The 57461-nt window shown below is 64.0% G+C and carries 51 protein-coding genes (2 of these 51 only partly in view); 24 read left to right on the top strand and 27 right to left on the bottom strand.

What is annotated here, in order from left to right; all coding sequences use genetic code 11:
• From urtC to urtA, 3 genes are all read right to left on the bottom strand, one after another.
• Positions 1-338: the start of an urea ABC transporter permease subunit UrtC gene (urtC, locus tag IVA75_RS19500; protein ID WP_247283646.1), read on the bottom strand. Its footprint begins 841 nt before the window's first position; only the first 338 of its 1179 coding nucleotides appear in the window; it begins with the start codon at positions 336-338; its stop codon lies off the left edge, out of view.
• Complete coding sequence (gene urtB, locus IVA75_RS19495; protein WP_247283643.1) at positions 335-1942, bottom strand: urea ABC transporter permease subunit UrtB; 1608 nt, start codon at positions 1940-1942, stop codon at positions 335-337. The genes urtC and urtB overlap by 4 nt, the downstream gene beginning before the upstream one ends.
• Positions 1943-2026: 84 nt before the next feature.
• Complete coding sequence (gene urtA, locus IVA75_RS19490) at positions 2027-3349, bottom strand: urea ABC transporter substrate-binding protein (RefSeq protein WP_027570208.1); 1323 nt, start codon at positions 3347-3349, stop codon at positions 2027-2029.
• Positions 3350-3828: 479 nt separating this feature from the next.
• Between urtA and IVA75_RS19485 the strand changes: the two genes are divergently transcribed.
• From IVA75_RS19485 to IVA75_RS19475, 3 genes are all read left to right on the top strand, one after another.
• Positions 3829-5424: a DEAD/DEAH box helicase gene (locus IVA75_RS19485; protein ID WP_247283633.1), complete on the top strand. Its 1596-nt coding sequence runs from the start codon at positions 3829-3831 to the stop codon at positions 5422-5424.
• A gap of 23 nt (positions 5425-5447) precedes the next feature.
• Complete coding sequence (gene infA, locus IVA75_RS19480) at positions 5448-5735, top strand: translation initiation factor IF-1 (protein ID WP_007599789.1); 288 nt, start codon at positions 5448-5450, stop codon at positions 5733-5735.
• Between the two features lie 271 nt (positions 5736-6006).
• Positions 6007-6219 carry a cold-shock protein gene (locus IVA75_RS19475; RefSeq protein WP_007599788.1) on the top strand — a complete coding sequence of 71 codons (213 nt, stop codon included), beginning with the start codon at positions 6007-6009 and terminating at the stop codon, positions 6217-6219.
• Positions 6220-6295: 76 nt separating this feature from the next.
• Here the strand turns inward: IVA75_RS19475 and IVA75_RS19470 are convergent, their stop codons facing one another.
• The 4 genes from IVA75_RS19470 to IVA75_RS19455 all read right to left on the bottom strand — a co-directional run bounded on the left by IVA75_RS19470 (position 6296) and on the right by IVA75_RS19455 (position 9263).
• Positions 6296-6946 carry a TadE/TadG family type IV pilus assembly protein gene (locus IVA75_RS19470; protein ID WP_247283631.1) on the bottom strand — a complete coding sequence of 217 codons (651 nt, stop codon included), beginning with the start codon at positions 6944-6946 and terminating at the stop codon, positions 6296-6298.
• Positions 6947-6951: 5 nt separating this feature from the next.
• Positions 6952-7524: a TadE/TadG family type IV pilus assembly protein gene (locus IVA75_RS19465; protein ID WP_027570205.1), complete on the bottom strand. Its 573-nt coding sequence runs from the start codon at positions 7522-7524 to the stop codon at positions 6952-6954.
• A 261-nt stretch (positions 7525-7785) separates the two neighbouring features.
• Positions 7786-8283: a pilus assembly protein N-terminal domain-containing protein gene (locus IVA75_RS19460; RefSeq protein ID WP_027570204.1), complete on the bottom strand. Its 498-nt coding sequence runs from the start codon at positions 8281-8283 to the stop codon at positions 7786-7788.
• Between the two features lie 152 nt (positions 8284-8435).
• Positions 8436-9263 (bottom strand): sterol desaturase family protein, encoded by an 828-nt coding sequence (locus IVA75_RS19455; protein ID WP_247283629.1) that lies wholly within the window; start codon positions 9261-9263, stop codon positions 8436-8438.
• Positions 9264-9523: 260 nt separating this feature from the next.
• Here IVA75_RS19455 and IVA75_RS19450 point away from each other — a divergent pair, with 260 nt between their 5' ends.
• The 10 genes from IVA75_RS19450 (at position 9524) to IVA75_RS19405 (ending at position 18444) form a co-directional block, all read left to right on the top strand.
• Positions 9524-9688 (top strand): Flp family type IVb pilin, encoded by a 165-nt coding sequence (locus tag IVA75_RS19450; RefSeq protein ID WP_007599783.1) that lies wholly within the window; start codon positions 9524-9526, stop codon positions 9686-9688.
• Positions 9689-9761: 73 nt separating this feature from the next.
• Positions 9762-9902: a hypothetical protein gene (locus IVA75_RS19445; RefSeq protein ID WP_197031224.1), complete on the top strand. Its 141-nt coding sequence runs from the start codon at positions 9762-9764 to the stop codon at positions 9900-9902.
• A 122-nt stretch (positions 9903-10024) separates the two neighbouring features.
• Entirely contained in the window at positions 10025-10549 is a 525-nt protein-coding gene (locus IVA75_RS19440; RefSeq protein ID WP_027570202.1) for a prepilin peptidase, read from the top strand.
• A 127-nt stretch (positions 10550-10676) separates the two neighbouring features.
• The gene (gene cpaB, locus IVA75_RS19435) at positions 10677-11474 is read left to right on the top strand and encodes a Flp pilus assembly protein CpaB (protein WP_027570201.1); all 798 of its coding nucleotides are present in this window, start codon (positions 10677-10679) and stop codon (positions 11472-11474) included.
• A gap of 11 nt (positions 11475-11485) precedes the next feature.
• Positions 11486-12961 carry a type II and III secretion system protein family protein gene (locus IVA75_RS19430; RefSeq protein ID WP_027570200.1) on the top strand — a complete coding sequence of 492 codons (1476 nt, stop codon included), beginning with the start codon at positions 11486-11488 and terminating at the stop codon, positions 12959-12961.
• 17 nt (positions 12962-12978) lie between these two features.
• The gene (locus IVA75_RS19425) at positions 12979-13716 is read left to right on the top strand and encodes a CpaD family pilus assembly protein (RefSeq protein ID WP_027570199.1); all 738 of its coding nucleotides are present in this window, start codon (positions 12979-12981) and stop codon (positions 13714-13716) included.
• Positions 13713-14981: an AAA family ATPase gene (locus IVA75_RS19420; protein ID WP_247283627.1), complete on the top strand. Its 1269-nt coding sequence runs from the start codon at positions 13713-13715 to the stop codon at positions 14979-14981. The genes IVA75_RS19425 and IVA75_RS19420 overlap by 4 nt, the downstream gene beginning before the upstream one ends.
• Before the next feature lie 21 nt (positions 14982-15002).
• Complete coding sequence (locus IVA75_RS19415) at positions 15003-16466, top strand: CpaF family protein (protein ID WP_027570197.1); 1464 nt, start codon at positions 15003-15005, stop codon at positions 16464-16466.
• A gap of 16 nt (positions 16467-16482) precedes the next feature.
• Positions 16483-17460 (top strand): type II secretion system F family protein, encoded by a 978-nt coding sequence (locus IVA75_RS19410; protein ID WP_027570196.1) that lies wholly within the window; start codon positions 16483-16485, stop codon positions 17458-17460.
• Positions 17461-17469: 9 nt separating this feature from the next.
• Positions 17470-18444, top strand: coding sequence for a type II secretion system F family protein (locus IVA75_RS19405; RefSeq protein ID WP_027570195.1), 975 nt, complete (start codon positions 17470-17472; stop codon positions 18442-18444).
• Between the two features lie 60 nt (positions 18445-18504).
• Here IVA75_RS19405 and IVA75_RS19400 read toward each other — a convergent pair whose 3' ends face one another.
• The 3 genes from IVA75_RS19400 to IVA75_RS40370 all read right to left on the bottom strand — a co-directional run bounded on the left by IVA75_RS19400 (position 18505) and on the right by IVA75_RS40370 (position 21444).
• On the bottom strand, positions 18505-19254 hold the full coding sequence (locus IVA75_RS19400) for a tetratricopeptide repeat protein (protein ID WP_247284104.1): 750 nt from the start codon (positions 19252-19254) through the stop codon (positions 18505-18507).
• Positions 19255-19453: 199 nt separating this feature from the next.
• Positions 19454-20956, bottom strand: coding sequence for a metallophosphoesterase (locus tag IVA75_RS19395; protein WP_247283625.1), 1503 nt, complete (start codon positions 20954-20956; stop codon positions 19454-19456).
• Between the two features lie 284 nt (positions 20957-21240).
• The gene (locus tag IVA75_RS40370; RefSeq protein WP_018454690.1) at positions 21241-21444 is read right to left on the bottom strand and encodes a hypothetical protein; all 204 of its coding nucleotides are present in this window, start codon (positions 21442-21444) and stop codon (positions 21241-21243) included.
• 203 nt (positions 21445-21647) lie between these two features.
• Between IVA75_RS40370 and IVA75_RS19385 the strand changes: the two genes are divergently transcribed.
• Positions 21648-23021, top strand: coding sequence for a leucyl aminopeptidase family protein (locus IVA75_RS19385; protein WP_247283623.1), 1374 nt, complete (start codon positions 21648-21650; stop codon positions 23019-23021).
• Positions 23014-23868, top strand: coding sequence for a C40 family peptidase (locus tag IVA75_RS19380; protein WP_247283620.1), 855 nt, complete (start codon positions 23014-23016; stop codon positions 23866-23868). Before IVA75_RS19385 ends, IVA75_RS19380 begins: the two co-directional genes overlap by 8 nt.
• Positions 23869-23874: 6 nt before the next feature.
• On the opposite strand, the gene IVA75_RS19375 is transcribed toward IVA75_RS19380, so the two are convergent.
• From IVA75_RS19375 to IVA75_RS19350, 6 genes are all read right to left on the bottom strand, one after another.
• Positions 23875-25512 (bottom strand): ABC transporter ATP-binding protein, encoded by a 1638-nt coding sequence (locus tag IVA75_RS19375; protein ID WP_247283617.1) that lies wholly within the window; start codon positions 25510-25512, stop codon positions 23875-23877.
• 4 nt (positions 25513-25516) lie between these two features.
• Complete coding sequence (locus IVA75_RS19370) at positions 25517-26698, bottom strand: ABC transporter permease (protein ID WP_027570189.1); 1182 nt, start codon at positions 26696-26698, stop codon at positions 25517-25519.
• Positions 26698-27807: a microcin C ABC transporter permease YejB gene (locus IVA75_RS19365; RefSeq protein ID WP_007605353.1), complete on the bottom strand. Its 1110-nt coding sequence runs from the start codon at positions 27805-27807 to the stop codon at positions 26698-26700. Before IVA75_RS19365 ends, IVA75_RS19370 begins: the two co-directional genes overlap by 1 nt.
• Positions 27804-29684 (bottom strand): extracellular solute-binding protein, encoded by a 1881-nt coding sequence (locus tag IVA75_RS19360; RefSeq protein WP_247283606.1) that lies wholly within the window; start codon positions 29682-29684, stop codon positions 27804-27806. Before IVA75_RS19360 ends, IVA75_RS19365 begins: the two co-directional genes overlap by 4 nt.
• 14 nt (positions 29685-29698) lie before the next feature.
• On the bottom strand, positions 29699-31600 hold the full coding sequence (locus IVA75_RS19355; protein WP_247283595.1) for an extracellular solute-binding protein: 1902 nt from the start codon (positions 31598-31600) through the stop codon (positions 29699-29701).
• Positions 31601-31808: 208 nt separating this feature from the next.
• The gene (locus IVA75_RS19350) at positions 31809-32363 is read right to left on the bottom strand and encodes a cytochrome c family protein (protein WP_027570186.1); all 555 of its coding nucleotides are present in this window, start codon (positions 32361-32363) and stop codon (positions 31809-31811) included.
• A gap of 219 nt (positions 32364-32582) precedes the next feature.
• Between IVA75_RS19350 and IVA75_RS19345 the strand changes: the two genes are divergently transcribed.
• On the top strand, positions 32583-33323 hold the full coding sequence (locus IVA75_RS19345; RefSeq protein WP_247283592.1) for a 3-deoxy-manno-octulosonate cytidylyltransferase: 741 nt from the start codon (positions 32583-32585) through the stop codon (positions 33321-33323).
• Positions 33324-33344: 21 nt separating this feature from the next.
• The gene (locus IVA75_RS19340; RefSeq protein WP_027570185.1) at positions 33345-34190 is read left to right on the top strand and encodes a prephenate dehydratase; all 846 of its coding nucleotides are present in this window, start codon (positions 33345-33347) and stop codon (positions 34188-34190) included.
• A gap of 45 nt (positions 34191-34235) precedes the next feature.
• Here the strand turns inward: IVA75_RS19340 and IVA75_RS19335 are convergent, their stop codons facing one another.
• Complete coding sequence (locus IVA75_RS19335; protein WP_247283589.1) at positions 34236-35249, bottom strand: LLM class flavin-dependent oxidoreductase; 1014 nt, start codon at positions 35247-35249, stop codon at positions 34236-34238.
• Positions 35250-35644: 395 nt separating this feature from the next.
• Here IVA75_RS19335 and metF point away from each other — a divergent pair, with 395 nt between their 5' ends.
• From metF to IVA75_RS19315, 5 genes are all read left to right on the top strand, one after another.
• A complete protein-coding gene (metF, locus tag IVA75_RS19330) occupies positions 35645-36565 on the top strand; it encodes a methylenetetrahydrofolate reductase [NAD(P)H] (RefSeq protein ID WP_247283587.1) in 921 nt (306 codons plus the stop codon).
• Positions 36566-36571: 6 nt separating this feature from the next.
• Positions 36572-40435 carry a methionine synthase gene (gene metH, locus IVA75_RS19325; protein WP_247283584.1) on the top strand — a complete coding sequence of 1288 codons (3864 nt, stop codon included), beginning with the start codon at positions 36572-36574 and terminating at the stop codon, positions 40433-40435.
• Positions 40436-40949: 514 nt separating this feature from the next.
• Positions 40950-41081: a hypothetical protein gene (locus IVA75_RS40170; RefSeq protein WP_256379063.1), complete on the top strand. Its 132-nt coding sequence runs from the start codon at positions 40950-40952 to the stop codon at positions 41079-41081.
• A gap of 56 nt (positions 41082-41137) precedes the next feature.
• A complete protein-coding gene (locus tag IVA75_RS19320; RefSeq protein WP_245287899.1) occupies positions 41138-41830 on the top strand; it encodes a hypothetical protein in 693 nt (230 codons plus the stop codon).
• 83 nt (positions 41831-41913) lie between these two features.
• Positions 41914-42921, top strand: a complete 1008-nt coding sequence (locus tag IVA75_RS19315) for a DUF3592 domain-containing protein (protein ID WP_247283575.1) — start codon at positions 41914-41916, stop codon at positions 42919-42921.
• Between the two features lie 51 nt (positions 42922-42972).
• On the opposite strand, the gene IVA75_RS19310 is transcribed toward IVA75_RS19315, so the two are convergent.
• Positions 42973-43602 (bottom strand): glutathione S-transferase family protein, encoded by a 630-nt coding sequence (locus IVA75_RS19310; RefSeq protein WP_247283565.1) that lies wholly within the window; start codon positions 43600-43602, stop codon positions 42973-42975.
• A 157-nt stretch (positions 43603-43759) separates the two neighbouring features.
• On the opposite strand from IVA75_RS19310, the gene IVA75_RS19305 reads away from it, so the two are divergent.
• A complete protein-coding gene (locus IVA75_RS19305) occupies positions 43760-44707 on the top strand; it encodes a threonine/serine dehydratase (RefSeq protein ID WP_051462987.1) in 948 nt (315 codons plus the stop codon).
• 10 nt (positions 44708-44717) lie between these two features.
• Positions 44718-45155, top strand: a complete 438-nt coding sequence (locus IVA75_RS19300) for a DUF6636 domain-containing protein (protein WP_247283563.1) — start codon at positions 44718-44720, stop codon at positions 45153-45155.
• A 139-nt stretch (positions 45156-45294) separates the two neighbouring features.
• Here IVA75_RS19300 and IVA75_RS19295 read toward each other — a convergent pair whose 3' ends face one another.
• The 9 genes from IVA75_RS19295 to IVA75_RS19255 all read right to left on the bottom strand — a co-directional run.
• Positions 45295-45888, bottom strand: a complete 594-nt coding sequence (locus IVA75_RS19295) for a GNAT family N-acetyltransferase (RefSeq protein WP_247283559.1) — start codon at positions 45886-45888, stop codon at positions 45295-45297.
• Positions 45889-45982: 94 nt separating this feature from the next.
• A complete protein-coding gene (locus tag IVA75_RS19290) occupies positions 45983-48430 on the bottom strand; it encodes a penicillin acylase family protein (protein WP_247283558.1) in 2448 nt (815 codons plus the stop codon).
• A 118-nt stretch (positions 48431-48548) separates the two neighbouring features.
• Complete coding sequence (gene glpK / locus IVA75_RS19285; RefSeq protein WP_247283548.1) at positions 48549-50054, bottom strand: glycerol kinase GlpK; 1506 nt, start codon at positions 50052-50054, stop codon at positions 48549-48551.
• Positions 50055-50304: 250 nt separating this feature from the next.
• Entirely contained in the window at positions 50305-51078 is a 774-nt protein-coding gene (locus tag IVA75_RS19280; protein WP_027570173.1) for a glucose 1-dehydrogenase, read from the bottom strand.
• Between the two features lie 127 nt (positions 51079-51205).
• Positions 51206-52348: a pimeloyl-CoA dehydrogenase small subunit gene (gene pimD / locus IVA75_RS19275; RefSeq protein ID WP_247283537.1), complete on the bottom strand. Its 1143-nt coding sequence runs from the start codon at positions 52346-52348 to the stop codon at positions 51206-51208.
• 132 nt (positions 52349-52480) lie between these two features.
• A complete protein-coding gene (gene pimC, locus IVA75_RS19270; RefSeq protein ID WP_027570171.1) occupies positions 52481-53671 on the bottom strand; it encodes a pimeloyl-CoA dehydrogenase large subunit in 1191 nt (396 codons plus the stop codon).
• Positions 53672-53826: 155 nt separating this feature from the next.
• A complete protein-coding gene (locus tag IVA75_RS19265; protein WP_247283534.1) occupies positions 53827-55014 on the bottom strand; it encodes an acetyl-CoA C-acyltransferase in 1188 nt (395 codons plus the stop codon).
• The gene (gene pimA, locus IVA75_RS19260) at positions 55011-56705 is read right to left on the bottom strand and encodes a dicarboxylate--CoA ligase PimA (protein WP_247283532.1); all 1695 of its coding nucleotides are present in this window, start codon (positions 56703-56705) and stop codon (positions 55011-55013) included. The genes IVA75_RS19265 and pimA overlap by 4 nt, the downstream gene beginning before the upstream one ends.
• 197 nt (positions 56706-56902) lie before the next feature.
• Positions 56903-57461: the final stretch of a 3-hydroxyacyl-CoA dehydrogenase NAD-binding domain-containing protein gene (locus IVA75_RS19255; protein ID WP_247283530.1), read on the bottom strand. 1538 nt of this gene lie beyond the right edge of the window; only the last 559 of its 2097 coding nucleotides appear in the window; its start codon lies beyond the right edge, outside the window; its stop codon occupies positions 56903-56905.

Genomic DNA, 57461 nt, shown 5'->3' with positions numbered 1-57461 from the left:
ACCATGAAGTCCGGCAGGATCGGGTTGCCGTAGACGCCGCGGCTGCCGATCTGCCGCATCAGGTACATGCCCATCGCGTAGCCGCCGAGCGCGAAGAAGGCGCCGTGGCCGAGCGAGAGGATGCCGCAATAGCCCCAGATCAGGTCGATCGAGAGCGCCAGAATGGCGTAGCAGACATATTTGCCCCAGAGCGCGACGAGATAGGTCGGCACTTGCAGGAACGAGCCCGCCGGCAGCAGCAGGTTGGAGAGCGGGATGAGGATGCCGCAGGCCACGACGACGGCAAGGAAGATCGTCGCGCTGCGGTCCAGCGATCGCGTCAGCATGTGAGGGGTCATGCTTCCACCGCACGGCCCTTGAGCGCGAACAGGCCGCGCGGCCGCTTTTGAATGAACAGGATGATGAGAACGAGGATGGCGATCTTGCCGAGCACGGCGCCGGCGACCGGCTCCAGGAATTTGTTGGCGATGCCGAGCGTGAAGGCGCCGACCAGCGTGCCCCAGAGATTGCCTACGCCGCCGAACACCACGACCATGAAGCTGTCGATGATGTAGCTCTGGCCGAGATTGGGGCTGACATTGTCGATCTGCGACAGCGCCACGCCGGCGATGCCGGCGATGCCCGAACCGAGGCCGAAGGTCAGTGCGTCGACACGCGAGGTCGCGATACCCATCGAGGCCGCCATGCGGCGGTTCTGCGTCACCGCCCGCATCTCGAGCCCGAGCGCGGTATAGCGCAGCATCGCGAGCAGAATGACGAACACCGCGAGCGTGAAGACCAGGATCCAGAGCCGGTTATAGGTAATCGTGATCTGGCCGAGCTCGAACGCGCCACTCATCCAGGAGGGGTTGCCGACCTCGCGGTTGGTCGGACCGAACATGGTGCGCACTGCCTGCTGCAGCACCAGCGACAGGCCCCACGTCGCCAGCAGCGTCTCCAGCGGACGGCCGTAGAGAAAGCGGATGATGCTGCGCTCGATCACGACGCCGAGCGCGCCCGCCACCAGGAAGGCGAGCGGCACCGCGATCAGCAGTGAATAGTCGAACAGGCCGGGATAGCGGGTGCGGATCACCTCCTGCACCACGAAGGTGGTGTAGGCCCCGATCATCACCATCTCGCCATGGGCCATGTTGATGACGCCCATCACGCCGAACGTGATGGCAAGCCCGATCGCGGCAAGCAGCAGCACCGAACCGAGCGAGAGGCCGTACCAGGCATTCTGCACCATCGACCAGACCGCGAGCGAACTCTGGATCGAGCCGATTGCGCTCGCGGCAGCCTTGGTCACCGAGGCCGGCTGGTCGCCCATGCCGGTGAGCAGCGCCATCGCCTCCTGGTCGCCGCGCGCCTTGATGGTGGCAACGGCTTCGAGCTTCTCGACCTCGGTGGCATCAGGCTTGAACAACAGGATCGCCGCGCGGGCGTCGCCCAGCGCAGCCTTGACGGATCGGTTGGTTTCCTTGGCGAGCGCGCCGTCGACGGCTTCGAGCGACGTCTCCTCATGCGACTTGAAGACGGATTGCGCGGCCTGGAGCCGCGCTCCGATGTCGGGTGACTGCAGCGTCAGACTTCCGATCGCGGCATCGACGCTGCGGCGCAGGCGGTTGTTGAGGCGGACCGCGCTTGCACTGTCGGGCACGCTGGCCACGGCCTGACCGGTCGCGGCATCGATCGACTTGCCGTCGGCGCCGGTAACGTAAACCTTCTTGCTGTCCGGATCGGCCATCAGCCGGCCGTCCTGGAGCGCGCTGATGATCGGAAAGGCCAGCGTATTGCCGCTGCTGGCGACCACGCCGATCGCTTCTTCCGTGTCGGAATAATCGTCGTTGGCGAATTTGGCGACCGCATCTTCGAACGGACCAGCCAAGGCCGGCAGTGCGAACGCGATCAGGAACAACGAGAGCAGGAGCGAACAGAAGCGGGCGGACAAATTGGCTGGCACTGTGAAAGACCCCGGCAGAAAAGGGTGGAGAAGGCGGCCGGATCGCCGCCTTCTCCGATCGTGCAATGGAGTGTCAGATTCGGATCAGGAACCCGAACCGAGGCACTTGTTGCTCTTGGTGTTGAAGTTGCCGCACTTCTTGCCGACCCAGTCGCCGACCAGGTCCTTGGAGCCGTCGAGCTCCTTCGACCAGGCGTCGCCCGCGACAAGACCCGGGGTCTTCCACACCACGTCGAACTGGCCGTTGGCTTTGATTTCGCCAATGAACACCGGCTTGGTGATGTGATGGTTCGGAAGCATCTTGGAGGTGCCGCCGGTCAGATTCTTGGCTTCGATGCCCGGGAGCGCGTCGATCACCTTGTCCGGATCGGTCGACTTCACCTTCTCGACCGCCTTGACCCACATGTCGAAGCCGATCACGTGCGCTTCCATCGGATCGTTGGTCACGCGCTTCGGATTCTTGGTGTAGGTCTGCCACGCCTTGATGAACTTCTCGTTCTCCGGCGACTTGATCGACTGGAAGTAGTTCCAGGCGGCGAGATGGCCGAGCAGCGGCTTGGTGTCGATGCCGGCGAGTTCTTCCTCACCCACCGAGAACGCGACGACCGGGATGTCCTTCGCCTTGATGCCCTGGTTGCCGAGCTCCTTGTAGAAAGGAACGTTGGCGTCGCCGTTGATGGTCGAGACCACGGCGGTCTTCTTGCCGGCCGAGCCGAATTTCTTGATGTCGGCCACGATCGTCTGCCAGTCGGAATGACCGAACGGCGTGTAGTTGATCATGATGTCTTCCTGGGCGACACCCTTGGACTTCAGATAGGCTTCCAGGATCTTGTTGGTGGTGCGCGGATAGACGTAGTCGGTGCCCGCGAGCACCCAGCGCTTCACCTTCTCGTCCTTCATCAGATAGTCGACGGCGGGGATCGCCTGCTGGTTCGGCGCGGCACCGGTGTAGAACACGTTGCGCTCGCTCTCCTCGCCCTCGTACTGCACGGGGTAGAACAGGATGCTGTTCAGCTCCTTGAACACCGGGAGCACCGACTTGCGCGACACCGAGGTCCAGCAGCCGAACACGACCGAGACCTTGTCCTTGGTGATCAGCTCGCGCGCCTTCTCGGCGAACAGCGGCCAGTTCGAAGCGGGATCGACGACGACGGCTTCGAGTTTCTTGCCGTTGACGCCGCCCTTCTTGTTCTGCTCGTCGATCAGGAAGAGGATGGTGTCCTTCAGCGTGGTCTCGCTGATGGCCATGGTGCCGGAGAGAGAATGAAGCACGCCGACCTTGATGGTGTCGTCCGCGGCTTTCGCACCGGAAATGGAAGCCAGACCAAGCATCAGTCCGGCGGTCGCGGCGAGAACGCCACGGCGGCTAAATGGCGCCGCTATATCGTGAGTGGATTTGCTATGCATGAGTGTCTCATCTCCCTGACGCAGACGTGAAAAACGCTGCGAAACGGCCCCAACGGCCGCCTGCGACTAACGGATTCGCAAGAACCGTGCCATGGATTAGACACATATTAGGCCATTGATTTCGCTGGCGAAATCGACAGAAAACCAAGCATCGCCATCGCCGCGTCGCCTAAACATTGAGCAATTCAAATGTATGCGAATGCGGCAGGCAGGCTATTTTCTAAGCAAATTTCCACCCCTGGCTAAATTTCCGGCATAACTATTTCTGCACCGCGATCGCCATTTGTGGTGCGCCTGCCTTGAAAGCGCCGCCTCAATGTTCCATATGGGGGGCGAGGTCTCTTGCGAATCAGAGACCGTTGCGAGCCGCGTGTTCTTAAGCCCTTACGGGCGTCTGGCTTGCCCCATCCCATCAAGCCATCCGACACCCCAAACACGCAGGTGTCCCTCTCGACACCCTTTTGCGCGCGCCGCGCCGAATGCGCCGGGCGACCGCTTTTGACATGGAAAGAACCCACCTTTTGACTTCGTTTCAGGATTTCGGCCTCGCCGAACCCATCGCTCGTGCTCTCACCGAAGAGAACTACGTCACCCCCACCCCCATCCAGACCCAGACGATTCCGACCGCGCTGACCGGCCGCGACGTCGTCGGCATCGCCCAGACCGGAACCGGCAAGACCGCGTCCTTCGCGCTGCCGATCCTGCACCGCCTGCTCGAGAATCGCATCAAGCCGCAGCCGAAGACGACCCGCGTCCTGGTGCTGTCGCCGACCCGCGAACTGTCAGGCCAGATCCTCGACAGTTTCAATGCCTATGGCCGCCACATCCGCCTGTCCTCGACCCTCGCCATCGGCGGCGTGCCGATGGGCCGTCAGGTCCGCTCGCTGATGCAGGGCGTCGAGGTGCTGGTCGCCACCCCCGGCCGTTTGCTCGACCTCGTGCAGAGCAACGGACTGAAGCTTGGAAGCGTCGAATTCCTCGTGCTCGACGAGGCCGACCGCATGCTCGACATGGGCTTCATCAACGACATCCGCAAAATCGTCGCCAAGCTGCCGATCAAGCGGCAGACGCTGTTCTTCTCGGCCACCATGCCGAAGGACATCGCCGAGCTGGCCGACGCCATGCTGCGCGACCCTGCCCGCGTCGCGGTGACCCCGGTCTCCTCGACCGTGGAGCGCATCCAGCAGCGCATCATCCAGGTCGACTTCTCCGCCAAGCCGGCGTTCCTCGCCCAGCTGTTGAAGCAGGAGCAGGTCAACCGAGCCCTGGTCTTTACGCGCACCAAGCACGGCGCCGACAAGGTCGTTAAGACACTCGAGAAGGCGGGGATCCCCGCCAGCGCCATCCACGGTAACAAGTCGCAGAACCATCGCGAACGGACGCTTGCCCAGTTCCGCACCGGTGAAATCCGCACGCTGGTCGCCACCGATATCGCCGCCCGCGGCATCGATGTCGACGGCATCACCCACGTCATCAATTTCGACCTGCCCAACGTGCCGGAGACCTATGTGCATCGCATCGGTCGCACCGCGCGCGCGGGTGCCGAGGGTACCGCGATCTCACTGGTCGCAGGCGGCGAGGAGCTGAGCTATCTCCGCGATATCGAGCGGCTGATCAAAGTGGCGCTGCCGCGTGAGGATCGCCGCACCGACGCCGGCCGCCGCGATGCGGGCCCTCCCCCGCAGCAGCAACGACAGGGTCGGCCGGGCCGCCCGGGCCAGCGTCCGCAAGGCGCAAGGTCTGGTGAGGGACGCCACGGTGACGGTCGCCGTGCCGACGAAAGGCATGCGGACGGGCGCCACCACAGTGCCGCCAAGCAGGGCGACGGAAGACCCGGCGAGGGACGGCATGGCGACGCCAGGCGTGCTGACGCACGGCCCGGCAGTGGCCCGAAGGCTTCGAAGGCCCCTCGTCGCGACCACACCGGCGGCAAGGCGCATTCTTCGCCAAACGGCCGTCCGGAACAGCGTTCCGCGCATAGCGCCGGGGCGTCTGATGGGATACAAGGCGTTGCCTTTTTGCGCCGCGAGAGTCGGCCGAACGGCCAACCGAACCGCAAACCCCATTCGCACTAGCCGTCCACGACCTGGAGAAATTCATGGCTAAGGAAGAGCTGATCCAGTTCGAAGGACTGGTCACCGAAATCCTCCCCGACGCGCGCTATCGCGTGCAGCTCGATGCCGGACACGAGATCGTCGCCTACACCGCCGGCAAGATGAAGAAGAACCGCATCAAAACTCTGGCGGGCGACCGCGTGACGGTGGAGATGTCGCCCTATGACCTCGAAAAGGGCCGGCTGATTTTCCGCCACAAGGACGAACGTCCGAGCGGGATGGGCGGACCTCCGCGCCCCGGGCAGCGCGGCGGCCAGTTCCGCCGCCGCTAGTCGGCAGGCTCAGCGCGCGAGCGCGGACCTGAAGTTCCTACCTGTTATGCTGATCCGCCGTGAACATCACGGCGGATCAAAAAATCGTGCACGTCAGCATTGTTTTGGGATTCTGTTTCGAATAAAATGAATTAATCGATTTTCGGCCGGACGACATTAGCATCCACCGGTACAGCCGGTTCAGACACGCTGACGACCCTTCCAAAATTCGATCTAACCTGTCCGCGCGAGCGGGCTCTGACATTGTGTTATCTGAGAAGGGACTACCCCCATGAGCATGGGAACCGTGAAGTGGTTTAACGCGACCAAAGGCTTCGGCTTCATCCAGCCCGACGATGGCGGCCAGGACGTGTTCGTCCACATCAGCGCTGTGGAGCGTGCAGGCCTCGGCACGCTGCGCGAAGGTCAGAAGATCTCCTACGAGATCGTGGCCGACCGCCGTTCCGGCAAGTCGGCAGCGGACAACCTCCGTTCCGCCGGTTGAGCCTACCGCTTACGGCCCCGATCGGCTCGAGCGAACAAGTTAAAGAAAAGGCCGGGCGCAATGCCCGGCCTTTTTTCTAGTTCAGGGGGCACGGCAGCGACGGTACGCCGTTGTAAGGAACGCAGGTGACCTGGCGCGGCCGCGTGTAGGAGACATCGCTCAGCGTGATGCCCGACTTCAGAACAAATTTGACAGAAGGCGTGTAGAGGTAACTCGCCTCGCTGTAAATGAGGTAGGTCTTCGGGATCAAGAGCGTCGACGGAATCATCGAGGTGACCGTGGTACCAGCAACCAGAGCCGAGGGCGGTGCCGTCAGCGTGGCCTGCGTCGCACCGTTGGCAATGGTGGCGGACTGGCTCCATTTAATTTTGGCGACGCTGCTCGAGTCGATATAGATCTGAAGAACCGTGCCGTTCACGAGCGTAGCGTCGTAAGGCATGATCATCGAAATGCTTGCCGTGAACGTGTCCTGCAAGTCGCTCGAGTCGAGCGACGTTGACTGCGACGTCAAATCGGACAGTGTCCGTGCAATCATTGTGACTTTGCGATCAATCGCCACGGCCGATGAAAATTCGACGGTACCGAAGAACATCACCAACATCAGCGGCACGATGACCGCGAATTCGGTCGCCGCGAGCGCGCGCTTGTCGGCGACGAAGTCACGCACGAAGTGACCGGTATTCCTCCAGATATGCGCAATCGGCTGCATCGGCTTGCTCGAATCCATCTGTCTCAAAAAGGTTCGTTCTTGAAGGCCGCGGTCGCGACCAGCAGCCGTTTGTTGCTGCAGCCCATGTTGAAGCCAAGGCCGGTGACGATGAGCGGCCACTGATAGAACAGGCGCACCACGACGACCTGGCCGGCGGCCCCGGCATTGTACTGCACGCCGGCCGGGTTGAAGCTGCAGGAATTGCCGTAGCTGGTGAGGCTTAGTGCTCCGAACGAGTTTGTACTCACAACGTCGATGTAGAGCTTGGTGCAATCAAAGAGCGCTGGGATCTGGCTGCAGACGTAAGCCTTGAACGTCGTTTGCGAGCAGGGCGTGCTCACGCCGGACACCGCGCAGGCCGCCACCGAACCGGATTGCGCCTGCCCCGTCAGCAACACCCGCGCGGAATTCTGGCTGGCGCTCTCGAGCACCTGGGTCGCCAAGAACATCAGCGCCGTCTCGATGATGGCGAACAGCAGCGCGAAGAACATCGGTGCGACCAGCGCGAACTCGACGGCTGCGGAGCCGCGGCGACTGCCGCGAAACCGGCGCAGCATGGCGAGGAGCGTGAACCTCGTAGGTGCAGGCGAAGGCATCAAATTCCCCAGCAGCAGCAGCAATCATCTGCCATGTTCAATAGCGGAAACTGATTGTTTAAGTGTTTCAGGCGATCCGCACCCGGCGACCCGGGCCATTAGGGGCGCGTTAACCGTGAACGACCCAGGCCAAGGAGACGAGAGCATTGAGACGAGCATACGGAGAGAGAAACTCATGCGCCCGCATCGGCCCGGGGCGATCCTTGCCCCGGCAAGCCCGCCAATCAAACTCGCTGGTTGGTCTTACCTGGTTGGTCTTACTCAGTTCGTCTTGGCGCCCGCACCAGCATTGCCGCTGGCCGTGCTGCTCAACGAACCGGCCTGACTCATCGTGTTGTTGAAATAGGTGTCGCTGTCGCCGAGCGTCACGCGACGCTGGCAAACCGGCATGCAGCTGTAGGACTCGCGCTCGATCCCGCGATAGACGGTGACGAGCCGATCGCTCGGACCTTCGACCTGGATCTGGCGATCGACCAGGATCTCGCCGCCTCGGTCGAGCGCGATGAAATTGGTGGCGCCATAGCCCTTGCCGGTCACGACGATCATGCCACCAGGCTGGAGCGTGACGTCGGCGATCATGGGATTGCCGACCACGATGGTCGCCACCTTGCCAGGCAACCGCACCAGCTTGGCCTGGTCGACATTCACGGCTATGGCATCTGCGGTCGGCTCGGCAAGGCCAGCAGCCGGCGATGCCAGCACCGCGGCCGCAACCAGAAGACAGACGCGCGCATGACGGCGCAGCAGTTGTTTACGCATACTCTTACCCCCGGGACGTCACAAACCGGCAGAAGCAATCAGATAACAGCCGAGCCGGTGCCCGACCCGGCTAACCTGCCCTCAATTCGTGAACGTTCCGCAAATTCGCCGAGTATTGTTTGAACGGACTGGCATTTCGCGGCCCCGAGAACCTAGCGGCGGAACGGATAGGCAAGCTGCCCTCCGATCTCCTTCGGCATGGTGGCTTCATCCTTGCCGTAATCCTGCGGCAATTGCCCCGCGGGCATCCGGAAAGTGCCGAACAGCACATCCCAGATCGGGAACGTGCCGGCAAAATTGGTGTCGCCGCCCTCCGCGAGCGAGGTGTGGTGCCAGCGATGGAACACCGGCGTCGCCAGCACATATTTGAACGGCCCGAAGGTCCAGTTGAGGTTGGCGTGCACGAAGGCCGAATGGAAGGTCGTGAACGGGGCCAGCCAGACCATGGCGTTCGGCGAAATGCCGGCCATCAGCAGCACGACGTCGACCGCGATCGTACCGAGCACGAGATTGACGGGATGGAAGCGGGCCGCGGAAATCCAGCTGATCTCCTCCGAGGAGTGATGGATCGCGTGATACTTCCAGAACCCGCCGCCGTGGAACAGCCGGTGCAGCCAGTACAGCATGAAATCGGACAGGACCAGGAACAGCACGGCCTGGACCCAGAGCGGCAATAGCGACAGCGGGCCGTGGCCATTGTCGTAGAAGGCGATGAGTTCGTCGGCATCATGGATGTTGAAGACGAAGCTCGCACCGACGATCAGAAGGCTGATCCGCATGACACGTGCAAACACCGGAACGACAAACCAGTAGCAGATGTCCGTGACGATCTCCCGCTTGCGCCACCAGGGCACGCCGGGATTGCAGGCCCAGACGTGCTCGAGCACGGTGAAGACCACCGCGAGCGCGAAAGTCGTGGGGATCACCTTCGCGATGGTCTCGCCGAGCATCAGGGCGATTTCCATGGGCAGGCTCGACATTGTCGCCTCTCTTGCGAATTGCTGGTCCCGCCTACGCGTACTCCCTCAAATTTAAGGGACGGTGAAGCCGGAACTGCGCTTGCTGCACATCCGGAACTGGAACGATTGCAGCTGGCTGCCTTAAGGCGAAATTCACTCTGGCCAGCGGCAGGCGGGTTTGCCCAATCGAATTAACTCTCCCGAAAGAGCTCGGATCTCATGGTCATTGGGTCAAGCACAACGCCGAACGAGGCGATCCCACCCCAGATGGAGTTTTGTTCATGAAGAACCTGATTGCGCGTTTCGCGAAAGATGAATCCGGCGCCACCGCCATCGAATACGGCCTGATCGCCGCCGGCATCGCGCTGGCCATCATCACCGTCGTCAACAATCTCGGCACCACGCTGAACGCCAAGTTCACCTCGATCAGCAGCTCGCTGAAGTAAGCGATCGACGAACGACGGCAAAAGCCCCGGGCCTCCGGGGCCTTTGTTTTTCAGACGGCGAGTTCCAGTGGCGTTGAGCAAGTACAGAACCGATGCCGCGGTCGCGGCAAACGCGGCGGAGGCCGCGCAGACCGGCTCGCCGGCTTACTGGGTCTGCCTGGCCCTGCTGCTTGCGACCGTCGCGCTCGCCGCACGCATCGCCTCCCTCTGGTGAGCACGCCTTCGGCTGGCTCCGCCCATCGAAACGGCTGCCGCCGTTTTCGGTTTGTTTAGCACTGCCGGCTAGAATCCGGCGACGCCAGCTCCGCGGCAAACCCAGGCCTCAAGACGCGACCCATGATCCTCGACCTTGCGCGCCTTCTGCTCTTCCCTGCCCTGATGGCGTTTGCCGCCGCGAGCGATCTCTTCACGATGACGATCTCTAACCGCGTATCGCTGGCGCTGGTCGCCGGCTTTTTCGCGCTCGCTCTCGCCGGTGGCATGGCACCTTACGAGATGCTGAGCCATGTCGGCTCAGGTGCGCTCGTCCTGGTCGTGGCTTTCACCTGTTTTGCGATGGGCTGGGTCGGCGGTGGCGATGCCAAGGTCGCGGCCTCCGTCGCACTCTGGTTCGGGTTCGCACAGCTGATGAACTTCCTGCTCTACGCCTCGCTGTTCGGCGGGGCGCTGACGCTGCTCCTGCTCCAGTTCCGGCAGTGGCCGCTGCCTTATGGGCTGGCGGGCCAGGCCTGGCTCGCGCGGCTGCACGCCAAGGAGAGCGGCATTCCCTACGGCATCGCGCTCGCAATGAGTGCGCTGATGGTCTACCCGGAGACCGAATGGGTGAAGGCGATCGACCTCGCTCACCTCGCATTGCGCTGAACGCATCGGGTCAACCCGGCGTTAAGGCGATTTAGATACGCCTCATTAACCATGCTTTGACGAATAGCTGGTCAACTGCCGATTACGGCGGCGTCAGCGTCGCGGCGTTTGTTGGAAAGTGAAGCGTATGAATAGGGCACGCATTGTCGTCCTGACGGTCGCCATCTGCGCCGGCGGTGTCGCCGCGTATCTGGCGAGCGGCTCGGACAATTCTGCGCCGCCTCCGGCTCCGGTCGCGCAGCTTCCCACCGTCGACGTCCTGGTCGCCAAGAACGACATCGGCCTCGGCCAGACCGTCAAGCCGGAAGACGTGCAATGGCAGACCTGGCCGTCCGCGACCGCCAGCACCACCTTCATCCGCCGCAACGAGCGCCCCGAGGGGGTAACCCAGGTCACCGGCTCGATCGCACGATCTCCCTTCATCCAGGGTGAGCCGATCCGCGACCAGAAGCTGGTCAAGGCCGAAGGCTCCGGCTTCATGGCGGCAATCCTGCCCACCGGCATGCGGGCGATTTCGACCGAGATCTCGCCGGAAACCGGCGCAGGCGGCTTCATCCTCCCCAACGACCGCGTCGACGTGCTTCTGACGCGCCGTCTCAAGAATCCGGACCAGAGCAGCGGCGCCCCTGATGTGATCACGTCCGAGATCATCCTGGCCAATATCCGCGTCCTGGCCATCGACCAGGCGCCGAAGGAGAAGGACGGGCAGAACGCGGTGGTCGGCAAGACCGTCACCCTCGAGCTCAATCCTGCGCAGACTGCGACGCTCTCCTCCGCACGCCAGAGCGGCACGCTGTCGCTGGCGTTGCGCAGCATCGTCGACGTCAAGCTCAGCGAGATCACGCTCGATGATTCCGCGCAGAAGCGCGATGGCATTTCGATCATTCGGTACGGTATCCCAAGCTCGACGGCGAAGGCACGATGAGGACTGTCGATATGAAATGCAGGGCGAACTTGGCGACGATGCGAACCTCTGTGGTCCGCGCCCTGTCGTTTTCGGCCACCGTCGCGCTCGCGCTCAACCCGGTGCTGACCCCTGTGGTTGCCGCCGACTATCGCCCTGTGGCGCAGGCTGCGGCCGACGGTCAGATGAACGCGCGATTCCTCTCGCTCGGCATCGGCAAGTCGATCGTGATCGACCTTCCGCGTGACATCAAGGACGTGCTCGTCGCCGATCCCAAGATCGCCAACGCGGTCGTCCGCTCGGCGCAGCGCGCCTACATCATCGGCGCCGCGATCGGCCAGACCAACATCGTGTTCTTCGATTCCGCCGGCCAGCAGATTGCGGCCTATGACATCGCCGTCAAGCGCGACCTCAACGGCGTACGGGCCGCGCTGAAGCAGGTCCTGCCGAACTCAGACATCCAGATCGACGGGCTAGGCGACGGCATCATCCTGACCGGTTCGGCCGCGAATCCTGCCGAAGCCCAGCAGGCCAACGACCTCGCCGTGCGCCTCGCGGGCGGCCCCGAGAAGGTCGTGAACTCGATCGTGGTCCGCGGCCGCGACCAGGTCATGCTCAAGGTGACTGTTGCCGAAGTGCAGCGCAGCATCATCAAGCAGCTCGGAATCGACCTTACCGCCAACCTCAGCTACGGCACCTCGGTCGTCAGCTTCAGCAACTCCAATCCGTTCACGGCTCTCGGCAAGAACCTCGTCGACGGCAACAATCTGACCACCAAGTTCGGCGGGGCCCCGTCGGTGCAGGCCACCCTGCGTGCGATGGAAACCGCGGGTGTGATCCGGACGCTGGCCGAACCGAATCTGACCGCGATCTCCGGTGAATCGGCAACATTCATCGCCGGCGGTGAATTCCCGGTGCCTGCCGGCTACGCGTGCGACCCTACCACGCACGTTTGTACTACCCAGATCAGCTTCAAAAAGTTCGGCATCTCGCTCAACTTCACCCCCGTCGTTCTCACCGAGGGCAAGATCAGCCTGCGGGTGATGACGGAGGTCTCTGAGCTCTCCAATGAAAACGCGATCACGCTGTCCCAGGCCGTGACCTCGACCTCGGTCAACTCGCTCACGGTGCCCTCGATCAAGACCCGCCGCGCAGAAACCTCGCTGGAAATTCCCTCCGGCGGCGCGATGGCTATGGCCGGCCTGATCCAGCAGCAGACCAAGCAGGCGGTCAGCGGACTGCCGGGCCTGATGCAGCTCCCGGTCCTCGGCACGCTGTTCCGCAGCCGCGACTTCGTCAACAACGCGACCGAGCTGGTCGTGATCGTGACGCCCTATATCGTTCGCGCAGTTGCGCAAAAGGATCTGTCGCGGCCGGATGATGGCTTCTCCGCGCCTGCGGATCCGCAGGCCGAACTGCTCGGCAACATCAACCGCATCTACGGCGTGCCCGGCCGGACCGAACCGGCCAAGAACTACCGCGGCACCTACGGCTTCATCACCGATTGAGGCGGAACGGGGACTTCATGAAGATCACTAGACCACCCCAGATTCGCAGGCGCGCCATCCACCTCGGCGGCGCGCTCGTCGGCATGGCGCTCGCCCTTGGCGGCTGCCAGCATGACGAAGCGGTCACCGCCTCCATTCCCGACAACTACAAGCAGCGCCATCCGATCGCCATCGAGGAGCAGAATCGCTCCATCGTCGTCTTCGTCGGCCATGCCCGCGGCGGCTTGACCGCCGCCCAGCGCGCCGACGTGATGGGCGTCGCATCGGCCTGGATGCACGAAGGCACCGGCGCGATCCAGATCGACGTGCCGTCCGGCACGCCCAACGCGCGTCCGGTCGCGGACACCATGCGTGAAATCCAGGCGATCCTGTCAGCGGCAGGCGTTCCGCCGCGCGGCGTCAGCGCCCGTTCTTACCAGCCGGAAGACAAGCGCTTCCTGCCGCCGATCCGGCTCACCTATTCCAAGATCGCCGCGGTCGCGGGTCCTTGCGGCCTGTGGCCGGAAGACATCGGCCCTTCGATGAAGAACAAGAGCTGGTTCGAGAACAAGGAATATTACAATTACGGCTGCGCTTATCAGCGCAACCTTGCGGCGATGGTCGACAATCCGTCAGATCTCGAGCAGCCGCGGCCCGAAACGCCGTCCTACACGCCGCGGCGCACCGCCGCGTTCGAGAAGTATCGCAAGGGAATGCCGACGGCGGTCGCCTATCCTGAGGCCGACAAGGCCAAACTCAGCGACACCGGCAAATGATCAGCTACGCTCGCCAGCCCCAAGAAGAGCAGTCCGAGGCATCGTTCCCGCCGGCCGAGGAGCATATTGCGCCTGCCCCCCGCGTTTCCGTCCAGGCTTTCTGCGAGACCGTGGAAACGGCGGCTGCCGTGCAGTCGGCCGGCGAAGATCGCCGTCTCGGCAAGGCCCATCTCAAGATCCAGATGGGCGGTATGGCGGCTGCGGTCGAAGCCTACCGCTCGGCACCCACGCCGAACGTGATCGTGCTCGAAAGCGACGGCCGCAACGACCTCCTGGGCGGGCTCGATCATCTCGCAACCGTCTGCGACGCCGGCACCCGCGTGGTCGTGATCGGCCGCATCAACGACGTCATGCTCTACCGCGAGCTGGTGCGCCGCGGCGTCAGCGACTACGTGCTCGCGCCGGTCGGCGCGATCGACGTCGTGCGCTCGATCTGCAACCTGTTCTCGGCGCCGGAAGCCAAGGCCGTCGGCCGTATCATCGCCGTGGTCGGCGCCAAGGGCGGCGTCGGCGCGTCAACCATCTCCCACAACGTCGCCTGGGCGATCGCCCGCGATCTCGCGATGGACGCGGTCGTCGCCGACCTCGACCTCGCCTTCGGCACTGCTGGGCTCGACTATAACCAGGATCCGCCGCAGGGTATTGCCGACGCCGTGTTCTCGCCCGATCGCGTCGATACCGCCTTCATCGACCGCCTGCTGTCGAAATGCACCGACCACCTCAGCCTGCTGGCGGCGCCGGCGACGCTCGACCGGGTCTATGATTTCGGCGCCGACGCCTTCGATGCCGTGTTCGACACGCTGCGCTCCACCATGCCCTGCATCGTGCTCGACGTTCCGCACCAATGGTCGGGCTGGACAAAACGCGCCCTGATCGGAGCGGACGACATCCTGATCGTGGCGGCACCCGACCTCGCCAATTTGCGCAACACCAAAAACCTGTTCGATCTCCTGAAGGCCGCGCGTCCGAACGACCGTCCGCCGCTCTACTGCCTGAACCAGGTCGGCGTGCCGAAACGGCCCGAAATCGCCGCGGCGGAGTTCGCCAAGGCGATCGAGAGCCAGCCGGTCGTCTCGATCCCCTTCGAGCCGCAGATCTTCGGCTCGGCGGCCAATAACGGCCAGATGATCGCGGAGATCTCGGCCAATCACAAATCAATCGAGATGTTCCTTCAGATCGCCCAGCGCCTGACCGGCCGCAGCGAAACGAAGAAGCAAAAGTCGTCCCTGCTTTCACCCCTGATTGAGAAGTTGCGGGGAAAATAGGTCGCCGCATGGAGTTTTTAAGTGTTCGGTAAGCGTAGCGGAACAGACACCGACCCTCGGGCCTCGAAGCCCGGTGCCGTGTCGTCAGAGCCTGCCCAGGCTTCGGCGCCCGCTGTGTCGCGCGTGCCGCCGCCGCCGGCCGTCACCTCTCCGCCGCTTGCCCCGGCGAAGCCTGCGCCGACCATGGAAGCCCGCCGCTCGGACAATTATTACGAGGTCAAGGCGACCATCTTCGGCGCGCTGATCGAGGCCATCGACCTCGCCCAGCTCGCCAAGCTCGATTCGGAGTCCGCGCGCGAGGAAATCCGGGACATCGTCAACGAGATCATCGCGATCAAGAACATCGTGATGTCGATCGCCGAGCAGGAAGAGCTGCTCGACGACATCTGCAATGATGTCCTCGGCTACGGTCCGCTGGAGCCGCTGTTGTCGCGCGACGACATCGCCGACATCATGGTCAACGGCGCCGACACCGTCTACATCGAGGTCGCCGGCAAGATCCAACGCACCGGTATCCGCTTCCGCGACAACCAGCAGCTCCTCAACATCTGCCAGCGTATCGTCAGCCAGGTCGGCCGGCGCGTCGATGAATCCTCGCCGATCTGCGACGCGCGCCTGGCCGATGGCTCCCGCGTCAACGCCATCGTGCCCCCGCTGTCGATCGACGGCCCCACGCTCACCATCCGCAAGTTCAAGAAGGACAAGCTGACGCTCGATCAGCTCGTCAAGTTCGGCGCAATCTCGCCGGAGGGCGCGGAAATCCTCCAGATCATCGGCCGCGTCCGCTGCAACGTGCTGATCTCCGGCGGTACCGGCTCGGGCAAAACCACGTTGCTCAACTGCCTGACCAACTACATCGAGCACGACGAGCGCGTCATCACCTGCGAAGACGCCGCCGAACTCCAGCTCCAGCAACCGCACGTGGTCCGACTGGAAACCCGCCCGCCCAACATCGAGGGCGAGGGCCAGGTCACCATGCGCGAGCTGGTGCGCAACTGCCTGCGTATGCGTCCCGAGCGGATCATCGTCGGCGAAGTCCGCGGACCCGAAGCGTTCGACCTGCTCCAGGCCATGAACACCGGCCATGACGGCTCGATGGGCACGCTGCACGCCAACAATCCCCGCGAGGCGCTATCGCGCTGCGAATCCATGATCACGATGGGCGGCTTCTCCCTGCCTTCACGCACCATCCGCGAGATGATCTGCGCTTCGATCGACGTCATCGTCCAGGCCGCGCGCCTGCGCGACGGTTCGCGCCGCATCACCCACATCACCGAGGTGATGGGCATGGAAGGCGACACCATCATCACCCAGGACGTCTTCCTCTACGACATGGTCGGCGAGGACGCCAACGGCAAGATCATCGGCCGGCATCGGTCGACCGGAATCGGCCGTCCGAAGTTCTGGGAACGCGCCCGCTATTACGGCGAAGAGAAGCGCCTTGCCGCGGCGCTCGACGCCGCGGAAGTGGCGCCCACGACGTGAGCAGGTCAGCGCAGCCATGAACATGCAAGTCCTTGCCCTCGCCTTCCTTGCCACCGCCGCCGTCGGCGGCCTCGCCTGGGTCTTCCTTTATCCTATGCTCTCCGGAGAACGGAAGGCCGAGAGCCGCCGCGCCTCGATCTCGCGGGCAGAGGCGCCCACGGCCCGCGCGGCCGAGAAGACGCAGCGCTCGCGCCGCGAGCAGGTCGAAACTTCGCTCAAGGATCTCGAGGCGCGGCGCCAGCAGGAGAAGAGCGTACCGCTCAGTGTTCGCCTGTCGCAGGCCGGCCTCGACTGGGCGCCGCAGAAATTCTGGATCGTGTCCGCCGTCGTGGCGGGCGTGCTGTTCGCACTCGCCTTGTTCATCGGCGGCGGCCTGCTCGGTGCCGCCGGACTCGCTTTTGCCGGCGGCTTCGGTCTGCCACGCTGGGCGCTGGGCTTCCTGAAGAGGCGCCGCGAAGCCAAATTCCTGAAGGCGCTGCCCGACGCGGTCGACGTGATCGTCCGCGGCATCAAGGCAGGCCTGCCGCTGTTCGAATCGATCAAGGTCGTCGCCGCCGACGCGCCGGAGCCGCTGCGCTCGGAGTTTCTGTCCATCATCGAAACGCAGGCGATCGGCATGCCGCTTGGCGAGGCCTGCACGCGACTCTACGATCGGATGCCGCTGCCCGAGGCCAATTTCTTCGGCATCGTCATCTCGATCCAGCAGAAATCGGGCGGCAACCTCTCCGAAGCACTCGGCAACCTCTCCAAGGTGCTGCGCGACCGCAAGAAGATGAAAGAGAAGATCCAGGCGATGTCGATGGAAGCCAAGGCCTCGGCCGGCATCATCGGCTCGCTGCCGCCGATCGTGATGTTCCTCGTCTACCTCACAACGCCGGGATACATCTCGATGCTTTGGACTCATCCCACCGGCCAGCTCATGCTGGTCGGCTGCGTCGTCTGGATGTCGATTGGCATCATGGTGATGAAGAAGATGATCAATTTCGACTTCTGATGGTGCCTTATGGTAGAGTTCCTCGTTGCGAAACTTCACGACGTCCACTTCATGACGATGCTGCTGGCGGCCGTTGCCGCCAGCGCCACAGTCTATACGCTGGTGATGCCGCTGTTCGCTGGCGAAGGCCTTTCCAAGCGCATGAAGGCGGTAGCGAACGAACGTGAGCGCATCCGGCAGCGCGAGCGCGAGCGCCTCCACAAGAGCGAAAAAGTCTCTCTTCGCCAGACGCCGAAGCAGCTCGTCTCGAAGGTCGTCGACGACTTCAACCTTACCAAATGGCTCGCGCAGGAAGCTGCACGGGACAAGCTCATCATGGCGGGCTATCGGGGCCAGGCGCCCTACATCACCTTCCTGTTTGCCCGCCTGGTTGCCCCGATCGTGCTGTTCGTCGGTTCGGTCGTCTACGTGTTCCTGATCGCGCATATGCAGCAGTCGATGCCGATCAAGATCGGCATCTGCGTCGGCGCGGCCTATCTCGGACTTCAAGCGCCGATGCTATTCCTCAGGAACGCGATCTCCAAGCGCCAACTCTCGATCAAGCGCGCCTTTCCCGACGCGCTCGACCTGCTCCTGATCTGCATCGAATCCGGCATGTCGATCGAGATGGCATTCCGGAAGGTCGCGGTCGAAATCGTGGGCCAATCGATCGCGCTGTCGGAGGAGTTCACCCTGACAACGGCCGAGCTGTCCTATTTGCAGGATCGCAAGGTCGCCTATGAGAACCTCGCGCGGCGCACCGGGCTCGAGGGCGTCAAGTCGGTATGTCTCGCGCTCCAGCAGGCGGAGCGTTACGGCACCCCGCTCGGCCAATCCTTGCGGGTGATGGCGCAGGAAAACCGCGACATGCGCATGAACGAGGCCGAGAAAAAGGCCGCGGCACTGCCGCCGAAGCTGACGGTACCGATGATCCTGTTCTTCCTGCCGGTGCTGTTCGTCGTCATTCTCGGACCGACGGGGATCAAGGTCACCGAGATGCAATGACGTTAGACGGACCGCGCAAGGTCCGCGGATGCCTTCTCAAGATTGGACGATCACGTCTGATCAGTCAGGCTGGCCGAGCGAGGCGACCGGAGTCCGCTTCGGCGCACCCCGCTTGACGTCGCTGCGGGTCAGCATTTCCTTGAGATAGGCGACATTGGCGGCAGCTTGGTCCGGCGGCAGGTCCGCCTTCACGATGGTCTCGGCCTCGGCGAAGCGGCCCTGGAGGCCGACGACCAGACCGAGATTTTGCCGCACCCGCGCGTTTGCGCGCGGCGAGGCATAGGCTTGCCGCAGCGCGTCTTCGGCCTTGGGCAGATCTCGCGACAACATGTAGGACAGGCCGAGATTGGAGAGCACGCCGGGATCGCCAGGCGCGATCTTGAGCGCGCTCGCATAATAGGAACGCGCTTCCTCGTGACGGCCCATCTGATCGAGCGCGGTGCCCTGCACCGAGAGCAGCCGCCAATCCGGGTTGTCGGGCGAATGCGCCTTCGTCAGCACGTCGAAGGCTTGCTGGAAATTGCCGTTGTCGGAGAGCGCGCGGCCGTATTGGGCCATCAGCGCCTTGTTGCCGGGATTGGCGATGGTCGCCTGCTCGAGCACGGCGGCGGCCTGGGCGTGCTGGCCGTTGGCGCGCAAGGCCTGGCCGTAGGCGAGCGCCGCATCGGCGTCCTTGGGATTGGCACGATAGCGCTCGCCATAGACTTCGGCAGCGCGCGCGGGATCGGTGGGAGCGGCTTCCGCCCGCGGCCCGACCGAGCCCGTGACGTCGGAGAGTTTCGACATCGCCGTGCAGCCGCCGAGGCCCATGGCCACCGCCGCAACCAGCGAGGTGGACGCAAGAAGCCGGGCAAGACTGAGTCGTTCAAGACTGAGCCGTCCAAGACTGAACCGTTCAAGACCGAACTGTTGACGCATGACGCTTTGACTCTCGAGCCGATTGATCGAGCCGAACACGCCAGCAATAGACTGTTAACCCTAACGGCCGGTTAATCCCCTGCCGCGTCCCTCACCGCGGCGCCTGCGGCGGCACCTCGCCGCCGAGGCCCAGATCGAGGCCCAGCGCCTTCACCTGCTCGTTCAGGTCTCGCAGCAATTGCAGTCGTTGCCGCGTTTCGATCTCGACATCGATGCCCGGCCGCGCCACCCTCGGCAATTCGCGCCGAAGATCGTCACGATTGACCAGACGCCTCGCGCGGAGCTCGTCGAGCTGAACGTCGTCGATGCCGAGCACATTTGCAGATTGCTCGACCAACCGACGCAGCAGCGATGTCACCACGGCCACTGCGTCGAGGTCATGCTTGCGTGCGGATCTCGAGAACTTGCTGTCGAGATCGGCCCAGGCGTGAGAGGTCACGAGATAGACGTGGAGCAAATCGGCCCAATCCACCTCGCCGTCGGCATAGAAGGCGCGGCGTAGCAGGAGCCGGCGGGCGAATGCCGCGACCTGATCCCGTTTCAGCGTCGTGCATGCGTCGATCTCGATGCCCGACTGGACGGCCGGATCTCGGGAAAACTCGCGCCCGGCCGGCAGCCTGACGACGCCGTGCGGCAGGTTGGAATCGAGCGGCCTGAAGACACCATCCTTGCGCGGACGTGAGTAGCGGGCGATCGCGAAGCGATACTCGGTGCGGCCGCCATGGGACATCGGGCCGAAATGGATGACGTTGAAGCCGGCATCGTCACCGGCCTGCCCGGTCGATGATGGACAGGACAGGACGTAGATCGTGCGCCAGAATGCTTCATCGCTCTCGCTCGACGTAGCGCGCGGATCGGGAATCGAATAGCGCGTCAAGCCTTCGACATGCCGGTGTCCGTGCAGAACCAGATCGACGTTGAGCGATGTCGCCGCTTCGAGGAAGGTCGCGGGCGCGGCGAGATACATCAGCGGCTCGTCGGGCACGCCGAGAAACCGCTTTCCTTCTCCGGTCGCCTGCGGCAGTGGATGATGGTGCAGCGCCAGCACGCGCACCAGGTTTTCAACCGGCTCGGCATAATCGGCGCGGCCGCCCGACCCGAGGCTGCCCGCGAGTTCGACGCTCAGCCGCGAGGAATCCGAAACCAGGGCGTGATAGGCGCCCTGGTCGACGTTGCCGCTCGCGAGCGTCGTGAGGCTCGCGCGGTTCGAATCCAGCAGCACCAGATCGAGACCGGCCTGACGGTAGTAGACGCTCTTCGAGGTCCGCGGCAAATGCAGGTAATCATAGACGTCGTGGCGGCCTGCACGCTGGCTCGGGCGCTTGACGTCGTGATTGCCGGCAATTGCCTGAATGTCGGTGAACAGCCCGGTCTGCCGGAAGGACGTAATGACGGCGAGCGCTTCGTCGAGCGCAGGCGGCGTCGGGTCGTCGACGATATCGCCGGTGATCAGCAGGATGCGATCGGGAACATCCGCGAAGTCCGCCATCCTCTCGCGAATTGCGGCATTGAGCGTCTCGATCGTCGCAAGCAGCCGACCAGACCCGTCCAGATGCAGGTCGGAAATCTGTACGATGATGAACGATCTATCCATTTTGCGTCGCTTATTTGCGAATGCCGCGCCGCGCAAACGATAAGAGAAATGCCTTCGATGATCAGGTTCCGTTCGGTATCAGCCCGAGCCATGATGAGCCGGGTAAGAAGCGACCGCATGCCTCGTTGTTGCGCTCGCCACGTGCAGAACCGCACGGCACAATCTAAAATATTGGCCAATAATGCCACAACCGCAGCGCTAGTAAAGCCCTGCGGCCGCTCGCGTGAACGGCGGTCCTCGGCATGAGATACGGGGCCCGTCCGATGATGGTTTCGTTCACCAGATCAATATTCGATGGCGAGCCGCTTGCGGATTTCGTCAATGCGCTTGTCCAGTGCATCGAACCGCGCGTGAACGGAGCGGTCGTGGAGATAGAAGACGTAACCACCGGCGAGGAACGCGAATATCCAATGATGATGCTCGACATAGCCAAAAATCGCCTCGACCGCCTGGCCGATGAATGTGACCACGCTCCACACAAATTCCATTGCGTTTCCTCCCGGCCGGCTTTGTCGTCGGCCGCCGGAGATCTCCGCACCTGACGGCCCGTTACCGGAACCTAGCATGGCCCCCTTGCTGCGAGTAGCGGATCGCTCAACGATGGCAGCAAAGCTGATTGCAGCGGCGGCGAAACTCTGCGAAATCTCGTCCGTTCGTATGACCCGCTCGATCTGACGATCCGGACCCGCCAATGCCTTCTGTCTTCGAGACGTCGCCTACCGCCATTCCGATCACCTTCGTCACCAAGTCGAGCTGGGATCAGGTCGCTGAGCGGCTACCGGCGGCGCAACGCCAGTTCGCCACTGCGAGCGCCTTTACCGCAAAGCCGGGCGGCTATCTCGCGCTGCCCGCGCCCGATGGCGCGATCGCGCAAGTGCTGTTCGGGATCGAGGACGAAAGTGCCAGATCGCGCGACCTGTTCCGACCGGGCGCCCTGCCCGGCCTGCTGCCGCCGGGCGTCTATCGCTTCGCCAATGCACCGCACGATGCACGGCTCGCCGCACTCGCCTTCGCACTCGGCAGCTACCGCTTTGCCCGGTACCGCAAGGCGGATCGCCCCGACGTCCGTCTCATGCCACCCGACGGCGTCGACGCGACCGAGATCAACCGCATGGCGGACGCCGCAATGCTGGCGCGCGACCTCATCAACACGCCGGCCAACGACATGGGGCCGGAGGAGCTTGCCGCAGCCGCGCAGGATCTCGCCGCCGAATTCGGTGCAAGCTTTGCCTGCACCATCGGTGATGAGCTGAAGACGAATTTTCCGCTGATCCACGCCGTCGGCATGGCCTCAGACCGCGCGCCGCGGCTGATCGACATCGGCTGGGGCGACCCGGCGCATCCCAAGGTGACGCTGGTCGGCAAGGGCGTCTGCTTCGACACCGGCGGGCTCGACCTGAAGCCTTCGAGCGGCATGCTGATCATGAAGAAGGACATGGGGGGCGCCGCCAACGTGCTGGCGCTGGCGCGCATGGTGATGGATGCGAAGCTGAAGGTGCGGCTGCGCGTGCTGATTCCGGCCGTGGAGAACGCGGTGGCGAGCAATGCCTTCCGCCCGCTCGACATCTTCACCTCGCGCAAGGGCATCACGGTCGAGATCGGCAATACGGACGCGGAGGGACGGCTGGTGCTTGCCGACGCGCTGGCGCTGGCGGACGAGGAAAAGCCGGACCTGCTGATCGATCTCGGCACGCTGACGGGAGCGGCACGCGTCGCGCTGGGGCCGGATTTGCCGCCGTTTTACACCAACGATGAGATGCTTGCCGCCGACGTCGCACGATGCGCGGTGAAGGAGAACGATCCGCTGTGGCGCATGCCGCTGTGGCCGCCTTACGATGTGTGGCTGGACTCCAAGACCGCCACCATCACCAACGCACCATCAGGCGGCTTTGCCGGCTCGATCATCTGCGCACTGTTCCTGCAACGCTTCGTCGAACACGCCAGGAGCTGGCTGCATGTCGACATCTACGGCTGGACACCGTCGGCGAAGCCCGCACGCCCCGAGGGCGGCGAATGCCAGGCCGCGCGCGCGATCTACACATTGTTGAGCGAGCGCTATGCGTGATCCTGGGCGAGATCCAAGGCTGACACCCGCGCGCGGCGACCTCGCCGCAAAATACCTCGAAGGCAAGGTGCAGGCGGATCGTTTCGTCACGGGCGAGGAATTCGAGACAGTCGAGGCGATCGCGCCCGTGCGCGAACAGCCGTCGTCGAACGCGATGCTGATGACGCAAGCGTTGCGCGGCGAGCGCGTCACGGTCTACGACCGCAACGGCGAAGGCTGGGTGTGGGGTCAGCTTTCCGGTGACGGCTATGTCGGCTGGCTGCCGGATGCAGCGCTGATGAAGCCCTCGGCCGCCCCGACCCATATGGTCAGCGCGCTACGAACCTTTGCCTTCCCCGGTCCCTCGATCAAGCTGCCGCCCGCAGACACCCTGGTGATGGGATCAAAGATCGTGGTTGTGCGCGAGGACGGCAGCTTCGCCGTGACGCGCGACGGACAATATCTGCCCAAGACCCATCTCGTCCCGCTCGGTCATCGCGAGCCGGATTTCGTCGCCGTCGCCGAGCGTTTCGTCGGCACGCCCTATCTCTGGGGTGGCAAGAGCAGCCTTGGCGTCGATTGCTCCGGACTCGTCCAGATCTCGCTGACGTCAGCGGGCATCGGCTGCCCGCGCGACAGCGACATGCAGCAGGCCGGCCTCGGTCGCGCGCTGGAGCCGCATGAGCAGAGCAAGTTACAACGCGGCGATCTCATCTTCTGGAAGGGGCATGTCGCGATCGTCCGCGATGGCGGCACCATGGTTCACGCCAATGCGCATCACATGGCAACGGTGATCGAGCCGATCGAGCCGGCCATTGCACGGATCAAGCAAACCGGCAGCGAGGTCACCGCGATCAAGCGGCTCTGACGGACGCTACGTCGCCGCCGAACCGTTCTCGGCCGTCTCCAGCCGGAACGCCGCCGCAAACAGCGCGCGCGTGTAATCCGTCTTCGGATTCTTGAAGAGCTCGGCGGCCTGGCCTTCCTCGACCACCTTGCCGCCACGCATCACGATCAGATGGCTCGCGAGCGAGGCGACGACGCGCAGATCGTGCGAGATGAACATGTAGGTGAGATCGCGACGACGCTGCAATTCACGTAGCAGATCGACCATCTGCGCCTGAATCAGCATGTCGAGCGCACTGGTCGGCTCATCCAGCACGACGAAATCCGGCTCCAGCACCACCGCCCGCGCGATGCTGATGCGCTGGCGCTGGCCGCCGGAGAATTCGTGCGGATAACGGTTGCGGGTATCCGGCTTCAATCCGACGTCCTCGAGCGCCTTGACGACGCGCTCCTCACGCTCGCCGCGCGAGAGCTGCGGCTGATGCACGGTGAGGCCTTCCGCGACGATGTCGGCGATCGACATGCGCGGGCTGAGCGAGCCGAACGGATCCTGAAACACGATCTGCATGTCGCGCCGGAACGGCCGCATTTCCTTGAAGCGCAGACCCTGGATATCCTGCCCCAGGAACACAATGCGTCCGTTCGAGGAGATCAGCCGCAGCAATGCGAGCCCCAGCGTGGTCTTGCCCGAGCCGGACTCGCCGACGACGCCGAGCGTCTCGCCTTTGCGCACGGCGATGCTGACGCCGTCCACCGCCTTGATGTGGCCGACCGTCTTGCGCATCAACCCGCGCTTGATCGGGAACCAGACTTTCAGGTCGTCGGCCGACATCACCACCGGCGCATCCGGCTGCGGCGGCGCCGGATCCGGCTTCGGCTCCGCGGCGAGCAGGTCGCGCGTGTAGGGATGCTTCGGGGTCTTGAACACCTGCTCGACCGGCCCTTGCTCGACGATCTCGCCGCCCTTCATGACGCAGACCTGGTCGGCGATGCGTCGCACGATGCCGAGATCGTGGGTGATGAAGAGAAGACTCATGCCGAGCCGGCCGCGGATCTCTGCGAGCAGCGTCAGGATCTGCGCTTGCACGGTGACGTCGAGCGCCGTGGTCGGCTCGTCCGCGATCAGCAGGTCCGGCTCGTTGGCGAGCGCCATCGCGATCATCACGCGCTGGCGCTGGCCGCCGGAGAGCTGGTGCGGATAGCTCTTCAGCCGCGTTTCTGGCTCGGGAATGCCAACCTGCGTCAGCAATTCCAGCGTCCGCCTGCGCGCCTCGGCATTGCTGGTCGGATTGTGCAGCTGGATGATCTCGCCGATCTGCGCCTCGATCGTGTGGAGTGGGTTGAGCGAGGTCATCGGCTCCTGGAAGATGATCGAGATGTCGCTGCCGCGAATCTCCCGCATCTCCTGCTCCGACCGGTCGATCAGTTCCTGGCCCTTGAAGTGGATGCTGCCCGAAGGATGCGAGGCGTTCGGATAGGGCAACAGCTTGAGAATCGAGAGCGCGCTGACCGACTTGCCGGAGCCGGACTCGCCGACCAGCGCCAGGCACTCGCCGCGCCTGATCTGGAACGAGACCTTGTCGACCGCGAGCGTGGTGACGCCGCCCTGGTGGAACGCCACCGAGAGGTCGCGCACGCTGAGCAGGGGCTGATTGATCGCGTCCATTGGCTTACCTGAACGTCTTGCGCGGATCGAATGCGTCGCGCACGGCCTCGCCGATGAAAATCAAGAGCGACAGCATGATGGCGACCGAGAAGAAGCCGGAGAAACCGAGCCAGGGCGCCTGCACGTTGGACTTGCCCTGCGACAGCAGCTCGCCGAGCGACGGCGAGCCGGGCGGCAGTCCGAACCCCAGGAAGTCGAGCGCCGTCAGCGTCATCACCGAACTCGACACGATGAACGGCAGGAATGTCATGGTCGCGACCATCGCGTTCGGCAACAGATGCCTGAACATGATGACCTTGTTCGACACGCCGAGCGCCCGCGCCGCCTGGATGTACTCGAAATTGCGTCCGCGCAGGAATTCCGCGCGCACAAGCCCGACCAGCGATACCCAGGAAAACAACAGCAGGATGCCGAGCAGCACGAAGAAACCGGGCACCAGCACCGACGACAGGATCAGCAGCAGATAGAGCGAAGGAATCGCGGTCCATATCTCGATGAAACGCTGGAACAACAGGTCGATCCAGCCGCCGAAATAGCCCTGCACCGCGCCGGCCGCGATGCCAACGACGGAGGAGACGATGGTCAGGCAGAGGCCGAACAGCACCGAAATGCGGAAGCCGTAGATCAGCCGCGCCACCACGTCGCGGCCCTGATCGTCGGTGCCAAGCCAGTTGTATTCGAGATCGCGGCAGCTCTTGAGGCCCTTCTTCTCGACGACGGGCTTGCACTGCGCTTCCGTCAACATCCAGGTCGGCCGCGACGGCGCCGGCGTCGGCAGATCGAGATTGTGGGTGTCGTAGGAATAGCGGATCAGCGGCCAGACGATGCTGCCGCCCTTCTCCCTGATTAGCTTCTGCAAGTAGGGATCGCGATAGTCGGCCGCCGTTTCGAAGTCGCCGCCGAAAGTGGTTTCCGAATAGGTGACGACGGACGGCCAATAGAGGTGGCCGTCATATTTGATCAGGAACGGCCGATCATTGGCAATCAACTCGGCGAACAGCGACACCACAAACAGGATCAGGAAGATCCAGAAGGACCAATAGCCGCGCCGGTTCGCCTTGAAATTCTGCCACCGGCGCCTGTTGAGCGGCGATGGCACGAACGGTTTGCGCGTGATCGGCACGGCACTGCCGAGCGGCGACTTCGCAGTGGTTTCGATCGGCGTGGTGGGGGCGGCCAGTGTCATCAGACCTCCCGCGCCTCGAAATCGATCCGCGGATCGATCCACATATAGGTCAGGTCAGAGATCAGATTGATCACGAGGCCGACGAGCGAGAAGATGAAGAGCGTGCCGAACACCACGGGGTAGTCGCGGTTGAGAACGCTTTCGAAACTGAGTAGTCCCAGTCCGTCCAGCGAGAAGATGGTCTCGATCAGAAGCGAGCCCGAGAAGAAGGCGTGAATAAAGGTGCTGGGAAAGCCGGCGATGACGATCAGCATCGCGTTGCGGAAGACGTGACCGTAGAGCACCCGGTTCTCGCTGCAGCCCTTCGCGCGCGCGGTCATCACATACTGCTTGCGGATCTCGTCCAGAAACGAGTTCTTGGTCAGGAACGTCATGGTGGTGAACGCACCGAGTCCCATGGCGATCAGCGGCAGTGTCAAATGCCAGAAGTAGTCGATGATCTTCCAGTACCACGGAAACTGCGACCAGCCGTCCGACGTCAGTCCGCGCAGCGGGAACCAGTTGAAGAACGAACCGCCGGCAAACAGGATGATCAGGAGGATCGCAAACAGGAAGCCGGGTATGGCATAGCCGAGCACGAGCACGCTCGACGTCCAGGTGTCGAAGCGCGTCCCATCCCTGACCGCCTTGCGGATGCCGAGCGGAATCGAGATCAGGTAAGTGAGCAACGTCAGCCAGATGCCGAGCGAGATCGAGACCGGCAACTTCTCCTTGACGAGCTGGAGCACGCTGACATCGCGAAAATAGCTCTTGCCGAAGTCGAAGCGGGCGAAATTCCAGACCATCAGCGCGAAGCGCTCAGGGGCCGGCTTGTCGAAGCCGAACTGCACTTCCAGCTTCTTGATGAAGTCGGGATCGAGGCCTTGCGCGCCGCGATATTTCGAATTGATGGCGTCGCCGCCGGCCCCCAACTGCCCCGGGGCGCGCTGCGCAAAGTCGCTGCCGCCCGAAATGCGCGAGGTCCCGCCGGTGTCGGCGCCCGAGAGCTGCGCGATCACGCGCTCGACCGGGCCGCCCGGCGCGAACTGCACGACAATGAAGGAGACGAAGAGGATCCCGAGCAAGGTCGGGATCATCAGCAGGATGCGGCGGGCGATATAGGCGCTCATGGCTGTTTCGCCTGCTCGAGCTTGGCAGCCTTGCCGCCGTCGTGCCACCAAATATCGGGGGCGCCAACGCCGTTGGCATAACGCGGCGGCTTCTGCGGATGGCCGAATTGGTCCCAATAAGCAAGCCGGTGCGTCTTGTTATACCATTGCGGCACCCAATAACGGCCGGCGCGAAACAGGCGATCGAAGGCGCGGCAGGCTATGGTCAAGTCCTCGCGGCTGTTGGCCGCCATGATCTTCTCGATCATGGCATCGATGGCCGGGCTGGCGACGCCCGCGAGATTGTACGAGCCCTTCGTTGCCGCGACCTGCGACGAGAAGAACGCGCGCATGGCGTCGCCCGGCGTTGCGGACATGCTGAAGCGTTGGATCGTCATATCGAAGTCGAAATCTTCCTGGCGCGCCTTATGTTGTACGGCATCGACGAGGCGCACGCTCGCTTCGATGCCGAGCGTCGCGAGATTCTTGATATAGGGTCCATGGTGCGGCTGGAACGAAGCCTCGTCCAACAGGAATTCGATCCTGAAGACCTCACCGTTCGGCAGCATCCGCTTGCCGTCCTTGATCGGCAAGCCGGCATCGCTGAGCAGTTGCTGCGCCTTTCGCAACAGGCTGCGATCCTGCCCGGAGCCGTCCGAGACTGGCGGCGTGAACGGTGCGGCGAACACCTCGTCGGGAACCTGGCCGCGAAACGGCTCCAGCAGCTTCAGCTCTTCCGGCGGCGGAGGCCCATCGCTCGCCATGAGGTCCGAGTTCTGAAATGAGGATACCGTGCGGGCATAAGCACCGTACATGATGGTCTTGTTGGTCCACTCGAAGTCGAAGGCGTCGATCAGTGCCTCACGCACGCGAGGATCCCTGAATTTTTCGCGCCGCGTGTTGATGAACCATCCTTGCGCGCCGGACGGCGTGTCGTCGGGCACGACCTCCATCTTGACGCGACCGTCCTTGACCGCGGGGAAGTCATAGCGGGTCGCCCAGATACGAGCAGTGAACTCTTCGCGGTAGAGATAGTTCTTGCCGGTGAAACCTTCAAAAGCGACATCGCGGTCGCGGTAGAATTCGTAGCGCACGACGTCAAAATTGTAGCTGCCGCGACAGGGGGGCAGATCGGCAGCCCACCAATCCTTGACGCGCTCGTATTCGATGTAGCGGTTGACCTCGAACTTGCCGACCTTGTACGGCCCCGAACCCAACGGGATCTCCAGAGACGTTTCGTCGAACGGACGGGAGGCATAGTAGGCTTTCGAGAAGATCGGCAGGCTCGCGACATAGAGTGGCACGTCGCGCGCGCGTCCCTTGGCGAAGGTCACGACAAGCGTCGCATCGTCAACAGCTTCCGCGCTGACCATATCGCGCATCTGCACGATGATCAGGGGATGGCCCTTCGTCTTCAGCGACGTCAGCGAAAACGCAGCGTCGTGCGCGGTGAGCTTGGTGCCGTCGTGGAATTTCGCCTCGGGCCGCATGGTGAAGCGATAAACCAGCCTGTCTGCCGATATATTTACCGACTTGGCGGCAAGCCCGTACATCCCGTCCGGTTCGTCATTGGCGCGCAGCATCAGCGGCGCAAAAGTCATGTCCATGCCCTGCGCGCCATCGCCTTTGAGGATGAAGGCATTGAGCGAGTTGAAGGTCTGGTAGGACTGGTTGTAGGCGCGCACTGACGGGATAAGCGAGAAGGTGCCGCCCTTCGGCGCGTCGACATTGACGTAGTCGAAGTGATGGAAGTCGGCGGGATATTTGAGGTCGCCGAAGGCCGACATGCCGTGGGCCTCTGCAGGCATCTCGGACGCTGTCGCGCCCCGGAGCCAAGCGGCGCTGAACGCGCCACCGGCACCCAAGGCCAGCACATGCCGGCGTGAAAGCTGCGCCATGCGAGAAATGCCCTTCACGACTTCTTTGCGATCCGCGTCGCTTTGTCTGCGTCGTACCACCAGACGAACGGGAAGCCGGACTGACCGTATTTGGGCAATTCCGCTGGCCGGCCAAACCGATCCCAGCGCGCGGTGCGGACCTTCGTATAAGTCCACTGCGGCACGACGTAGTGATTCCACAGCAGCACGCGGTCGAGTGCTTTGGTTGCCGCGACGAGATCGTCGCGACCCTTGGCGTAGATCACCCGCTCGATCAGCTTGTCGACCGCCGGATTCTTGATGCCGGTAATATTGCGTGAACCGGCGATGTCGGCCGTCTTTGAGGACCAGAATTCGCGCTGCTCGTTACCCGGCGACTGCGACTCGCCCCAGGAGTTGGTGACGATGTCGAAATCCCACTCGCGCGTCCTGTTCTCGTACTGAGTGGGATCCACCGTCCGCACGCTGACAGCAATGCCGAGCCGTTCCAGCGACGGCTTGTAGAACAGCGTGATCCGCTCGAAGCTTGGATCTGAGTTCAGCAGTTCCAGCGAGAACTGGGCGCCGGTCTTGATGTCGATCAGCTTGCGCTCGCGCACCTCGTAGCCGGCTTCCTTGAACAGGCGCAGCGCCTCGCGCAGATTGTCGCGAACGGCTTCCGGACTGCCGCTGACCGGGTTGGTGTAGGCCGTGGTGAAGACTTCGGGCGGGACCTCGGCGCGGACTGTCTCGAGGATCTCGAGCTCCTTGCCCTGCGGCAACCCGGTCGCCATCAGCTCATCAATGCCATCGAAATAACTGCTGATGCGCTTGTACTGGCCGTAGAAGATCTGCTTGTTCATCTCCTCGAAGTCGAAGGCGTAATTGAGCGCGCGTCGCACGCGCGGATCCTTAAACTTGGCGCGGCGCAGGTTCGGCACGAAGGCCTGCATGACGCCCGAGCTGCGATTGGCGAACTCCTCTAGGATCACGCGCTTTTCGGTGACGGCCGGGAAGTCGTAGGCTGTCGCCCAATTCTTTGCGCTGTTCTCGGTGCGCCAATCGACCTGATCGGCCTTGAAAGCCTCGATCGCCACGGTGGCGTCGCGGAAATATTCGTAGCGCAGCTCGTCGAAATTATTTCGGCCCACATTGGCGGCGAGATCGCGCCCCCAATAATCCTTGACGCGCTCCAGCGCGATCGACCGCCCGGCAACGAATTCCTTGACCTGGTAGGGGCCCGAACCCAGCGGCACTTCGAGCGTGGTGGCGGAGACATCGCGCTTGCGGCCCTGCGCGTCGGTGCCCTCCCACCAATGCTTCGGCAGGACCGTGAGTTGCCCGACGATCTGCGGCAATTCGCGGTTGCCCGGCGCGTCGAACACGAACTTTACCTCACGCTCGCCGACCTTCTCGGCTTTCACCACATGGCTGTAATAGGCCGAGTACTGCGGGTGGTGCTTCTTGAAGGAATCGAGCGAGAAGATCACGTCGTCCGCGGTAACCGGCTTGCCGTCGTGCCATTTGGCTTGCGGCCGCAAGCGGTAAGTCACGAAGGAGAAATCATCCGGATGGCTGACGGCCTCGGCCAGCGCGCCGTATTCGGTCGAGACTTCGTCGAGCGAGGCCGTCGTGAGGGATTCGTAGATGAATGCCACGGCACCGGCGACTTGCCCCTTCACACCGGAGACGACGATATTGAAATTGTCGAATGTGCCGACGGCGATCTGGCGCGCGACGCCGCCTTTTGGCGCTTCCGGATTGACGTAGTCGAAGCGCTTGAAGTCCGCAGGGTATTTGACCTGTCCGAACAGCGACAGCGCGTGCCGCCAAGTCGGCTCGCTGGCGGATTGCGCGTGTGCCACGCCGACGCCGGAAAGGCCCCCTACGGAACCAAGGGCGGGGAGCGTTGCGGCAGCGGTGCCAGTGAGCAGGAGATCGCGTCGGGTAAGGGCCAAATCAACATTCCTGTCTTGAAGGAGGCTACTCCTTTAAGTTCCCAATATAGGCGAGGTTTCGACGGAATATGTTGCTTTTTCCTCATCTTGGAAGCCGGGCTGGCCGATCGCTGCGGCCAAACGCCCCGATAACAACGCCGCGAGGCCCGGATAAGCAAACGGCCGGGCTTTGAGCCCGGCCGCGTACCAAGATCGAAATCGACAGGCCTTACTTCGCCGCGGTCGGCAGCGGCTTCGGGCTGTCGGAGAGACTGTTCAGGTAAGCGATCACGTCGGCGCGCTCGCTATCCTTCGGGATGCCGGCAAAGCCCATCGCGGTGCCCGGGACAGCCGCCTTGGGATTGGCGATGAACTTGTTGAGCGCATCGAAGTCCCAGGTGCCGCCCTTGGCCTTCATCGCAGCCGAGAAGTTGAAGCCGCCGCGGCCCTCGCCGACATGGTCGCCGACGACGCCGTAGAGGTTCGGACCGACACGGTTCGGGCCGCCCTTCTCGAAGGTGTGGCAGGCGCCGCACTTCTTGGCGGCGGAGGCGCCCTTCTCGACCGAGGCGGTCTGGAGCAGCTTTTCGATCGGTTCGGCGGCTGCGGGGGCAGCGCCGCCTTCCTTGCCGTGACCGGCGTCTTCCTTCACCGCGATCTCGAAGCCCGGCTTTTCCGGCATCTTGGGCGAGAACAGCGCACTCGCGGTGAAGCTCGTCACCAGCAGAAGGAGACAGGTGCCGAGCACGGCACCGAGAATCTTGTTCAGTTCGAAAGAGTCCATTGCCGGCCAGGCCCCACACCGCAAGAAGGATCGAGCGGCCCAATGCGGCCGCCAGGACGAGCCTCGGAGAATCAACGTTCCTTTATTGTTTCCCCGAGTTTTGCCATTGAGATATCGGTTTGCCCGGGGTCTGGCAACCCGTATAAGCGAGCGGGCTTCACGCCCGTCCCCACCCCATTTCTCGGCGCGGAAAACGCCCCGTTTCCAGGCCCTTGAACCATGATCGATCCCCGCATCCTGGTGCTGATTCCAGCCCGCATGGCCGCCACCCGCCTGCCCGGCAAGCCGCTCGCCGATATCGCGGGGCAGCCGATGATCGTGCACGTGATGCGCCGCGCCGAGGCCGCCGGGATAGGCCGGGTCGCGGTCGCAACCGACACCGCGGAGATCGCGTCCGTCGTGACCGCCCATGGCGGCGAGGCCGTGATGACCCGCCCGGAGCACCCGTCCGGCTCCGACCGCATCCACGAGGCCATGCAGAAGCTCGATCCGGACGGCAAAGCCGAGATCGTGGTCAATCTCCAGGGCGATTTCCCGACCATCACGATCGACAACATCCGCGAGGTGCTGCCGCCGCTGCAAGACCCCCTCGTGGACATCGCAACGCTGGCTTCGCAGATCCACACCGAGGAGGAGGACCTCGCGCCCAGCGTCGTGAAGGCGATCGGGACCTCGCTCGGCGGCAGACGCATGCGTGCACTTTATTTCACCCGCGCAACCGCGCCGACCGGCGACGGGCCGCGTTACCACCATATCGGCCTCTACGCCTATCGCCGCGCCGCGCTGGAGCGCTACGTCCGGCTTCCGCCTTCGCCGCTGGAACTGCAGGAGAAGCTCGAGCAACTCCGGGCGCTCGAGGCCGGAATGCGCATCGACTTCACCATCGTCGATACCGTGCCCCGCGGGGTCGACACGCCGGCGGACCTGGAAACCGCCCGCAGCATCCTTTCCAAATCCTGAGCCGCTGTTACAAGGCCGAGCATGAGCAAGCTGAAAATCGCATTCCAGGGCGAGCCTGGCGCCAATTCCCACATCGCCATCGTCGAGGCCTATCCCGATGCCGAGCCGATGCCCTGCGCCACCTTCGAGGACGCCTTGTCGGCGATCGCGTCGGGCGAAGCCGATCTCGGCATGATCCCGATCGAGAATTCGGTCGCAGGCCGCGTCGCCGACATCCATCATTTGCTGCCGGCCTCCGGCCTCTTCATCATCGGCGAATGGTTTCTGCCGGTCCGGCATCAGCTGATGGCGGTGAAGGGGACCAGGCTCGAGGACATCAAGAGCGTCGAGAGCCACGTGCACGCGCTCGGCCAATGCCGGCGCATCATTCGCAAGCTTGGCATCAAGCCAATCGTGCACGCCGATACCGCCGGCAGCGCCCGCGACATTTCCGAGCGCAACGACAAGACCGTCGCCGCGATCGCCTCGCGCCTGGCCGCAAAGATTTACGGCCTCGACATTTTGGCCGAGGACATCGAGGACGAGGCCCACAACACCACGCGCTTCGTGGTGCTCGCGCGCGAACCGAAATGGGCCGCACAGGGCTCCGGTCCGCTGGTCACGACTTTTGTGTTCCGGGTGCGCAATTTGCCGGCCGCGCTCTACAAGGCGCTCGGTGGCTTTGCCACCAACGGCGTCAACATGACCAAGCTCGAGAGCTACATGGTCGACGGCAATTTCTTCGCCACCCAGTTTTACGCCGACGTCGACGGCCACCCTGATGACAAGGGCCTCGCTTTCGCGATCGAGGAGCTGAAATTCTTCTCGCGCGAATTCCGCATCGTCGGCGTGTATCCAGGCCACCCGTTCCGCGCGACGATGGAATAGTCTCGTGTCCCGGACGCGCGAAGCGCGAGCCGGAGCACGAGAGCCTTATCCGACCGCCTTAAGCCCGAACGCCTCCGCCAGCAGCGAATACGATTTCTTTCGCGCCTCGTGATCATAGACGGCGGTGATCACCATCAACTCGTCCGGCTTGCTTGCATCGATCAGTGGCTGAAGCGTCTTCTGCACCGTCGCCGGGTTACCGACGAACAGGCGCGAGCGGTTGCGCCGGATCGAGGTGCGCTCCGAGTCGGTATAGGGATAGGCCAGCGCCTCTTCGACGCTCGGCAACGGAAGATACTGGCCGCGGTCGCGGCGCAGGCGGTTGAGGTCGAAAGATGCGGCGAGCTTTTCGGCTTCGTCATCCGTGTCGGCCGTGATGACGGCGACCGCGAGGATCGCGCGCGGGCTCGAACTCCAGGCCGAGGGCTGAAAACGATTGCGATAATGCACCATCGCATCGATCGCATCGTGGGACGCAAAATGATGGGCGAATGCGAAACCCATGCCGACCTGCGCAGCGAGCTCGGAAGAATAATCGCTGGAGCCGAGCAGCCAGATCGGCGGCAACGGCGTATCGTCGGGCATCGCAACGACGTTGTGGTAGGGATGGCCCGAGGGGAATTCCCGGGTCTGCCATAGGATCAATTCGTGCAGCCGCTCGAGGAAATCGTCGCCTTCGCGGCGATCGAGCCGACTGCGCAGCGCATAGGCTGTGGCACCGTCAGTGCCGGGGGCGCGGCCGAGGCCGAGATCGATGCGACCCGGAAACAGCGCCTCCAGCATCTTGAAGCGCTCGGCCACGACCAGCGGCGCGTGATTGGGCAGCATCACGCCACCGGAACCGACGCGGATGTGCTTCGTCACCGCCGCGATCTGCCCGATCATCACGTCGGGCGCCGGGCTCGCGACGGAGGCAAGGTTGTGATGCTCGGCGAGCCAGTAGCGGACATAGCCGAGCCCGTCGACATGGCGCGCCAGGTCGATGCTGTTGCGCAGTGCCGCGGCCGGCTTTGTGCCTGTTGTGACGACGGAGAGGTCGAGGACTGAGAGCGGGATCATGGCGCGTTAACGTAATGGAGAGCGGCGCAGCGGCAATGGGCAGGGCGCGCAGGTCTGACGTGCAGGCCGCGGGCTCGCGCACCGGACCGCGCCGCGAAGTTGGGACAAAATCGATCTAAAAACAACTCCTTCACATTGCCCACCCCAGAACTTTGCGTCAAATGGCCACGGATTCTGGCTATATGCCTGATTTGACTATCATTATAGCTGAATGCATTTAGCCCACTTCGACTTCAAAGGACATCTAATTTGCTACCATAGTAACAAAAGTGGGCTATTTCCCATCTGCGATGGGCTGTCGTGCGCGGCCGCTTTGGCTTATCTTGACGTCTCTCAATGTAGACCCGACCGCCGGCCGCCGACGACCCGGCGCGCCCTTGGAGTGAGTGGTGCCCATGACTGACGCGACGATGCCTGCCCACACCGACGGGCAAGACGGGTACCTGAAGCGGCCTGCGATTTCCTTCGAGTTCTTTCCGCCCAAGACGGAAGATATGGAGCGCAATCTCTGGGACACCATCAACCGGCTGGCTCCGCTCGACCCGAAATTCGTCTCGGTCACCTATGGCGCCGGCGGCTCGACCCGTGAGCGCACCCACGCGACCATCTCGCGTATCCTGAAAGAAACCGCGCTGCTGCCGGCCGCGCATCTGACCTGCGTCGGCGCCTCGCGCGGGGAGATCGACGAGATCGTCGACCGCTATCACGAGGTCGGCGTCCGCCACATCGTGGCCTTGCGCGGCGATCCCGCGGGCGGCATCGGCACGGCCTATTCCAGCCATCCCGACGGCTACCAGAGCTCCGCCGACCTCGTCGCCGGCATCAAGAAGCGGCACGGCGATATCGAGGTATCGGTCTCGGCGTACCCTGAGAAGCACCCGGAGGCGCGCGATTTCGACGATGACATCGACACGCTGCAGGCCAAGGTCGATGCGGGTGCGACCCGCGCGATCACGCAGGTGTTCTTCGATAACGACCTCTATTTCCGCTATCTCAACCGCGTGCAGGCGCGCGGGATCAACATCCCGATCGTGCCGGGCATCATGCCCATGCATAATTTCAAGCAGGCTCGCAATTTCGTCACCCGCAACGGCACCTCCGTGCCGGACTGGATCGCCGCGAAGTTCGAGGGCCTCGATGAAGACGCCGAGACCCGCAAGCTGGTGGCGGCCACCGTCGCCGCCGGCCAGGTGCAGAAGCTGGCGAAGCACGGCGTCGACACCTTCCATTTCTACACCATGAACCGCGCCGATCTCGTGTTCGCGATCAGCCATTTGCTCGGCATCCGCGCCAAGAGCGCGCAGAAGGCGGCTTAAGACAGCATGACCGTATCCACCTCTCCCAAGCGAACCGCCCTGCTCAACGCCGCGCGCGAGCGCATTCTCGTGCTCGATGGCGCCATGGGCACGATGATCCAGAACCTCCAGTTCGACGAAGCCGCCTTCCGCGGCGAGCGCTTCAAGACCTTCCATCGCGATTTGCGCGGCAACAACGATCTCTTGATCCTGACCCAGCCGCAGGCGATCGAGGACATCCACGCCGCCTATTTGCGTGCCGGTGCCGACATCGTCGCCACCAACACCTTCTCCACGACCTCGATCGCGCAGGCCGATTACGATCTCGCCGACATCGTCTACGAGATGGCGCGCGAAGGCGCCCGCCTCGCCGGCAACGCCGCACGCCGCGTCGAGGCCGAGGACGGCAAGCCGCGCTTCGTCGCCGGCGCCATCGGACCGACCAACCGCACCGCCTCGATCTCGCCCGACGTGTCCAATCCCGGCTACCGCGCCGTCACGTTCGACGATCTGCGCAAATCCTATGGCGAGCAGATCAACGGCATGCTCGACGGCGGCGTCGATCTGCTGCTGGTCGAGACGATCTTCGACACGCTGAACGCCAAGGCGGCGCTCTACGCGATCGCCGAGATCACGGAAGAACGCGGCATCGACATGCCGGTGATGGTGTCGGGCACCATCACCGACAAGTCCGGCCGTCTGCTGTCCGGCCAGTTGCCGGAAGCGTTCTGGCATTCGGTGCAACACGCCAAGCCCATCACCATCGGCTTCAACTGCGCGCTCGGCGCGGAAGATCTGCGCGCGCATATCGCCGATATCGGCCGCGTCGCCGACACGCTCGTTTGTGCCTATCCCAATGCCGGCCTGCCCAACGAGTTCGGCCAGTATGACGAGACCCCGGAATACATGGCGCGCCTGGTCGGCGAGTTCGCGCGTGACGGCCTCGTCAATATCGTCGGCGGCTGCTGCGGCACCACGCCGGATCATATCGCGGCGATTGCGGCTGCGGTCGCGCCGCACAAGCCGCGGATCGTGCCGGAGATCGAACCTCGCTTGCGGCTCTCCGGCCTCGAGCCGTTCATCCTGACCGACGCGATTCCTTTCGTGAACGTCGGCGAGCGCACCAACGTCACCGGCTCCGCCCGCTTCCGCAAGCTGGTCACCGCCGGCGACTACACCGCCGCGCTGCAGGTCGCGCGCGACCAAGTCGAGAACGGCGCGCAGATCATCGACGTCAACATGGACGAGGGCCTTCTGGACTCGGAAGCCGCGATGGTGACCTTCCTCAACCTCGTCGCCGCCGAGCCCGACATCGCCCGCGTCCCCGTGATGGTCGACAGCTCGAAATTCTCGGTGATCGAGGCCGGCCTGAAATGCGTGCAGGGCAAGCCGGTCGTCAACTCGATCTCGATGAAGGAAGGCGAGGACAAGTTCATTCACGAGGCCAAGGTCGCCCGCCGCCACGGCGCGGCCGTCGTGGTGATGGCGTTCGACGAGGCCGGCCAGGCCGATACGTTCGCCCGCAAGACCGAGATCTGCAAGCGCGCCTACGACATCCTCGTGAACCGCGTCGGCTTCCCGCCGGAAGACATCATCTTCGATCCGAATATTTTCGCGATCGCAACCGGTATCGAGGAACACAACAATTACGGCGTCGACTTCATCGAGGCGACGCGCTGGATTCGCAAGAATCTGCCGGGCGCGCACATCTCGGGCGGCGTGTCCAATTTGTCGTTCTCGTTCCGCGGCAACGAGCCGGTGCGCGAGGCCATGCACTCGGTGTTCCTGTATCACGCCATCAAGGCCGGCATGGACATGGGCATCGTCAATGCCGGGCAAATGATCGTCTATGACGACATCGATCCCGAATTGCGCCAGGTGTGCGAGGACGTCATCCTCAACCGCGACCCCGGTGCGTCCGAGCGTCTGCTGGCGCTCGCGGAAAGATTCCGCGGCAACAAGACCCAGACCAAGGAAGCCGATCTCGCCTGGCGCGAATGGCCGGTGGCGAAGCGGCTGTCGCATTCGCTGGTCCACGGGATCACCGAGTTCATCGAGCAGGATACCGAGGAGGCGCGCAAGGCCTCGAAGCGCCCGCTCGACGTGATCGAGGGTCCGCTGATGGCGGGCATGAACGTGGTCGGCGATCTCTTCGGCGACGGCAAGATGTTCCTGCCGCAGGTGGTGAAGTCGGCCCGCGTGATGAAGCAGGCCGTCGCCTGGCTGATGCCGTTCATGGAAGAGGAGAAGGCGCGCAATCTCGCCAATGGCATCGGTACGGAAGGCTCCTCGTCCGCCGGCAAGATCGTGCTCGCGACCGTCAAGGGCGACGTCCACGACATCGGCAAGAACATCGTCGGCATCGTGCTCCAGTGCAACAATTACGAGGTGATCGACCTCGGTGTGATGGTGCCGGCGGCCAAGATCGTCGAGACGGTGAAGGCGGAGAAGGCCGACATCGTCGGGCTGTCCGGCCTGATCACACCCTCGCTCGACGAGATGGCGTTCTTCGCCGCCGAATTGCAGCGCGAAGGCCTCAAGCTGCCGCTCTTGATCGGCGGCGCCACCACGAGCCGCGTGCATACGGCGGTGAAGATCGACCCGAGCTATCGCGCCGGCCCCGTGGTGCATGTCAACGACGCCAGCCGCGCGGTTGGTGTTGCGTCTGCTCTGCTGTCGCCCGAGAGGCGCGAGGCCTATGCCGCCGAAGTCCGCGCTGAATACGCAAAGATCTCGGACGCGCATATGCGCGCCCAGGCCGACAAGAAGCGGCTGAAGCTGGCGACCGCCCGCGCCAACCGCGTGCCGGTCGACTTTGCCGCGAACAAGCCGGTGAAGCCGACCTTCCTCGGCACCCGAAGCTTCGACGACTACGATCTCGCCGAGCTGGTGCCCTATATCGACTGGACGCCGTTCTTCCAGACCTGGGAGCTCGCCGGGCGCTTCCCCGCCATCCTCGACGATGCCAAGGTCGGCGAAGTCGCGCGCTCGCTCTACGACGACGCGCGCAAGATGCTCGACCTGATCGTCAAGGAGAAATGGTTCCGCGCGCGGGCCACCGTCGGCTTCTGGCCGGCCAATGCGCAGGGCGACGACATCGTGCTCTATGCCGACGAGAGCCGAACCAGGACGATCGCGACGCTGCACACGCTGCGCCAGCAGCTCGAGAAGCGCGAGGGCCGTTTCAACGCGGCGCTGTCCGACTTCGTCGCGCCCGCCGGCACCGGCGCGCCCGATTATGTCGGCGGCTTCGTCGTCACCGCCGGCATCGGCGAGGATGTGGTCGCGGACCGTTTCAAGATGGCCAATGACGACTACTCGTCGATCCTGTGCAAGGCGCTGGCCGATCGCCTCGCCGAAGCCTTCGCCGAGCGCATGCATGCCCGCGTCCGCCGCGAGTTCTGGGCCTATGCGCCGGACGAGACGCTCTCGACCGACGAGTTGATCCTCGAAAAGTACCAGGGCATCCGTCCCGCTCCCGGCTATCCCGCGCAGCCCGATCACACCGAGAAGGCCACGCTGTTCGAGCTGCTCGACGCCGAAAACACCGCCGGCGTGAAGCTGACCGAGAGCTTTGCGATGTGGCCGGGCTCTTCCGTGTCGGGGCTCTATCTCGCCAATCCCGAGAGCTATTATTTCGGCGTCGGCAAGATCGAGCGCGATCAGGTCGAGGATTATGCTGCGCGCAAGGGCATGAGCGTCGCCGAGACCGAGCGCTGGCTCGCGCCGATCCTGAACTACATCCCGGCGAGAGAGGGTACGAGCGACAAGGCGGCATTCGCGGCAACACCGGCCAACGACGAAACGTCGAAGGAGCTTGCCTCGCATCCGCCGGGCTGCACCTGCGCGGTGCATCTGGTCTGGCAGAAGAAGCGCGCGGGCGCGGGCTAAGCGCCCTCCAAATAAAAAACGAGAAATCAACCCCATGCACAGTAGGCATGGGGTTGAAAAGGCTCGACAAATTTCGGTCTTACCGAAATGGCTTGCGGCGTCGGGCAAAACACCTGTATGAATGCATGATCGCCGACCGCGCCCATTTGATACTCGCTGCCTCGTCCGCCGCGATCATGAGCGCGCGCCACACGTTCGGTGTCGAACGTTCGGTGTCGTCATGGCGGAAGCCAGGACTCATGCCGAGTGACCCATCGGTGACGATCGCGGGCACTACCGAACGACGAATCTTCGCCAAATGACCAAGTGGGGTGATGGGTCCTGGCTTTCCCAGAACAATATCGGTGAAGCAAATGCTCAGCCTGTACCGGAACGACGCAGCACATCGAACAGCTGCGGATGCGCCCTCGCAAGAATCGGCCGCTTGTGAACTCGTTCACTTGTCCGCTCAACCTTGGTTCGCTACTGTCTCGGCCTACTACCTTTAACCGACGATTTGCTTGGGATCGAACATATGAAGCAGTTCATTGCACCGTTCGTCGCCGCGATCGCTCTCGTCGTGCTACCCACGATTGCCGCGGCGGACTGTCCGAAAGGCTATGTGCCATGCGGCGAGAAAAATCAGTTGTGCTGCCCGGGAAAGTAACAAGCCGCAAATGGCTTTGGCTTGGTAGCGGAGTTTTTGTCGCGATAGCCCTCGTGATGGTCTCGGTCTACGCGGGATTCCCGCGCAAGAAGCAGACCATCACGGCCATCCTCTCCGAGACCGGATATTTCGAGGTGGTGCCGCCAAGCACGTTCGGCGGCCCCGGCACGATCAACACGATCGAGTATCTGAGCAATGGCCGGGTGGAGCTGCATCCGACTTGCGAGGTCGATCCGACGCTGCTCACCGGCAAGATTCAAAAATCGCGGACCGTCGACCGCGACCTGAAGCAGTCGCTCGAGAAAAAGCTCGACGTGTCGGCCCAGGTCAGGGACAAGCTGTCGGCCGTCGCCGGAATGCAGCAGGTCGAGACCGTCAACCTCAAGCTCGAGAACGCCAACATTCTGCTGATATCCGACGAGTCGCTGATCTCGGCCCGCAACGCCTTGCTGAAAGCCGAGTGTGAAGACGCGGTCACCCAGAACGTTTCGAGCGGCGGCGTCGTGTGCCAGACGCGGTCCGTGCTGGAGGCCGACGTCGTCTACGAGATCAAATATCACAACACTATTTCGATGGAGGAGCGGGCCAAACTGACATCCGAGATCGCGACGAAGCTCGATCTTGACGTCCATGAGGGGGCGAACGACAAGGTCTCCGGCTCTCAATTGTTTTTCGGCATCAGACTGTCGCCAAATCCGATCGTGATGCACTCTGCTTCGGGCGAGATCAAGCCCTGCACGAGGAGATAGGATCGGCGCCGCACCCCTGACGTGAACGCAACGCGCGTTCGCCGCGACCAATGGCGGTCGCCGCCGAAGCGCAGGGGAATCGGATGCTGAACGCCCAACAATTGATGTGGACCCAGATTGCCGCCGGCATCGCGGTGCTGCTGTTTGGATTGACGCTGTTCAACCTGATCCGCATGCGAGGCCGGATGGTCGCGGCGCGGAGTTGGGACAAGGTGGAGGGCATCATCACGGTCTCCCGGGTCGACCAGCCAACGGCGCACACCTCGGACGATCGGAACGACGCCAAGCCCATCATCCGCTACCGCTATCAGGCCGGCGGCCAGGAGCTGGAAGGCGACAAGGTCTTTGTCGGCGGCACCGTCATCACGACGAGGGTCCTGGCCGCAAAACTGACCGGACGTTATCCGGTCGGCGCCCATGTCGACGTCCACGTCGATCCGAAGCAACCGACCGAGGCGCTGCTGGAGCCCGCCGCCGCGCAGAACGTCGCGGCACTGGTGGCGTTCACAATGGTGTTCGGCATCATCGCCGCCACGCTGACCGCGCATTCGTTCGCAGGCCACGTGCTCTACGCCGACAAGGGCGTGCCGCTGTTCGCGTTCGCGGTGCCGATCATCGTGCTGGTGGGCGGGGTGTTCCTCGCCGCCGATTATGTCCGGACGCGCCGGCTGGCGAGCGCCAGCCTGCGCTGGCCGACCGCTGCCGGCAGGGTCACCCATTGCGACGTGATCGAGGAAATCGTCGAGGAGAAGACCGAGCACGACAATCGACCGACGACTTCAAAGCTCGTCCACCGCTATCAGGTCGACCTGCGCTACGCCTACAGGGTCGGCAAGCGCGACTTCATCGGCACCGAAGTCGATTGGAACGGCACCATGATCTCCGGGTTGCGCGAGGTCGCCGAAGAGGGCGCTGCGAAATACAGGCCCGGGAAGAGCGTCCAGGTCTATTACGATCCGGACCAGCCCGGTCAAGCCGTGCTGGAGCCTGCAAGCCGCGCAGGCGCGCTGGGGCCGCTGATCGGCGCCGCGGTCTGCGCGGTTGTCGGCGGCCTGTTCCTGACAATCCTGATCAAGGTCGGGTTCGCATAGCGGCGCTTCTCCCTTCGCCTCTCCCCGTAAGCGGGAGGGATTGAAAGAGCCTCACCCCTTCGGCGGTGACAGTGGCTGCACGATCTCCTGGAACGGCACCAGCGCCTCGCACGCGTCGGCATGCGCCGACAACGCCGGATAGCGCGAGGTCTCGAACAGAAGCGGGTGCGCCTCGCGGGTGAAGCGCACGACGCAGGCCACCGCGATGTCGGCATGGCCGATGCGGTCGCCCAGCCAGTATGGCGTGGTCACCTTGGCGCGCTCGGCCTCCAGCGCTTTCAGCACGTCCGCGATCTGCGCTTCGCAACGCTGCACCCACAGCGCAAGCTGCTCCTTCCGCAACACGCGCTCGTAGAGCAGGCTGACCGCCTTGTCGCCGAGACCGGAGGCGAGCGCGCAGATGCGCAAATGATGCCGGCGCTCGGCGCCGGAGCGCGGCAGCATCGCCTTCTCCGGCCCTACCAATTCGTCGAGATAATCGAGGATGACCGTGCTCTCGATCAGCGCCTCGCCGTCGTCGAGCACCAGCGTCGGCACGCGGCGCAGCGGATTATAGGGCGCGATCTTGTCGGCGTCGCCGAAGGTCGACCACGGCCTGTGCTCGAAGGCGAGGCCGTACAGCCGCAGCGCAATCGCGACGCGGCGGACAAAGGGGGAATCGTATTGGCCGATCAGGAACATGGTTTTGCGCTCTTCTCTGGCTTTTAGACGAGGCAGGGCCGATCAGTTTCCATGGCAAGGCCGCAGTAGCGCAAGCAAAATCATGGAAGTGGAGCATTGCGCCGGATGCAACGGCGCCGCGACAGCGTCTGCCGGATGCGCTATCAAGGACGGCATCATGACAGCAACAATGGACATCAATCGGGAGCGGATCGCGGCGACCGAGGCCGTCATCCGTCCGCACATACGGCGCACGCCGCTCGTTGAGGCCGATCTCACCGATTTTGGCCTGCCGGCTTCGCCCGTCATTTTCAAGCTCGAGCTGTTGCAGCATTCCGGATCGTTCAAGGCGCGGGGTGCCTTTGCCAATTTGCTGTTGCGCCGGCTGCCGGAGGCCGGTGTCGTCGCCGCATCGGGCGGCAATCACGGCGCGGCGGTGGCTTATGCGGCGCAGCGGCTCGGCGTTCCCGCCACGATTTTCGTGCCCGACATCACCTCGCCGGCCAAGGCCGAGCGGATCAGAGGATATGGCGCGCAGCTCGTGGTCGCGGGCAGCCGCTATGCCGACGCGCTCGCCGCGAGCGAAACCCATGTCGCGCAGACCGGCGCCATGGCCGTGCATGCTTACGACCAGCTCGAGACCTTGCTCGGTCAGGGCAGCGTCGGCATGGAGCTGGAGCAGGATGCACCGGGCATCGACACGGTGCTGGTTGCAGTCGGCGGCGGCGGCCTGATTGGTGGTATGGCGGCCTGGAGTGCCGGCAGGACGCGCATCGTCGCGGTCGAGCCGGAGCAATCGCCAACGCTTCACGCCGCCTTCGCGGCAGGCGCGCCGATCGATGCGCCCGCGGGCGGCATCGCCGCCGACAGTCTCGCCCCGCGACGTGTCGGACAATTGATGTTTCCGATTGCGCGGGCCCATGTCGAGCGAGTCGTCCTCGTCGCCGACGACGCGATCAGGCAGGCGCAGGCGGCCTTGTGGTCGAGCCTGCGCCTGGTGGCCGAGCCTGGTGGCGCGGCCGCCTTTGCCGCCTTGCTCTCCGGCCGCTATCGTCCCTCACCCGGCGAGCGGGTTGCGGTCCTGGTTTGCGGCGCCAACACCACGGCAGTCAATTTCAACGGCTAGCGAGCTTCGCATGATCGGGTATCGCGGACTCATTTTGACGTCGATCCTGCTGACGTCGATCCTGCTTGCCCTGGCCGGCCACGGCGCCCGCGCGCAGGACCGCCCGATCGGCTTCCAGACGCCGTCGAAAAACATCGCCTGCCAGTTCTTCACCGACAACGGACAAGGCGTGCTCCGCTGCGACATCATGAACCTGGAGACGCGGCCGCGCCGTCCGGCGGATTGCGAGCTGGAATGGGGCAACGCCTTCGAGATGAGCGCGAAAGGAGCCGCAGGCCGCATCTGCGCCGGAGACACCATCATGGACCCGTCACTGCCCGTGCTCGCCTATGGCGAGGTGTGGCAGCGCGCTGGGTTCACGTGTCGGTCGGAGCCGACGGGGCTGACGTGCTTCAACGCGATGCAGCGGGGGTTTTCGCTGGCACGGGTGAAGCAGGAGGTGTTTTGATCATGTAGCCCCCCATGGAGCGCAGCCGAATGCGGGGATACCGCCCCGGATTGCGCTGCGCTCCATCCGCTACGCTTCTGAGGCTGGATTGCTACGTCGCAAGGGCTCCTCGCAACGACGGTGGGGAGACAGCTGCGCACTATTCGATGATCGGCACATACCTCGCCGCCGTCCGCGGCACCGTTCCATCGAGGCGCGGGTCGTCGGCGATCTCGACCTGGCGGCGGAACGGGCGAAATCCTGACCGCTGGTAGAACGAAACGGCGGACGGATGGTCGAAGGTGCAGGTGTGCACCCAAACGCGGGACAGGTCGCGTGACCACGCGAGCTCAAGCGCGCGGTTCATCATAAAGCGGGCGGCACCACTGCCGATCAGTTTTGCGGTGACGCCGAAATACACGAGCTCGCATTGGCCGGCCTCGCGAAAGTTCAGCTCCAGCAGGCCTTCATCGTTGCCGTCCACGACAAGCGCATAGACCTCGACGCCCGGTGCATGGATGATTGCGGCGAGCTCGGCGTCGTTCATGCGCGCCCGCGAAAACCACAACCACTCCTCGCCGACGCGGCGATGGAGATCGCGATACCAATGAAGCGCGGGGGTATCGACCTTGCGCAGGGTCCATGCGCCAAGGGGATCGCCACGCAGCGGCGGACGCGCGGTCATCTCGAGATGCGTGACGACGGCAGCGATCTTGCCGGCGGGAATGTCGGAATAGCCGTCGGGGAGGATCATGGGATGCGTCCCTTTGAAGCTGAACGCCGGCCACACATTCGGGGTCGTCCTGGCTTTCGCCAGGACGACGGCGGAGTTTGTGGATACGCCTCACTCACCGCGGCGTCAGGGTGATCGCTTCCGCCGTCGCCGCCTCGACCGCAGCGCGGCTGTAGAGCAGGGGCACATACCGGCCGGTCGCCCACAGCGGCGCGAGGTCGCGATAATGGCCGCTGAAGGGATCGCCCGACTGGCCCGGCGTGTTGATGGTGCGGCTCGCATCCCAATTGCCGACGTCCAGCACCATGCGGAACGAGGCGCCGGCGAACAGCTGATAATCGGTGCGGCGATAGGTGGCCGCGCGCGGCACATTGGCGGCGCCGCCGTAGGCCAGCGGACCGACCGAGAGCTGAGCGGCTGTCGCCTTGTCGGCAAGCGGCATCAGCGCGTGGTCGAATTTCGCGACGTGCAGGCGGCCCCAGCGCCAGGTTGAGGAATCGGCCCCGAGCTTGGCCGCCACATCGGCCACCGCGGCGCCAAGGCTGTCGCGCAGGATCTGGTCGCGGGCGGCGGCGGGATCGGAGCCAAACGACGCGTCTGGAGATTCCAGGAAGGCGACAAGCGCCGAAATGCTGGACGCCTCGGGCGCGATCAGGTCGGCGGCCTTGGGCGCCGTGGTCTTCAACAGTACCGGTCCAAGATGATTGGCGATCCAGACCTCGAACAATGCGGCAGCGGCGCTGTCGGCGGCATCACGCGCATCCCACGGTTTGAGCAGTTCGAGGCCCTTTTTCACGTTAGCATCGTCCGAGGTGAGCGGCTGCAACAGCTTGACCAGCCGCCGCCCCAGCATCGTGGTGTCGTCGTTCTGCAGATCCATGGCGTCGGCCAGCGTCACCTTGCTGTTGGCCTGCAGCACCTCGGTGATGCGCTGCCAGCGCGCACTGTCCGCCCATTCGAAACCGACCTTGCGCTCGCTGACGGGATAATCCGCCGGCAGGTTCATCTGGTTGGCGGTGGCGAGAAAGCCCTGCTTGGGCTGATAGGCCTTGGGCAGTTCGTCGAGCGAGAGAAAACCCTGCCATTCGTAGCGGCCGTCGCCGGGCACCGGCATCAGGCCATCATAGTTAGCGCGCCGCGGCGTCTTGCCGGCGGCAACCCAGCCAATATTGCCCTTGGTGTCCGCATAGACCTGGTTCTCCGACGGCGCGCCCCAGCGCCGCATGGCCCCGAGGAATCCGTTCCAATCCTTCGCGGTCATGTAGTCGGAGGAGCCGAAATAGGCCGAGGTACCGGGCTCGAACCAGATCGAGCGGACGGCAAAGGCGCGCTTGTTGGCGTCGTCGACATAGATCACCGGACCATGCCGGGTGAATTTCAGCTCGAGGTCGCGATCGCCTTCGCCTTTCACCTGCTCCGTCTCGTGCACGATGCGCATGTCCTCCCAGCCGCTGCCATAGCGGTACTGGTTGGGATTCTGCGGATTGAGCTCGTAGACGTAGAGGTCTTCCTGGTCGACGTTGAAGATGGTGAGACCGAAGGCGATGGTGCCGTTGTGGCCGATCGAGATGCCGGGCAGCGCCGGCTCGCCCGCGCCGACCACGGAAAGGCCGGGCGCATTGAGGCCGACGACGTAACGCAGCGAAGGCACGCTGTGCTCGCGATGCGGATCGTTGGCGAGGATCGGCCGTCCCGTCGCGGTCCGCGACGCCGCGATCACCCAATTGTTGGAGCCGATGGTGTCGCGTTGCTGGTCGGCCTCGGTGAGGTACTTGTCCGGATCGTGCGCGAGCGCGGCCTGGCGATCTTTCGGCGCGGCAAAGGCGACCGGGCGCGTCGCGAGATCGTAAGGCGCCAGCACGGCCTTCGGCACGCTGCAGGGATCGAGACCATCTGGAATTTTCGTCGTCCATGCCGGCTCGAGCTTGACGCGAAACCGATCGGCATCGAGGCCGGCTGCGCAAGCGACCAACGAGCGCTTGACCTCGGAGGCGACATTGCGCGTCAGGCCGTGGCTGCGGATGCGGACGATGTCGTCCGCCGTCCACGGATCCGGCATGGTGCCGGCGATCCTGAACTCGATCGGTAACGGGCGCTTGCCCGCGCGCACATCGGCGACATAGGCGTTGACCCCGGCGACGAACGCCTCCGCATAGGTCTTCGCCTTGGGGCCGTAAGCCGCCCATTCCGCATTCATGTCGCCGCGATAAAGAAAGAGCCGTAGCGCCTTGTCCTGTTCGGCATAGGCCGGGCCGAAATCCTTGGCCAGCAGACCGAGTCCGCGCTTGCGCCAGAGATCGATCTGCCAGAGCCGATCGCGGGCGGCGTTGAAGCCTTGCAGGAAAAACAGGTCGTGCTCATTGGCGGCATAGATGTGGGGGATGCCCCAGACATCGACCAGAATCTGCGCGGGGGCATTGAGACCGGCGACGTCGGTCTTGACCTGCCGCGCGCTTCCGAGCGGGTCCGGCTTCTCACGCGCAATGGCGGTCGAGGTGAGCAGCGCGGCGCAGATCGCTGCGCCAAAAAGCTTCTGGATGACCCGGTTGAAATCCGTGTTCATTGTTGGTGCTCCCTTTGTTGCTGTTTCTTGTAGCCTGGATGGAGCGCAGCGCAATCCGGGAATCGTGCCATGCAGAACCCCGGATTTCGCTGCGCTCCATCCAGGCTACGAGATCCTCCTAGCCCTCGCCCTCGTCGCTCGCGAGCACGCCCTTCACCGCCCTCGCCCAGCCCGCCAGCTTCCGCTCCCTTGTCGCCTGGCTCATGTTCGGCTTGAAGCGGTGCTCGAGGCGCCAGTTGTCGGCGAATTTGGTCGGCTCGGGATAGACGCCGGCCTCAAGGCCGGCGAGATAGGCGGCGCCCAGCGCCGTCGTCTCCTGGATCACGGGGCGGTCGACCGGGGCGTCGAGCAGGTCGGCGAGGCGCTGCATGGTCCAGTCGGATGCGGTCATGCCGCCGTCGACGCGGAGCACGACGCTGGCGGTTTCCGAGCTCGGCCAGTCCGCGCGCATTGCGGCCCAAAGGTCGAACGTCTGGTAGCAGACGCTTTCGAGCGCGGCGTGGGCGAGCTCGGCCGGGCCGGTATTGCGGGTGAGGCCGAACAGCGCGCCGCGCACGCGTGGATTCCAGTAGGGCGCGCCCATGCCGACGAAGGCCGGCACCAGATACACGCTCTGCATGGAGTCCGACTGATCAGCAAGAGGTCCGGTCTCGGCGGCGTGCTTGATGATGCCGAGGCCGTCGCGCAGCCACTGTACCGCGCTGCCCGCGACGAAGATCGAACCTTCGAGCGCGTAGGTGCGTTTGCCACCGAGTTGGTAGGCGATGGTGGTGAGCAGCTTGTTCTTCGAGGCCACGGGCATCGTGCCGGTGTTGAGCAGGGCGAAGCAGCCGGTGCCGTAGGTGGACTTCATCATGCCCGGGCGGAAGCAGGCCTGGCCGATGGTGGCGGCCTGCTGGTCGCCGGCAATGCCGGAGATCGCAATCGCGCCGCCGAACAGGTCCGGCGTGCTCTCGCCGAAACGGGCGGAGGAATCCTTCACCTCGGGCAGCATTGAGCGCGGCACGCCGACGATCTCCAAGAGCTCGTCGTCCCACTCGCCGGTGTGGATGTTGAACAGCAGCGTGCGCGAGGCGTTGGTGGCATCGGTGGCGTGCACCTTGCCGCCGGTGAGGCGCCACAGCAGATAGCAATCGACGGTGCCGAACATCAATTCGCCGCGCGCGGCGCGCGCCCGCGCGCCGGGGACGTGGTCGAGAATCCAGGCGACCTTGGTGCCGGAGAAATAGGGATCAATGATCAGGCCGGTCTTCTGCGAGATCACCGGCTCGCGGCCGTCGGCTTTCAGTCTCGCGCAGATGTCGGCGGTGCGGCGGTCCTGCCAGACGATGGCGCGGTGCACGGCCTGCCCGGTGGCGCGGTCCCACACCACGGTGGTCTCGCGCTGGTTGGTGATCCCGATCGCGGCGATGTCCTTTGCGCTGATGCCGGCCTGCGCGATCGCGTCGCGGCAGACCGTCACGGTCGAGGTCCAGATGTCCTCGGGCTCGTGCTCGACCCAGCCCGAGGCGGGGAAATGCTGCGGAAACTCGGCCTGCGCCTTCGCCGCAATGGAAATGTCGCCGCGAAACACGATCGCGCGCGAGGAGGTGGTGCCCTGGTCGATGGCAAGGACGAAAGACATGGAAGCACCCTTGGGGTTTGCTGGTCGTTTTCTTCGCGTTGTCCCGGGAGGGATCATTGTGTCGCGCCAAAGGGAGCGGATTAGGGCGGGAAGGTCAAGAAGGGCTCAGCTGTCGTCCCGGCGAAGGCCGGGACCCATACCGCGTGATCCATCGATTGCGCACGATGCCGATCCAGCACGACCAGACTTCGTCAAACCACTCCCTGTGGTTATGGGTCCCGGCCTTCGCCGGGACGACGAGCTGAGAGACCTACGCCGCCGCCGTGGTCACGCCGCCGTCGATGACGATGGTCTGTCCGGTCATGAAGCTCGACGCGTCGGAGGCGAGGTAGGCCACTGCGCCCGCGATTTCGTCGGGTTCGCCGATGCGGCGAAGAGGCGTGGTGGCGGTGCGGCGTTTCAGATTCGCTTCGTCTTCCCACAGCGCGCGGGCGAAGTCGGTCTTGATCAGGCCGGGCGCGATGCAGTTGACGCGAACGCCTTTCGGGCCCCATTCGCCGGCGAGCGAACGACACAGCGCGAAGTCGGCGGCCTTGGAGATGCCGTAGGCGCCGATCACGGTCGAACCGCGCAGGCCGCCGATCGAGGAGATGATGACGACGGAGCCGTTGCCACGCTCGGCCATCTGCGGGATCGCCAGCGCAGAGAGCCAGATGTTGCTCTTGACGTTGCTGCCCATGATCTTGTCGAAGGCCTCGTCGGTGATGTCGAGCAGCGGGCCGTAATACGGGTTGACCGCGGCATTGCAGACGAGGATGTCGATCTTGCCGTAGTGCTTGGTCGCACCCGCGATCAGCGCCTCGACCTCTTGCTTGCGCGCGATATTGCAGGGGATGACGGTGGCGTCACCTCCAGCCGCCTTGATGCCGTCGGCGACCTCCTGGCACGCGTCGGCCTTGCGCGAGGAGACCACCACTTTGGCGCCGAGCTTTGCCAGCAACTCTGCGGATGAGCGGCCGATGCCGCGGCTGGAGCCGGTGACCACGGCGACCTTGCCGGTAAGATCGAACGGGGTGTTTTTCATTGTTGTTGGGCTCCGTTGATTCCGTTGACTGCGTCATTGCGAGCGAAGCGAAGCAATCCAGGATCTTTCGGCGGAGAAAGTCGGGATTGCTTCGTCGCTACGCTCCTCGCAATGACGGCGGTGGCGCTTAGATCAACCCGCCACCGTCCGCCACGCGGCGCTGGTGATAGTCGGTGTCGCCAAAGCTGTTCTCGATCATGGTCAGGCGCTTGAAATAGTGGCCGATCTTCGCCTCCATGGTCATGCCGATGCCGCCGTGGAGCTGGATCGCCTGCTGTCCGACGAACTTCAGCGACTTGCCGATCTGCACCTTGGCCGCGGCAACGGCGTTGCTGCGCTCCTTGGCGTCCTCGAAATCAGCAGCCATGGTCGCGAACATCGACATCGATCGCGCCTGCTCGGCGGCGACGAACATGTCGGAGGCGCGGTGCTGGAGGCTCTGGAACGAACCGATCGCGACACCGAACTGCTTGCGCGTCTTGATGTACTCGACTGTTGTCTTCAGAGACTCGTCCATCAGGCCGACCGCTTCGGCGCAGAGCGCGATGCGGGCTTCGTCGACCACACGCTCGATCAGCGCGAGCGAATCGTCGGGATTGCCGAGCACGGCATCGGCACCGATCTCGACGCCGGTGAAGGTGATGTCGGCGGCGTGCAGACCGTCCTGGGTCGGGTACGATTTCTTGGCGACGCCCTTCGCGTCGGCCGGCACCAGGAACACGCCGATGCCGCTCTTGTCGCGCCGCTCGCCCTTGGTGCGCGCGGTCACGATCAGGGTATCTGCGTTCTCGCCGTTGAGCACGACGAACTTCTCGCCGTCGATAACCCAGCCATCGCCCTTCTTCTTCGCCGTCGTGGAGACGTCGAAGAGATCGTAGCGCGAGTTCTTCTCGAGCTGGGCAAAGGCGAGCGTCTTGCTGCCGTCGACGATGCCGGGCACATGCGCGGCCTTTTGCGCATCGCTGCCCGCATGGCGCAGGAAGCCGCCGCCGATCACGACGGTTGCGAGATAAGGCTCGAGCACCAGCGCCTTGCCGAGCGCTTCCATCACGATCATGGTCTCGACGCCGCCGCCGCCGAAGCCGCCATCGGCCTCCGCGAAGGGCAGACCGAGCAGGCCCTGCTCGGCGAGCTTGCCCCAGACGGTCCGGCTCCAGCCGCCCTTCTCCTTCATGTACTTCTTGCGGCTCTCGAAATCGTAGGAATCGGTCAAGAGGCCGTCGATGCTTTCCTTGAGAAGCCGTTGCTCCTCGTTCAGATCAAAATCCATATTCTTTGCTCTCCGGTATCGATGTCGTCATGCCCAGTCTTGTGCCGGGCATCCACGTTCTTTCGTGGCGCTAGGCGTGGATGGCCGGGTCAAGCCCGGCCATGACGGTGAGTGCGCGTTAATAGTGTACGATCACAGCCCCAGCACCGCCTTGGCGATGATGTTGCGCTGGATTTCGTTGGAGCCGCCGTAGATCGAGACCTTGCGGTTGTTGAAGTAGCTCGGCGCGATCTGGGCGGTCCAGTCCATGGCTTCGTTCGAGCCGTCGTCGCCGTGCACGTCGTAGGGCGCGGCGAACGGGCCGATCACTTCCATCAGCAGTTCGGTGGTGGTCTGCTGGATCTCGGAGCCCTTGATCTTCAGCACCGAGGACGCCGGATTGGGCTTGCCCTTGCCGTGCTTGCCTTCGTCGGCGACGACGCGGAGCTGCGTCAGCTCGAGCGCCTTGAGCTCGATCTCGCAGGCCGCGAGCTTGTCACGGAAGGCCGCGTCCTGGATGATCGGCTTGCCGCCGGATTCGACCTTACCGGCGAGATCGCGGATGCGGCGGAGCCGCTCCTTGGAGACCCCGACCCGCGCGATGCCGGTGCGCTCATTGCCGAGCAGGAATTTCGCGTAATCCCAGCCCTTGTTCTCCTCGCCGATCAGGTTCTCGTAGGGTACTTCGACGTCGTCGAAGAAGACCTCGTTGACCTCGGCGCCGCCGTCGATGGTCTGGATCGGGCGCACGGTGACGCCCTTCGACTTCATCGAGAACACGATGAAGGAGATGCCCATCTGCTTCTTGGCGGACGGGTCGGTGCGGCAGAGACAGAAGATCATGTCGGCGTGCTGGGCCAGCGTCGTCCAGGTCTTCTGGCCGTTGATGATCCACTTGTCGCCCTTGCGCTCGGCCTTGGTCTTCAGCGAGGCGAGGTCGGAGCCGGAGCCAGGCTCGGAGAAACCCTGGCACCACCAATCGTCGACATTGGCGATGCGCGGCAGGTACTGCTTCTTCTGTTCCTCATTGCCGAAGGTGTAGATCACGGGGCCCACCATGCTGACGCCGAAGGCGAGCGGCTGCGGCGCCGGATAGGACTGCAGCTCCTCGTTGAAGATATAATGCTGCACGGAGGTCCAACCGGTGCCGCCATATTGCTTGGGCCAGTGGCTGACGCCCCAGCCCTTCTTGTTGAGGATGCGCCACCACGTCACCATCTCGTCCTTCGAGAGGTGGCGGCCCTCGACCAGCTTGCGCCGCGTATCCGGCGGCACGTTGTCGCGGAAGAATGACCGCACTTCCTCGCGAAACGCCTGCTCTTCCTTCGTGAATGCGAGATCCATCGGATCCTCCTATGAATGTGTCGTCCCGGCGAAGGCCGGGACCCATAACCACCGGCCTTCGTTGTCCTGCGAAGGCCATTGTTGTTCGTGCGCCAAACTCCTGCTGCGGAGTATGGGTCCCGGCTTTCGCCGGGACGACGGCTACTGGACCAGAACTACTGCAACACCTCAAAAAGCCCCGCCGCGCCCATGCCGCCGCCGACGCACATGGTGACGACCGCATATTTCGCCTTGCGCCGGCGGCCTTCGATCAGAGCGTGGCCGGTGAGGCGCGCGCCCGACATGCCGTAGGGATGGCCCACCGCGATCGCGCCGCCGTCGACGTTGATCTTGTCGGGGTCGATGCCGAGCTTGTCGCGGCAATACAGCACCTGCACCGCGAAGGCTTCGTTGAGCTCCCACAGGCCGATGTCGTCGACGGTGAGGCCATGACGCTTGAGCAGGCGCGGCACCGCGAACACCGGGCCGATGCCCATCTCGTCGGGCTCGCAGCCGGCGGAGACGAAGCCGCGGAAGATGCCGAGCGGGTTCAGCCCGCGCTTCGACGCTTCCTTGTCGCTCATGATCACGCTCGCGCTGGCGCCGTCCGAAAGCTGGCTGGCATTGCCGGCGGTCACCGAAAAGCCTTCACCGCGCACGGCCTTGAGGCCGGCGAGGCCTTCCGCGGTGGTCTCGGGGCGCGGGCCCTCGTCCTGCGAGAGCGTGATGTCCTTGAACGAGACTGCACCGGTTGCCTTGTCGGTCACCGCCATCTTTGTGGTGATCGGCGCGAGCTCATCCTTGAACTTGCCGCCTTGCTGGGCCGCGGCCGTGCGGCGCTGGCTCTCCAGCGAATATTCGTCCTGCTTCTCCCGGGAGATGCCGTAGCGTTTGGCCACGATTTCGGCGGTGTCGATCATGGGCATGTAGACCTCGCCCTTGATCTCGAGCAGCGCCGGGTCTTGCGCATGGAAGCCGTTCATCTTGTCGTTCTGCACCAGCGAGATGGACTCGCCGCCGCCGCCGACCGCGATCTCCACACCATCAAAAATCACCGAACGTGCGGCGAGCGCGATCGCCTGCAGTCCCGAGGCGCATTGCCGGTCGATGGTGGTGCCGGCGACCGTGACGGGGAGACCGGCACGGAGCAGCGCCTTGCGCGCGATGTTGCCGCCGGTCGCGCCCTGCTGGAGCGCTGCGCCCATCACGACGTCCTCGATCTCCTTGGGGTCGACCTTGGCGCGCGCGACGGCCGCGCCGATGGCGTGGCCAAGCAGGGTTGCGCCCTCGGTAGCGTTGAGGGCGCCGCGATAAGCCTTGCCGATCGGGGTGCGGGCGGTGGAAACGATGACGGCGTCGGTCAAGAGCGATCTCCTGATGCAAGTCGGGTGGCAAGTTGGGCGGATTGTGATGGTTTCTGCTGCTGGCGCAACTCATGGCGCGACAGCTTTCCGACCGGCGTGCGCGGCAGATCGTCGACGAATTCGACCTCCGCCGGCAATTCGTGCCTGCCGAGCTTGCCGGCGAGCTGCGCGCGCAGCTCGTCGAGCGAGAACGACTTTGCGCCGGGCCTGAGCTTGATGAAGGCCTTTGCGGCCTCGCCGCGATACGAGTCGGGAATGCCGAGCACGATCACCTCGTGCACGCCTGGTATGGTGTAGATCGCCTGCTCGATCATTTGCGGATAAACGTTGAAGCCGCCGGAGATGATCATGTCCTTCTTGCGGTCGACCAGGAAGAAATAGCCGTCGCTATCGACATAGCCGATGTCGCCGGTGACGAAGCGGCCGTCGACGAAGGCCTCCGCGGATCCCTCGGGCTTGTTCCAGTAGCCCCTGGTGACGTTCGGGCCCTTGATGCGGATCTCGCCGACTTCGCCCGGCGGCAATACGCGTGTCGGATCGTCCAGGGAAACGACGTCGAGCTCGATGCCGGGCAGCATCAGGCCGATCGAGCCGGGCTTATCGGGACCTGTAGGCGGATGGCCGGTGCCGGGCGAGCAGGTCTCGGTCATGCCCCAGCCGCTGCGGAGCTTCTTGCCGACTTTGCGCTCGAAGAAACTCGCGATCTCCACCGGCAGCGGCGCGCCCCCGGAGCCGATTGTCGCCAGCGAGGAAAAATCGCGCTTGTCGAGATCGGGAAGGGCCGCGATCGCGATCCACATCGTCGGCACGCCGGGAAAGTAGGTTGCGCGCTTGATTTCGATGTCGCGCATCACCGCTTCGACGTCAAAACGCTGATGCAGCGAGATCAGATTGCCGCGCCTGAGCGAGAACAGCAGCACGACTGTGAGCGCATAGATGTGGAACAGCGGCAGCACGCAGATCACGCGCTCGACGACGTCGCCACGCGTCGCGCGCGACGGCTTGCCCCAGACGTCGTAGATCGACACGGCCGAGGTGAGATTGCCGTGGGTCAGCATCGCGCCTTTGGGCAAGCCGGTGGTGCCACCGGTATATTGCAGCAGCGCGACGTCGTCGGCGCTCACTTGCGGCCACTCTGCCGGCGCGGTGGCGCCCTCGACAAAGGCCTTGAAGGTGACGATGCGGGGATCGCTGGGGATCGCAGCCTGCGGCGTGCCGACCTTACCCCAATTATTGTCCTCGCAGACCACCAGGCGGTCGATCAGGCCCTTCTCCAGGAATTTCAGCGCGGTCGGCAGCAGCGCCGCGAGGTTGGACGTGACGAGCAGGCGCGAACCGGAATCGGTGACCTTGTGCGTCAGCGCGATCTCGCCGTCGAGCGGTGAGAGATGCGCGACCCGGGCGCCGGCTTTCAGCGCGCCGAAGAAATTGACGGGATGGTCCGGCGTATTGCCGAGGAACAGCGCGACCGAACTGTTCTTGCCATAGCCGGCGCGCAGGAAGGCGGCGGCTGCGCGCTCGGCCATCGCGGCGAGCTCGGTGTAGCTGATCGGACGATCGCGAAACTCGAGCGCGGTGCGCGCACCGTAGTCAGCGGCGGCTTTCGACAGCAGGTCAGGGAGCGTGCCCTGGACGATGGCGTCGTCCCAACGCACGCCCTCGGGATAAAACTGTTCGCCGGGATGGGTCATTGAAGGCCGTTACTTTGCAAACGTGAGGCGGGCACGGACAGACGGGCTCCCTTCCCCCTTGTGGGGATGGGTTGGGGAAGGGGGTGGCCACAAACGCCTGCGCCCGGGGCTACCCCCCTCCCTGACCCTCCCCCACAAGGGGGAGGGAACGGAGAGGGCGTTGCCCGGGGCGAGACATCACAGCCACCCCAATCCAATCACGCCGCTTTCGAGCCCGCCGCGAGCGACGCGAAGGTCTTGCCTTCGACCGCGAGCTTCTTCAGCAGTGGCGCGGGCTCGAGGCTCGGATCGTTGGTCTCCTTGGCATAGAAGGAGAGACGATCGGCGATGTGCTTGAGGCCGACGGTGTCGGCCCAGAACATCGGGCCGCCGCGGTAGATCGGCCAGCCATAGCCATAGAGCCAGACCACGTCGATGTCGGACGGGCGCGCGGCGATACCTTCCTCCAGGATCTTTGCGCCCTCGTTGATCATCGGATACATCATGCGCTCGAGGATCTCGTCGTCACTGACGACGCGCTTCTTGCGGCCCATGCGCAGCAGCGTCTCATCGATCAGCTTCTCGACTTCGGGATCCGGCAGCGCCGAACGGGAGCCGGCTTCGTATTTGTAATAGCCCTTGCCGGTCTTCTGGCCGAAGCGCCCGGCTTCGCAGAGCGCGTCCGCGATCTCCGACTTGATGCCGCGGTCCTTGCGCGAGCGCCAGCCGATGTCGAGGCCGGCGAGGTCGCCCATCGCGAACGGCCCCATCGGCATG

The sequence above is a fragment of the Bradyrhizobium sp. 134 genome, assembly GCF_023074155.1.
Taxonomy (GTDB): Bacteria; Pseudomonadota; Alphaproteobacteria; order Rhizobiales; family Xanthobacteraceae; genus Bradyrhizobium.
The sequence above is the reverse complement of the archived record's forward strand: the minus strand, read 5'-3'. Positions and strand labels throughout refer to the sequence as shown.

Coding starts and splice junctions, on each gene's coding strand:
- urtA (WP_027570208.1), bottom strand. CDS start 3,349: ATGCATAGCAAATCCACTCACGATATAGCGGCGCCATTTAGCCGCCGT.
- IVA75_RS19485 (WP_247283633.1), top strand. CDS start 3,829: ATGCGCCGGGCGACCGCTTTTGACATGGAAAGAACCCACCTTTTGACT.
- infA (WP_007599789.1), top strand. CDS start 5,448: ATGGCTAAGGAAGAGCTGATCCAGTTCGAAGGACTGGTCACCGAAATC.
- IVA75_RS19475 (WP_007599788.1), top strand. CDS start 6,007: ATGAGCATGGGAACCGTGAAGTGGTTTAACGCGACCAAAGGCTTCGGC.
- IVA75_RS19470 (WP_247283631.1), bottom strand. CDS start 6,946: ATGGATTCGAGCAAGCCGATGCAGCCGATTGCGCATATCTGGAGGAAT.
- IVA75_RS19465 (WP_027570205.1), bottom strand. CDS start 7,524: ATGCCTTCGCCTGCACCTACGAGGTTCACGCTCCTCGCCATGCTGCGC.
- IVA75_RS19460 (WP_027570204.1), bottom strand. CDS start 8,283: ATGCGTAAACAACTGCTGCGCCGTCATGCGCGCGTCTGTCTTCTGGTT.
- IVA75_RS19455 (WP_247283629.1), bottom strand. CDS start 9,263: ATGTCGAGCCTGCCCATGGAAATCGCCCTGATGCTCGGCGAGACCATC.
- IVA75_RS19450 (WP_007599783.1), top strand. CDS start 9,524: ATGAAGAACCTGATTGCGCGTTTCGCGAAAGATGAATCCGGCGCCACC.
- IVA75_RS19440 (WP_027570202.1), top strand. CDS start 10,025: ATGATCCTCGACCTTGCGCGCCTTCTGCTCTTCCCTGCCCTGATGGCG.
- cpaB (WP_027570201.1), top strand. CDS start 10,677: ATGAATAGGGCACGCATTGTCGTCCTGACGGTCGCCATCTGCGCCGGC.
- IVA75_RS19430 (WP_027570200.1), top strand. CDS start 11,486: ATGAAATGCAGGGCGAACTTGGCGACGATGCGAACCTCTGTGGTCCGC.
- IVA75_RS19425 (WP_027570199.1), top strand. CDS start 12,979: ATGAAGATCACTAGACCACCCCAGATTCGCAGGCGCGCCATCCACCTC.
- IVA75_RS19420 (WP_247283627.1), top strand. CDS start 13,713: ATGATCAGCTACGCTCGCCAGCCCCAAGAAGAGCAGTCCGAGGCATCG.
- IVA75_RS19410 (WP_027570196.1), top strand. CDS start 16,483: ATGAACATGCAAGTCCTTGCCCTCGCCTTCCTTGCCACCGCCGCCGTC.
- IVA75_RS19405 (WP_027570195.1), top strand. CDS start 17,470: ATGGTAGAGTTCCTCGTTGCGAAACTTCACGACGTCCACTTCATGACG.
- IVA75_RS19400 (WP_247284104.1), bottom strand. CDS start 19,254: ATGGGCCTCGGCGGCTGCACGGCGATGTCGAAACTCTCCGACGTCACG.
- IVA75_RS19395 (WP_247283625.1), bottom strand. CDS start 20,956: ATGGATAGATCGTTCATCATCGTACAGATTTCCGACCTGCATCTGGAC.
- IVA75_RS40370 (WP_018454690.1), bottom strand. CDS start 21,444: ATGGAATTTGTGTGGAGCGTGGTCACATTCATCGGCCAGGCGGTCGAG.
- IVA75_RS19385 (WP_247283623.1), top strand. CDS start 21,648: ATGCCTTCTGTCTTCGAGACGTCGCCTACCGCCATTCCGATCACCTTC.
- IVA75_RS19380 (WP_247283620.1), top strand. CDS start 23,014: ATGCGTGATCCTGGGCGAGATCCAAGGCTGACACCCGCGCGCGGCGAC.
- IVA75_RS19375 (WP_247283617.1), bottom strand. CDS start 25,512: ATGGACGCGATCAATCAGCCCCTGCTCAGCGTGCGCGACCTCTCGGTG.
- IVA75_RS19370 (WP_027570189.1), bottom strand. CDS start 26,698: ATGACACTGGCCGCCCCCACCACGCCGATCGAAACCACTGCGAAGTCG.
- IVA75_RS19365 (WP_007605353.1), bottom strand. CDS start 27,807: ATGAGCGCCTATATCGCCCGCCGCATCCTGCTGATGATCCCGACCTTG.
- IVA75_RS19360 (WP_247283606.1), bottom strand. CDS start 29,684: ATGGCGCAGCTTTCACGCCGGCATGTGCTGGCCTTGGGTGCCGGTGGC.
- IVA75_RS19350 (WP_027570186.1), bottom strand. CDS start 32,363: ATGGACTCTTTCGAACTGAACAAGATTCTCGGTGCCGTGCTCGGCACC.
- IVA75_RS19345 (WP_247283592.1), top strand. CDS start 32,583: ATGATCGATCCCCGCATCCTGGTGCTGATTCCAGCCCGCATGGCCGCC.
- IVA75_RS19340 (WP_027570185.1), top strand. CDS start 33,345: ATGAGCAAGCTGAAAATCGCATTCCAGGGCGAGCCTGGCGCCAATTCC.
- IVA75_RS19335 (WP_247283589.1), bottom strand. CDS start 35,249: ATGATCCCGCTCTCAGTCCTCGACCTCTCCGTCGTCACAACAGGCACA.
- metF (WP_247283587.1), top strand. CDS start 35,645: ATGACTGACGCGACGATGCCTGCCCACACCGACGGGCAAGACGGGTAC.
- metH (WP_247283584.1), top strand. CDS start 36,572: ATGACCGTATCCACCTCTCCCAAGCGAACCGCCCTGCTCAACGCCGCG.
- IVA75_RS40170 (WP_256379063.1), top strand. CDS start 40,950: ATGAAGCAGTTCATTGCACCGTTCGTCGCCGCGATCGCTCTCGTCGTG.
- IVA75_RS19320 (WP_245287899.1), top strand. CDS start 41,138: ATGGTCTCGGTCTACGCGGGATTCCCGCGCAAGAAGCAGACCATCACG.
- IVA75_RS19315 (WP_247283575.1), top strand. CDS start 41,914: ATGCTGAACGCCCAACAATTGATGTGGACCCAGATTGCCGCCGGCATC.
- IVA75_RS19310 (WP_247283565.1), bottom strand. CDS start 43,602: ATGTTCCTGATCGGCCAATACGATTCCCCCTTTGTCCGCCGCGTCGCG.
- IVA75_RS19305 (WP_051462987.1), top strand. CDS start 43,760: ATGACAGCAACAATGGACATCAATCGGGAGCGGATCGCGGCGACCGAG.
- IVA75_RS19300 (WP_247283563.1), top strand. CDS start 44,718: ATGATCGGGTATCGCGGACTCATTTTGACGTCGATCCTGCTGACGTCG.
- IVA75_RS19295 (WP_247283559.1), bottom strand. CDS start 45,888: ATGATCCTCCCCGACGGCTATTCCGACATTCCCGCCGGCAAGATCGCT.
- IVA75_RS19290 (WP_247283558.1), bottom strand. CDS start 48,430: ATGAACACGGATTTCAACCGGGTCATCCAGAAGCTTTTTGGCGCAGCG.
- glpK (WP_247283548.1), bottom strand. CDS start 50,054: ATGTCTTTCGTCCTTGCCATCGACCAGGGCACCACCTCCTCGCGCGCG.
- IVA75_RS19280 (WP_027570173.1), bottom strand. CDS start 51,078: ATGAAAAACACCCCGTTCGATCTTACCGGCAAGGTCGCCGTGGTCACC.
- pimD (WP_247283537.1), bottom strand. CDS start 52,348: ATGGATTTTGATCTGAACGAGGAGCAACGGCTTCTCAAGGAAAGCATC.
- pimC (WP_027570171.1), bottom strand. CDS start 53,671: ATGGATCTCGCATTCACGAAGGAAGAGCAGGCGTTTCGCGAGGAAGTG.
- pimA (WP_247283532.1), bottom strand. CDS start 56,705: ATGACCCATCCCGGCGAACAGTTTTATCCCGAGGGCGTGCGTTGGGAC.